Annotated in this window: 56 protein-coding genes and 2 pseudogenes; 25 read left to right on the top strand and 33 right to left on the bottom strand. The window is 40.0% G+C overall.

Going from position 1 to position 57,671, the window contains the following annotated elements; genetic code table 11:
• Positions 1-22 precede the first annotated feature (22 nt).
• The 7 genes from AC0VYC_RS03980 to AC0VYC_RS03950 form a co-directional block, all read right to left on the bottom strand.
• Positions 23-853, bottom strand: a complete 831-nt coding sequence (locus tag AC0VYC_RS03980) for a DNA alkylation repair protein (protein ID WP_268439320.1) — start codon at positions 851-853, stop codon at positions 23-25.
• 188 nt (positions 854-1,041) lie between these two features.
• Complete coding sequence (locus AC0VYC_RS03975) at positions 1,042-2,229, bottom strand: MFS transporter (RefSeq protein WP_475389502.1); 1,188 nt, start codon at positions 2,227-2,229, stop codon at positions 1,042-1,044.
• Positions 2,230-2,255: 26 nt separating this feature from the next.
• Entirely contained in the window at positions 2,256-3,083 is an 828-nt protein-coding gene (locus tag AC0VYC_RS03970) for a MerR family transcriptional regulator (RefSeq protein ID WP_025206945.1), read from the bottom strand.
• Positions 3,084-3,219: 136 nt separating this feature from the next.
• Positions 3,220-3,738, bottom strand: coding sequence for a hypothetical protein (locus tag AC0VYC_RS03965; protein WP_436853395.1), 519 nt, complete (start codon positions 3,736-3,738; stop codon positions 3,220-3,222).
• A 26-nt stretch (positions 3,739-3,764) separates the two neighbouring features.
• On the bottom strand, positions 3,765-4,175 hold the full coding sequence (locus tag AC0VYC_RS03960) for a DUF6508 domain-containing protein (protein WP_436853396.1): 411 nt from the start codon (positions 4,173-4,175) through the stop codon (positions 3,765-3,767).
• A 322-nt stretch (positions 4,176-4,497) separates the two neighbouring features.
• Positions 4,498-4,803 (bottom strand): hypothetical protein, encoded by a 306-nt coding sequence (locus tag AC0VYC_RS03955; RefSeq protein WP_039168005.1) that lies wholly within the window; start codon positions 4,801-4,803, stop codon positions 4,498-4,500.
• Between the two features lie 12 nt (positions 4,804-4,815).
• Complete coding sequence (locus AC0VYC_RS03950; protein ID WP_039168007.1) at positions 4,816-6,231, bottom strand: hypothetical protein; 1,416 nt, start codon at positions 6,229-6,231, stop codon at positions 4,816-4,818.
• Positions 6,232-6,281: 50 nt separating this feature from the next.
• Here AC0VYC_RS03950 and AC0VYC_RS03945 point away from each other — a divergent pair, with 50 nt between their 5' ends.
• The gene (locus tag AC0VYC_RS03945; protein ID WP_039168010.1) at positions 6,282-6,644 is read left to right on the top strand and encodes a DUF1433 domain-containing protein; all 363 of its coding nucleotides are present in this window, start codon (positions 6,282-6,284) and stop codon (positions 6,642-6,644) included.
• A 270-nt stretch (positions 6,645-6,914) separates the two neighbouring features.
• Here the strand turns inward: AC0VYC_RS03945 and rlmD are convergent, their stop codons facing one another.
• Together rlmD and AC0VYC_RS03935 are read right to left on the bottom strand one after the other, a co-directional pair.
• Entirely contained in the window at positions 6,915-8,300 is a 1,386-nt protein-coding gene (rlmD, locus tag AC0VYC_RS03940) for a 23S rRNA (uracil(1939)-C(5))-methyltransferase RlmD (RefSeq protein WP_373422529.1), read from the bottom strand.
• A gap of 102 nt (positions 8,301-8,402) precedes the next feature.
• On the bottom strand, positions 8,403-9,272 hold the full coding sequence (locus AC0VYC_RS03935) for a DNA-3-methyladenine glycosylase family protein (RefSeq protein ID WP_047946520.1): 870 nt from the start codon (positions 9,270-9,272) through the stop codon (positions 8,403-8,405).
• A gap of 433 nt (positions 9,273-9,705) precedes the next feature.
• Here AC0VYC_RS03935 and AC0VYC_RS03930 point away from each other — a divergent pair, with 433 nt between their 5' ends.
• The 3 genes from AC0VYC_RS03930 (at position 9,706) to AC0VYC_RS03920 (ending at position 11,831) form a co-directional block, all read left to right on the top strand.
• On the top strand, positions 9,706-10,212 hold the full coding sequence (locus tag AC0VYC_RS03930) for a stress protein (protein WP_475389499.1): 507 nt from the start codon (positions 9,706-9,708) through the stop codon (positions 10,210-10,212).
• A gap of 131 nt (positions 10,213-10,343) precedes the next feature.
• A complete protein-coding gene (corA, locus tag AC0VYC_RS03925; RefSeq protein ID WP_007496624.1) occupies positions 10,344-11,303 on the top strand; it encodes a magnesium/cobalt transporter CorA in 960 nt (319 codons plus the stop codon).
• A gap of 33 nt (positions 11,304-11,336) precedes the next feature.
• The gene (locus tag AC0VYC_RS03920; RefSeq protein WP_338704768.1) at positions 11,337-11,831 is read left to right on the top strand and encodes a DUF2716 domain-containing protein; all 495 of its coding nucleotides are present in this window, start codon (positions 11,337-11,339) and stop codon (positions 11,829-11,831) included.
• A gap of 231 nt (positions 11,832-12,062) precedes the next feature.
• On the opposite strand, the gene pdaA is transcribed toward AC0VYC_RS03920, so the two are convergent.
• Both pdaA and AC0VYC_RS03910 read right to left on the bottom strand, forming a co-directional pair.
• Positions 12,063-12,854, bottom strand: coding sequence for a delta-lactam-biosynthetic de-N-acetylase (gene pdaA / locus AC0VYC_RS03915; RefSeq protein ID WP_039168013.1), 792 nt, complete (start codon positions 12,852-12,854; stop codon positions 12,063-12,065).
• A 102-nt stretch (positions 12,855-12,956) separates the two neighbouring features.
• The gene (locus tag AC0VYC_RS03910; RefSeq protein WP_003218031.1) at positions 12,957-13,148 is read right to left on the bottom strand and encodes an SE1561 family protein; all 192 of its coding nucleotides are present in this window, start codon (positions 13,146-13,148) and stop codon (positions 12,957-12,959) included.
• A gap of 147 nt (positions 13,149-13,295) precedes the next feature.
• On the opposite strand from AC0VYC_RS03910, the gene yfkAB reads away from it, so the two are divergent.
• The 9 genes from yfkAB to AC0VYC_RS03865 all read left to right on the top strand — a co-directional run bounded on the left by yfkAB (position 13,296) and on the right by AC0VYC_RS03865 (position 20,727).
• The gene (gene yfkAB / locus AC0VYC_RS03905; protein ID WP_178929604.1) at positions 13,296-14,417 is read left to right on the top strand and encodes a radical SAM/CxCxxxxC motif protein YfkAB; all 1,122 of its coding nucleotides are present in this window, start codon (positions 13,296-13,298) and stop codon (positions 14,415-14,417) included.
• A gap of 7 nt (positions 14,418-14,424) precedes the next feature.
• Positions 14,425-15,261: a mechanosensitive ion channel family protein gene (locus AC0VYC_RS03900; protein ID WP_475389495.1), complete on the top strand. Its 837-nt coding sequence runs from the start codon at positions 14,425-14,427 to the stop codon at positions 15,259-15,261.
• 100 nt (positions 15,262-15,361) lie between these two features.
• A complete protein-coding gene (locus AC0VYC_RS03895) occupies positions 15,362-15,763 on the top strand; it encodes a nuclear transport factor 2 family protein (RefSeq protein ID WP_327855139.1) in 402 nt (133 codons plus the stop codon).
• A 132-nt stretch (positions 15,764-15,895) separates the two neighbouring features.
• On the top strand, positions 15,896-16,615 hold the full coding sequence (locus AC0VYC_RS03890) for a YebC/PmpR family DNA-binding transcriptional regulator (protein ID WP_007496614.1): 720 nt from the start codon (positions 15,896-15,898) through the stop codon (positions 16,613-16,615).
• Positions 16,616-17,077: 462 nt separating this feature from the next.
• Entirely contained in the window at positions 17,078-17,275 is a 198-nt protein-coding gene (locus tag AC0VYC_RS03885; protein WP_099679904.1) for a hypothetical protein, read from the top strand.
• 68 nt (positions 17,276-17,343) lie between these two features.
• Positions 17,344-17,913 carry a YIP1 family protein gene (locus AC0VYC_RS03880; protein ID WP_135010376.1) on the top strand — a complete coding sequence of 190 codons (570 nt, stop codon included), beginning with the start codon at positions 17,344-17,346 and terminating at the stop codon, positions 17,911-17,913.
• 18 nt (positions 17,914-17,931) lie between these two features.
• Positions 17,932-19,488, top strand: coding sequence for a hypothetical protein (locus AC0VYC_RS03875; protein WP_135010374.1), 1,557 nt, complete (start codon positions 17,932-17,934; stop codon positions 19,486-19,488).
• 17 nt (positions 19,489-19,505) lie between these two features.
• Positions 19,506-20,168 (top strand): ATP-binding cassette domain-containing protein, encoded by a 663-nt coding sequence (locus AC0VYC_RS03870; RefSeq protein WP_135010372.1) that lies wholly within the window; start codon positions 19,506-19,508, stop codon positions 20,166-20,168.
• A complete protein-coding gene (locus tag AC0VYC_RS03865) occupies positions 20,161-20,727 on the top strand; it encodes a stage II sporulation protein M (RefSeq protein WP_335350340.1) in 567 nt (188 codons plus the stop codon). Before AC0VYC_RS03870 ends, AC0VYC_RS03865 begins: the two co-directional genes overlap by 8 nt.
• A gap of 44 nt (positions 20,728-20,771) precedes the next feature.
• On the opposite strand, the gene AC0VYC_RS03860 is transcribed toward AC0VYC_RS03865, so the two are convergent.
• The 3 genes from AC0VYC_RS03860 to AC0VYC_RS03850 all read right to left on the bottom strand — a co-directional run bounded on the left by AC0VYC_RS03860 (position 20,772) and on the right by AC0VYC_RS03850 (position 23,132).
• On the bottom strand, positions 20,772-21,554 hold the full coding sequence (locus AC0VYC_RS03860) for a YfkD famly protein (protein WP_017358796.1): 783 nt from the start codon (positions 21,552-21,554) through the stop codon (positions 20,772-20,774).
• Positions 21,555-21,621: 67 nt separating this feature from the next.
• Entirely contained in the window at positions 21,622-22,689 is a 1,068-nt protein-coding gene (gene cax / locus AC0VYC_RS03855) for a calcium/proton exchanger (protein WP_096881133.1), read from the bottom strand.
• A 65-nt stretch (positions 22,690-22,754) separates the two neighbouring features.
• Entirely contained in the window at positions 22,755-23,132 is a 378-nt protein-coding gene (locus AC0VYC_RS03850; RefSeq protein ID WP_039168023.1) for an OsmC family protein, read from the bottom strand.
• 75 nt (positions 23,133-23,207) lie between these two features.
• Here AC0VYC_RS03850 and AC0VYC_RS03845 point away from each other — a divergent pair, with 75 nt between their 5' ends.
• Positions 23,208-24,389 (top strand): MFS transporter, encoded by a 1,182-nt coding sequence (locus tag AC0VYC_RS03845; RefSeq protein WP_335350339.1) that lies wholly within the window; start codon positions 23,208-23,210, stop codon positions 24,387-24,389.
• Between the two features lie 32 nt (positions 24,390-24,421).
• Here AC0VYC_RS03845 and AC0VYC_RS03840 read toward each other — a convergent pair whose 3' ends face one another.
• From AC0VYC_RS03840 to AC0VYC_RS03825, 4 genes and pseudogenes are all read right to left on the bottom strand, one after another.
• On the bottom strand, positions 24,422-24,565 hold the full coding sequence (locus tag AC0VYC_RS03840) for a hypothetical protein (protein WP_186365932.1): 144 nt from the start codon (positions 24,563-24,565) through the stop codon (positions 24,422-24,424).
• A gap of 31 nt (positions 24,566-24,596) precedes the next feature.
• Positions 24,597-25,415 carry a YihY/virulence factor BrkB family protein gene (locus AC0VYC_RS03835; RefSeq protein ID WP_008341753.1) on the bottom strand — a complete coding sequence of 273 codons (819 nt, stop codon included), beginning with the start codon at positions 25,413-25,415 and terminating at the stop codon, positions 24,597-24,599.
• A gap of 18 nt (positions 25,416-25,433) precedes the next feature.
• Positions 25,434-25,766, bottom strand: coding sequence for a hypothetical protein (locus AC0VYC_RS03830; RefSeq protein ID WP_007496597.1), 333 nt, complete (start codon positions 25,764-25,766; stop codon positions 25,434-25,436).
• Positions 25,767-25,786: 20 nt separating this feature from the next.
• Positions 25,787-26,257, bottom strand: a pseudogene (locus tag AC0VYC_RS03825) (low molecular weight protein-tyrosine-phosphatase).
• 174 nt (positions 26,258-26,431) lie between these two features.
• On the opposite strand from AC0VYC_RS03825, the gene AC0VYC_RS03820 reads away from it, so the two are divergent.
• Positions 26,432-27,787: an alanine/glycine:cation symporter family protein gene (locus AC0VYC_RS03820; protein ID WP_041090695.1), complete on the top strand. Its 1,356-nt coding sequence runs from the start codon at positions 26,432-26,434 to the stop codon at positions 27,785-27,787.
• Between the two features lie 75 nt (positions 27,788-27,862).
• Positions 27,863-28,078 carry a DUF1128 domain-containing protein gene (locus tag AC0VYC_RS03815; protein ID WP_008341757.1) on the top strand — a complete coding sequence of 72 codons (216 nt, stop codon included), beginning with the start codon at positions 27,863-27,865 and terminating at the stop codon, positions 28,076-28,078.
• 107 nt (positions 28,079-28,185) lie between these two features.
• Here AC0VYC_RS03815 and AC0VYC_RS03810 read toward each other — a convergent pair whose 3' ends face one another.
• Positions 28,186-28,704 (bottom strand): type 1 glutamine amidotransferase domain-containing protein, encoded by a 519-nt coding sequence (locus tag AC0VYC_RS03810; protein ID WP_007496591.1) that lies wholly within the window; start codon positions 28,702-28,704, stop codon positions 28,186-28,188.
• A gap of 254 nt (positions 28,705-28,958) precedes the next feature.
• On the opposite strand from AC0VYC_RS03810, the gene AC0VYC_RS03805 reads away from it, so the two are divergent.
• Positions 28,959-33,239 (top strand): multifunctional 2',3'-cyclic-nucleotide 2'-phosphodiesterase/3'-nucleotidase/5'-nucleotidase, encoded by a 4,281-nt coding sequence (locus tag AC0VYC_RS03805; protein WP_475389493.1) that lies wholly within the window; start codon positions 28,959-28,961, stop codon positions 33,237-33,239.
• 46 nt (positions 33,240-33,285) lie between these two features.
• Here the strand turns inward: AC0VYC_RS03805 and AC0VYC_RS03800 are convergent, their stop codons facing one another.
• From AC0VYC_RS03800 to AC0VYC_RS03770, 7 genes are all read right to left on the bottom strand, one after another.
• Positions 33,286-33,720 (bottom strand): terpene synthase, encoded by a 435-nt coding sequence (locus tag AC0VYC_RS03800; RefSeq protein ID WP_160758126.1) that lies wholly within the window; start codon positions 33,718-33,720, stop codon positions 33,286-33,288.
• A 64-nt stretch (positions 33,721-33,784) separates the two neighbouring features.
• Positions 33,785-34,501, bottom strand: coding sequence for a trehalose operon repressor (gene treR, locus AC0VYC_RS03795; RefSeq protein WP_327878812.1), 717 nt, complete (start codon positions 34,499-34,501; stop codon positions 33,785-33,787).
• A gap of 19 nt (positions 34,502-34,520) precedes the next feature.
• Positions 34,521-36,221, bottom strand: coding sequence for an alpha,alpha-phosphotrehalase (gene treC / locus AC0VYC_RS03790; protein WP_427244048.1), 1,701 nt, complete (start codon positions 36,219-36,221; stop codon positions 34,521-34,523).
• Positions 36,222-36,236: 15 nt separating this feature from the next.
• Positions 36,237-37,670, bottom strand: a complete 1,434-nt coding sequence (gene treP / locus AC0VYC_RS03785) for a PTS system trehalose-specific EIIBC component (protein WP_017358785.1) — start codon at positions 37,668-37,670, stop codon at positions 36,237-36,239.
• A 162-nt stretch (positions 37,671-37,832) separates the two neighbouring features.
• Positions 37,833-38,219, bottom strand: coding sequence for a DnaJ family domain-containing protein (locus AC0VYC_RS03780; RefSeq protein ID WP_035391356.1), 387 nt, complete (start codon positions 38,217-38,219; stop codon positions 37,833-37,835).
• 82 nt (positions 38,220-38,301) lie between these two features.
• Positions 38,302-40,026 carry a methyl-accepting chemotaxis protein gene (locus AC0VYC_RS03775; RefSeq protein WP_024720238.1) on the bottom strand — a complete coding sequence of 575 codons (1,725 nt, stop codon included), beginning with the start codon at positions 40,024-40,026 and terminating at the stop codon, positions 38,302-38,304.
• Between the two features lie 31 nt (positions 40,027-40,057).
• Positions 40,058-41,716, bottom strand: coding sequence for a pyridoxal phosphate-dependent decarboxylase family protein (locus AC0VYC_RS03770; RefSeq protein ID WP_396483919.1), 1,659 nt, complete (start codon positions 41,714-41,716; stop codon positions 40,058-40,060).
• A gap of 578 nt (positions 41,717-42,294) precedes the next feature.
• Here AC0VYC_RS03770 and ltaS point away from each other — a divergent pair.
• Positions 42,295-44,277 (top strand): lipoteichoic acid synthase, encoded by a 1,983-nt coding sequence (gene ltaS, locus AC0VYC_RS03765; protein ID WP_286068318.1) that lies wholly within the window; start codon positions 42,295-42,297, stop codon positions 44,275-44,277.
• A 102-nt stretch (positions 44,278-44,379) separates the two neighbouring features.
• Positions 44,380-44,967 (top strand): YjgB family protein, encoded by a 588-nt coding sequence (locus tag AC0VYC_RS03760; RefSeq protein ID WP_138278236.1) that lies wholly within the window; start codon positions 44,380-44,382, stop codon positions 44,965-44,967.
• 42 nt (positions 44,968-45,009) lie between these two features.
• Here the strand turns inward: AC0VYC_RS03760 and AC0VYC_RS03755 are convergent, their stop codons facing one another.
• Positions 45,010-45,513, bottom strand: coding sequence for a DoxX family protein (locus AC0VYC_RS03755; protein WP_058336532.1), 504 nt, complete (start codon positions 45,511-45,513; stop codon positions 45,010-45,012).
• A gap of 194 nt (positions 45,514-45,707) precedes the next feature.
• Between AC0VYC_RS03755 and AC0VYC_RS03750 the strand changes: the two genes are divergently transcribed.
• Positions 45,708-46,466 (top strand): DUF817 domain-containing protein, encoded by a 759-nt coding sequence (locus AC0VYC_RS03750; protein ID WP_277519395.1) that lies wholly within the window; start codon positions 45,708-45,710, stop codon positions 46,464-46,466.
• 18 nt (positions 46,467-46,484) lie between these two features.
• Here the strand turns inward: AC0VYC_RS03750 and nagE are convergent, their stop codons facing one another.
• Positions 46,485-47,849 carry an N-acetylglucosamine-specific PTS transporter subunit IIBC gene (gene nagE, locus AC0VYC_RS03745; protein ID WP_475389488.1) on the bottom strand — a complete coding sequence of 455 codons (1,365 nt, stop codon included), beginning with the start codon at positions 47,847-47,849 and terminating at the stop codon, positions 46,485-46,487.
• Between the two features lie 190 nt (positions 47,850-48,039).
• On the opposite strand from nagE, the gene map reads away from it, so the two are divergent.
• The 3 genes from map (at position 48,040) to AC0VYC_RS03730 (ending at position 49,550) form a co-directional block, all read left to right on the top strand.
• On the top strand, positions 48,040-48,789 hold the full coding sequence (gene map, locus AC0VYC_RS03740; protein ID WP_008341769.1) for a type I methionyl aminopeptidase: 750 nt from the start codon (positions 48,040-48,042) through the stop codon (positions 48,787-48,789).
• Positions 48,790-49,116: 327 nt separating this feature from the next.
• Complete coding sequence (locus AC0VYC_RS03735) at positions 49,117-49,278, top strand: hypothetical protein (protein WP_008341770.1); 162 nt, start codon at positions 49,117-49,119, stop codon at positions 49,276-49,278.
• Positions 49,279-49,412: 134 nt separating this feature from the next.
• On the top strand, positions 49,413-49,550 hold the full coding sequence (locus AC0VYC_RS03730; protein ID WP_008341771.1) for a YflJ family protein: 138 nt from the start codon (positions 49,413-49,415) through the stop codon (positions 49,548-49,550).
• A 40-nt stretch (positions 49,551-49,590) separates the two neighbouring features.
• Here the strand turns inward: AC0VYC_RS03730 and AC0VYC_RS03725 are convergent.
• A pseudogene (locus AC0VYC_RS03725) lies at positions 49,591-49,746 on the bottom strand (3-alpha domain-containing protein); the annotation flags it as partial.
• A 490-nt stretch (positions 49,747-50,236) separates the two neighbouring features.
• On the opposite strand from AC0VYC_RS03725, the gene AC0VYC_RS03720 reads away from it, so the two are divergent.
• Positions 50,237-50,929 (top strand): hypothetical protein, encoded by a 693-nt coding sequence (locus tag AC0VYC_RS03720; protein ID WP_327861806.1) that lies wholly within the window; start codon positions 50,237-50,239, stop codon positions 50,927-50,929.
• Between the two features lie 998 nt (positions 50,930-51,927).
• Here AC0VYC_RS03720 and AC0VYC_RS03715 read toward each other — a convergent pair.
• Both AC0VYC_RS03715 and AC0VYC_RS03710 read right to left on the bottom strand, forming a co-directional pair.
• Positions 51,928-53,034, bottom strand: a complete 1,107-nt coding sequence (locus tag AC0VYC_RS03715) for a nitric oxide synthase oxygenase (RefSeq protein ID WP_047946767.1) — start codon at positions 53,032-53,034, stop codon at positions 51,928-51,930.
• A 104-nt stretch (positions 53,035-53,138) separates the two neighbouring features.
• Positions 53,139-53,696 (bottom strand): PadR family transcriptional regulator, encoded by a 558-nt coding sequence (locus AC0VYC_RS03710; RefSeq protein WP_335350695.1) that lies wholly within the window; start codon positions 53,694-53,696, stop codon positions 53,139-53,141.
• Positions 53,697-53,809: 113 nt separating this feature from the next.
• On the opposite strand from AC0VYC_RS03710, the gene AC0VYC_RS03705 reads away from it, so the two are divergent.
• Positions 53,810-54,295, top strand: coding sequence for a phenolic acid decarboxylase (locus AC0VYC_RS03705; RefSeq protein WP_335350696.1), 486 nt, complete (start codon positions 53,810-53,812; stop codon positions 54,293-54,295).
• Positions 54,296-54,367: 72 nt separating this feature from the next.
• On the opposite strand, the gene AC0VYC_RS03700 is transcribed toward AC0VYC_RS03705, so the two are convergent.
• Positions 54,368-55,999, bottom strand: a complete 1,632-nt coding sequence (locus AC0VYC_RS03700) for a M14 family metallopeptidase (RefSeq protein WP_475389484.1) — start codon at positions 55,997-55,999, stop codon at positions 54,368-54,370.
• Between the two features lie 181 nt (positions 56,000-56,180).
• The gene (locus tag AC0VYC_RS03695; RefSeq protein ID WP_056408464.1) at positions 56,181-57,479 is read right to left on the bottom strand and encodes a citrate:proton symporter; all 1,299 of its coding nucleotides are present in this window, start codon (positions 57,477-57,479) and stop codon (positions 56,181-56,183) included.
• Between the last annotated feature and the right edge of the window lie 192 nt (positions 57,480-57,671).

Genomic DNA, 57,671 nt, shown 5'->3' with positions numbered 1-57,671 from the left:
GAAATTTAGTTCATGTTCTTTTTCACAAATTCCCCTTCACAATCGTTCTCTTGGCTTTTTTAACAATCCTGCTAGTCGCTTTTGTATCAGAATCCTTTGACCACTGTTCACATAGGTTTCTTACCCAATTCGGCTGTGCTTTACTAGCGTCATTCAGCCAGTTTCCTACAGAATCTTGAACATATGTTGATGGATCAGATTTGAGGTGATCTAGAATAGGCAGTGCCCTCTCTGGTTCCTGTTTTAATAACTCAATATGCTTTGTCCATACACCTCTTGGACGGATCGACTCTACAGAGAACCGGCGAATATTTTCATCCTCGCTTTTTGCCCATTCTGTTAAATATTCTATACTTTGATCGAGCTGATCACTTAAACTGTCTCTCACTGACATCCAAGCAATTTCGCGAACACCAAAATGATGATCAGCTGCAAATGGCTGAATGTACGCTAGTTTCTCTTCCAAAGAGGATGAATGCTGCTTGTTCATATAAGCCGCCCAGCAGCGAACGCTATCAGATATGTGGCGACTGCATGCCTGTATGACTTCCACTCGTTTTTCCTCATTTTCTTCCTGCAGCACTTCATCTAACAAATGACCTATGAGACAAATTGCTTTCATGCCTGACTCAGATTTTTGTTTGGCAACTTCAGATGAAACATAGTCCAAATGATCGTCTAAGCCAAGGGACGGCAGGACATGCTGTATTAGCGTCATATGATTGACCGCTAGCCATTCAGTTAAATTTACACTCTCTATCTCCCCTTGATTCAAAAGGGGCAAGACGTCATGAGGAATGTCACTTCCCTTTCGAGCGCCTTTCCGATTGATGATCTCCTCACTTATTGGCATTATGTATATCTCCTGTCTAGCAGTACTTTTTCGGCATTCATTTTTAGAGTAATTTGTTATTAACCCTTAAAAATCTTTGGATATTTACTACTATTGTAGCAAATAAACTTCCTCAACTGGTGCATTCTTCAAATCAAAAAAAGGAACTACCCGAGATAAGTAGTTCCCACAATAAAAAACTGAATATGTTACCTTCCTTGCTCCATCACCTTCAAACTCTTCTGCTGAGAGATTCTGTCAAACGCCACCATCAAGATGGTCATGAGTAAAGCGAGAAGAACCGTTCCAGCACTGATCCAGCTCAGGTGCAATATAGATGTCCTGCTCAATACAATCCCCCCTAACCCCGAGCCTAAAGCAAATCCGAATTGAATAAATGATGTATTGACACTTAATGCGATATCAGGAGATTTCGGAACAAGGGTTACTAGATATAGCTGCTGAGCTGGTGATGTACTCCATGTTGCGATCATCCATATCATGATAACAGCCACCATGATCACGAGATTCCCTGTGACAAATGCTAGTAGCATGAGCATCATGATTTGCAAGATGATGCCAGAAAAAATCGTGAAGATTGGCCCTTTTTTATCTGCTGCCATCCCTCCAAGGCTTGACCCTAAAAAGCTACATATTCCCGCTAGTAACAAAATGCCACTGATTTCTGTGATGTTAAGGTTTGCTGATGCTTGCAGGAAGGGCGTTAAATAGGTAAATAACGTGGAATATCCACCTACATAAAATAGCGTCACTGCCACCGCAAGTAATATCCGCTTATCTTTTAAAATCGATAATTGCATACGAAGCGTCACCGGCTCTTGTTCTTTCATAGAGGGGATTCGCCTATACACCACAATCAGCGGAATAAGCGTGATCACTCCAATGGCTGCGAATAATGCTTTCCATCCGATCATACTGCTTAGAAATGTCCCAATTGGAACGCCTAAAACCAAGGAGCTGCTTAATCCCATTAAAATGATGCCAATCGCTGTTCCTCTTTTTTCCCGTTCTACAAGACGAGTTGCAACCGCCATCGCCACTACAATCGCCGTTCCCCCACTGATTCCTTGTAAAATTCTTGTGATCATGACCATTTCAAACGAATGGCTGATACTTGTGATGAAGTTACTTAAAATAAAAGTGATCAGCGTCCATGTTAATATTTTTCTGCGGTCCATATTGATGGTCAGTGCGATGACAATCGGTGCACCGATTGCGGCCGAAAGTGCTAAAGATGTGACCAATAAGCCAGCAGTAGACGTTGTGACATGTAAATCATGTGCGACCATTTGAATAATGCCAGTAATGATGTATTCGATCGTTCCGATTAAAAAAGCTGCTAAAGCAAGTAAATAGACAACGGTTTTATTTTGCATCGTGACGTTTCTCCTTTGGGCCATGTTTACGATTTGATTTCATTCTTAATAGGAATTTGAATTTCAATGAGTCTGCCTTCTTCATTTTCTGACAATGGGTAATAGATTTCTCGGCCCGGCTGATCATCTTTCACGCGGTATCCGTTATGTTCAATCCATGTCGCCAGGTCAACACAAGCAGTTTGTGCGGATGGAGAATGTGAATGAAATAAGAGTGTTGCCATGGTGTCTTCTGCAGGTAACGTGCGAATTGTCATTCCCTGAGGAAGCGAGCACCTTAACGATTTGACGGAATACCCCACCTCAAATTCGAACTCACTTTCTTTATCCAGTGATTCTCTCCATAACACTACTTGTGGTCCCGAGATCGATTCTTGTTGATGTTTATGTAATAAATGATGAAACATTTGAAAGAATGAAGGGATTTCTTCAACAGTTCCGTTGGATTGAAAAGACATGATGCGTTTACTTTCAACAGATTTAATGATGACCTCCTGTTCTTTTTCAACACACCCCTCTCGTTTGATGAGATGCATCCGCTCCTTAATACGGGCTAATTTCTGTTGTTCTCTTTCGATCAATTGCTGAATCTCACTCTCTTTCAAGAGAAACATGCCCTGAATTTGCTCTACTGAGATATCTTCACGAAGAAGCTGCCCCATTTGCTTTAACGTAAAGCCTAATTCCTTATAGAGAAAAATTCGATTGACCTCAAGTAACTGCTCCGCTGAGTAATAACGGTATCCCGAATCTTGATCGATCTGCTGAGGCTTTAATAAATCAATTTGGTCGTAATACCTTAAGGTTTTGACAGGCACTTTACTTAACATAGAAAAATCGCCGATCTTGAACATCCTGCATCTCCTCCGATTTGTTGATCTGATCACAGTATAAACCTTTCAGTTAAGGGGAAGGTCAACAAGAAGTTGATTAAATTTTTCAAAAGCACAAAAAAAAACCTAGATTTCTCTAACATCTAGGTTTTGCTCATTATCCTACTATTTTTTCTAACAATCCCATCTCTTCAACAATCTTTATATCATCCATAAATCGTTGCAAACTTACTTTATGTTCTTTCTTTTGTAAATCTGTTGAATAACCTAAGCATAGATTAAAAATACAATCTAACCTTTGTCCGACTCCACTATAAAAATAATTCGTCAATATTCCATTATTTTCACTTGCAAGAACCACAACTGTAGCGATCTCTAATACATATTCTATATCTTCTATAGAAATCGTTCGCTCCTTTTTCTTAGCAGTCATGAATTCATGACTATGAATAGAACGAATCCTACCTTCAAGTAAATTGAGTATAGACCTTTTATAGATGACATACACACTGTGAATATGATGTTTATCAGGACAATAGGGATCTTGTAAAATGAATTTTATACGTTCATCTTCTTTTTCCATTTTTATTGCATCAAGATCATATAATAAAATATGATCAATTTCTTCTATTTTCGTAGGAGGAAACATGTGGGCTACATCTGTTTTGTTTTTCATTTGATCACCCCGAAATCTAGTCTCTCTTACTCCAAACGTTCCAATCTTTCAAGCCACTTGACAATAGTTCCGTTTGTAAAAAAATCGAGTATGACACCCTCGCAAAATCGTTCAGCTCTCAGAACCCCCATGATGAGAGCCAGTACACACTGCGCATTTACATTTGAGGTGTCCACATTCTCCATATCGTTCGTTCCACCCTCAATACCATTTTCTTTGAGGATCTCACTGTAGCGGGTAAGCCTCATTTCTTGATGTTGTTCTGCAAAGGTATAGACATCCTCGATAAAACGACGGACCGTTTCGGAATAATTCACAAAGGGCATCTGAATCGGATGTTCCGCTGTTCCGTCATTTTCTTGATCTATGACCCATTCACCAATATCATCGCCTTGAAGCATAGGGATATAGTTTGTTAAGATTTTAAATTGGCTCAATCTCATCCTCCACCTTTCCATGAATTAAAAATTCTTTGATCGATCTCTCTCAATAAGTTAATAAAAAAGTCCGTGATGATCGTACAAACTAGAAGCCAGTATTCAAGTCACGAACCATTTTTATTCATTTCACTTTTTACACTCGTACCATCGATACAACTGTCTTCACATGCACGGTATTAATCATCTTGCTTGTCAACGTTTATGTGTCATATTAAATAATAAGCTGATACCAGATGTGAATAAAGCGTCAAGGAATTTATAAGACGATTCCCAAATAAAAAAACACCTCTGTCACATCGTTGCGAAGAGGTTATGTTCACTATTTTGTCTTTATAGTTCTTAGAAAGGCACTTCTGTTCTCTGTGGCATTTGTCAGCATCTTCGCATTTTCATTGAGTCTTTGTATCAATGCATCCTTAGCTTTTCCTTCAAATGAAGAGAGTAAAGCAACATACACTTCAGCTACAACCTGTTGTGCTGAAGAAAAGTCTGACGCATGTTTTGTGTCTTCTTTTAGATGCTGACAATGCGTTTTTAAACTTGAACCTACAATTTTTTTTAATTCCTCATTCTGTTGTAATCTTCTGTAAAACTCATCTGCATCCATATTAACCCCATATGGCAATTGAAATCCCCCTTACAACCGTAACCATCTTGCTAATTCATTATCCTTATCTTTTAAATCCTCCGCCATTTTCACAATAAACTCACTAATATCCTCTAAATCTCTAATCAAATAATGTAGAGAAGCCTCAGTTTGATACTGTTCTTCTGAGTCATAAAATGCTGCTCCATCTTTCACAAAAGGGGCGTGAAACAATATAGCTTTTTCAACGTCACTTGGATCTAAATCCTTGAATTCCCCTAACCTTTTTCCGCAAATAGATTTCACGTCATACACCATTTTGCTGTGATCATGTGGGAATTGTTCAATTGCTTGTTTTTTTGTTTTTAAGTCTTCGATAGCTGCCTGTAATCGACGAGCTAATTCTTTTGCATATTTGGCATCCACTTTGATGGTTTGTCCATTCATACCTGAATAAGATGAAAATGATTCGATATTCTGGTTATAAACACCTTTGCTTCCATCCACACTTTTGATATGACCATTCTTATCAAAAGTAAAGTTCGACTCATTTAAACTATGAGTATCCGGATCTTTTGCGAATGCTTGGCCATAGAAGGAAGTAATTAAATTTCCTAAAACCCCAGGAACACCAAGCGGTGACACAAACCGATCTATACGCTCTCTTCGTGATTGACTAGGATTTTTCGTATAAATTGTCGTTCCGTTGTGTCTGTCATATTCTAACAACCAACCTGCCCCCACCATATCATCAGGATTAATGATGGCTTTATGATACAAATCAAATTCGCCGTTTCTGATTTTCTTCTGTGTTTCTTCATCATGCAGTTTAACAATGGAAGGGTTGTTAAAGGCTACACTGTAAACATGATTGTTTACACCAGCGTATTCCGCATCTGCCCCTCCAAGTGAGTGACCCGTTGTTGAAATCACTGTATTAGTGCCAGCATACTTTTTCACTTCATTGGCGACGAGCTTATCACCTTGATCAAATTGAGATGTCTTAGTGACAATTTTGTAATCTCCACTTTTCAACAACATGGCTTGTTCCATACTACCGTTATACTTGGTAATCGCTTTAGAGTTTTCAGGTGCCTCTTTTTTCATGATGTATTTGACTTTCTTTTTCGGGTCTTGACCCATTACCACGTTGCCGCCATCTGCACCTATCACGTCAGCTTTGATTTGTTCTTGATTGGTTCCTTGAAAACCTACGACAACATTCTCAGGCTCTTTTGGTTTAACCCATTTACCTTCTTTTTTCTTGGCTTGGACAAATACGTAAACATCTAGCCCTGTGTCTGGGTCTTTTTTGATTTTGTCTACATAAAAAGCTTTTTTTGATCTAACTTGGATTGGAATTTTATTTTCATAGGCTTCTTGCATTATCTTTTCATTATATGTATTTTGGCTTAGAAAATAATAGTCCTTATCTGATAAATTAGGTATGTCAGTCTTTGTATTCATGTACAATGCCCCTTCTCTCATGTAAAATCTAAGATAGAAAGGATGGTTTTATGAAAAAATACATAATTATCCTTATGACTTTGGTTATTATAACACTTGGAGGGATATTTATGAAGGAACAACACGACAAAAAAACAGCTGCCCAAGAAGCTAAAAAAGAAGAATTGTATTCCTTGGCTAAGAAAAGAATGACTGACTTTATTAAAACAAACTATAATGACATTAAACGAATTGATTATACTGATGATTATGAGGTAAACCCAATGGGGGGCATTTCAATTAATGGTTATTTAAATGGAAACAAGGACAAAAAAATTTGGGGAATATATGATAAGGCAAACGATGAAGTAGGTTCATTTATTGTTGATGCTAAAGAAAAACCCGAGTGCGAAGATAAAGTATGCGAGTATTAAAAAGAGGATAAATCATCGAATAAACAAAAACGTCCCCTTGGAATTTCAAGGGGACTATTTGTTTACTTCAAGAAGGCTTTGAGCTGCGCCTTTTTCTTTGGTTTTGGACCATATATACCATCTGCGATAACACCATGCATATATTCATATAAAACTTCCATTGATAAAACATGACTGGTGATATTTATGCTCACTTAAAAAAATTTGGTGATTACTTCATATTAGAAGGTTAAATGATCATAATGGCCTTTCGCGGTTCTTTGCCCACTATTATTTAAGGACTAAAGACACCACACACTCCACATGCGCCGTATGCGGAAACATATCCACTGGCTGCATGTATTCGATCTTGTAGTCTTTTGACATGTATTCGAGGTCTTTTGCTAGTGTAGATGGGTTGCAAGAGACGTAGACAAAGCGTTTTGGTTTGACTTGTTTAACGGTGTCTAGGAAAGTGCGTTCGCAGCCTGTTCTTGGCGGGTCGACGACGATAACATCGGGACGGAAGCCTTCTTTGACCCATTTTGGCAGCCAGTGTTCAGCTGTGCCTGTCACATAAGTTGCGTTTTTCATGCCGTGTTTTTTGGCATTTTTCTTCGCGTCATCAATTGATTCTTTGATAACATCCATACCTCTTACTTCTTTTGCTCCATCTGAGAGCCACATTCCAATAGTTCCAACGCCGCAATACGCATCGACTACCTTTTCTTTTCCAGTCAGTTTGGCTGCTTTTTTCGCTTCGTCGTAAAGCTTTAATGTCTGCTTCGGATTCAATTGGAAGAAAGCCCGTGCACTCAATTCAAAGGAGACGTCTCCTAAAAATTCTTGGATGACCATGTTGCCAGCTAGGTGCGATGTTTTATGCCCAAAGATGACTGACGTTTTTTCGCCATTGATATTGTGCATAATAGACGTCACTTCTGGCAGACGTTTTTGAATGGCTTCGGCGATTTCTTTTTTCTTTGGAAACTCAGGCTTTGATGTGACAAGAACGACTTGTACTTCACCTGTTTCAAAGCCGACACGCACAACTATCGAGCGCACGTCGCCTTTTCTTGTCCGCTCATTGTAGACAGATACGCCGAATTTCTCTAAAATTTTGCGGACGACGCCTGTTGTTTTATTCGTTTTCGGATGCTGGACGATACATTCCTTGATCGGAACAAGTTTATGAGAATTCAGCCCATAAAGCCCTGCGATGATGTCGCCGCTATGTGATCTTCCGACTTGGAACTGACTTTTATTCCGGTAGTGCCACGGATCTTCCATACCGATTGTTGGTCTAATATCGATCTTTTCAACCGACAGCTTTGTATGACGCTCCATTGATTGAATGACAATATCGCGTTTTTCCTTTAATTGTTGCTCGTATGCCAAATGCTGAAGCTGACAGCCTCCGCACTCTTCGTATACTGGGCACGGCGGTTTCACTCGATGTTCTGAGCGCTTGCGGACTTTCCTCACCGTACCTTCTGCATATTTCGCTTGGACATTCGTTGCTTCAACTACTACTTCCTCACCTGGAAGTGCACCTGGGACAAAGACTACTTGCTTTTTAAAATAACCGACCCCTTCCCCATTAATGCCAAGGCGTTTAATGGTAAGCGGGAACTGTTGCCCCTTTTGCAGAAGGGCTCCTTGCTGTTTTTCTTTCACGTTTATTCTCTCCGTTCTATTTAAACCTTTATCGGTTGTCCTCATTTTATTCCATCTGAATAGTATATCACGACTTAGACGAAGAGCGAAAATGCCTTTCAATTATTTATCTGTCTCTATACTTCTCCATAAATAAAGGGAGGCGTAGCTTAAATACGGTGCCCACTCCTTGCTTAAAACTGCCATCTCTTCTTTTGTTGGCTTTACTGGCAGGTCAAAGTGACGTTTGATCGCATTTTGAATCCCGATATCTGCCATTGGAAAGAGATTTGGTCTTCCTAGTCCATTCATGAGGACATTTTGAACCGTCCAAGGTCCAATCCCTCTAATCGGAAGCAGACGTTCTTCAATTTCAATATCCGTTAAGTCGTGTAATTCTTCTAAATTCAGAGAGCCGCTCACTATTCGCTTTGAGACATCAATCACATATTCCGCTTTTCGCTGACTGAATTGCAGTTTTCTCAAATCGTCGGTTTCAAGTGATGCAATGGTATCCGGTAAAGGGTCAAACCAGACGCCGTCGATTTGCTCACCATACGTATGAACAAACCGTTTCGTCAACTCATAAGCAAAGGCAAGATTGAGCTGTTGATGAATGATGCATTTCATCAAGCAATGATATAGATGGAAATCCAGCATAAGCGGCGTTCCGATATGACGTTCAAAAATGGGCGCAAGATTTGTTTGAGCAAAATGGTCATGCACGGCGTGTAATTGATGCTCCATGCCAAATATCCGCTTCACCTCAGAAAGGATCGCTTCCTCCGGCCCGTTAGCCTGTATCCGGAACGAAGGCGCTTCTTTTGTTCCTGTCGCTTGAACGACTGCAACGTACGGTTTATGATTCAGCCTCATCGGTACTTTGATTTCTCTTTTATCCAGATCGACCGCCTTTAATGGATCGCTCGACAAACGTCTCAGCACTTGATCGAAGTGATAGGGCGGTTCAACCAATAGGTGTTTTTCCCACATGTTTTTCCTCTTCCTTTCTGCCAACACACGCAGATGTGATTGTTTCACTTTGCATGAATGATTCTCTATATTGAATACTTTTAAATATAAAGAGTACAAGAATTTATCAGTTATATCTTCCTTATTTATGGTCATTCTCCTTTTGGATAGATGAAAATTTTTAGTCGAATTCAGCTAAAATTCGACAGCAATCTTCAACATTTTAGGATCATTTTCCTTAAATTAGAAATAGAACCTATGGGTGATATCTTCTATCTCAAAAATATTTGTATAATTATGACATATCAAGGAGGTGAACAAAGGAATTAGCGGATTAGGCAATCATTTGTTTCATCTTGCAGGAACATATTTACCTCATTGATAACCGGCTTCACCTAGTTTCACGTTTTACTAAAAGAAGACCCAAAATTTAAAAACAAAGGAGATCCGACCAATGAAAAAAACAATTCTTTCTGTTGCCCTTGCCACTGCTGTTTCTTCGACACTACCAGTATTCGCTGACGCTGCTGAGCAAAAAACTGCTCCAGTTTCAACAACTATTCAGCAAACTGTGTTAAACAAAGCTGCTGAAGGTAAAGCTTCAACAAATGCGACAAATGTTAACATTAACTTTGACGTACTTGGAATTGCCAATGCATTAATTAATGCTGCAAATGCTAACACGAACCGTGAAGGCTTTGTCAAAGGATTAATGGAGTCTGCTTTCTATGCTGCTGGCGCAAAATACAATGTCATGGTCTTTAACTTAAGCCAAGGCTATGAGACTCGTTTCAACGGTGTTAAAACGTTTGCTACTGTTAAATACGGAAGCATTACGTACGGAGTTTGGGTATTTGAAAATGGATCTTTCACAAACAAAGGTGATGGCGGTTACATCAACTGGGCATTTAGAGGTTGGTTCGACCGTAACGGTGGTTTCGTCAACTTCCATCGTCCTTAATTCTCGCTTTATCCATCAATCATACACGCACATTGGACCGATCTCAGCGATGAGATCGGCTTTTTTATGGTGAAAACGTATAAGTTCACCGCTGCTGCTTCATGATATAATGCAAGTCTGGAGGGGTGCACATGCTGAAAAAACTTGCAGTGACAAAAAACGGCGACTTGATTGAACATGCAACATTGCAGCAGCTTTCAAGCCCCGATATTGCTTGGTATTGGATTGATTTTTATGCGCCAACGGAAAAGGAAGCAGCACTGTTAAAGGAATTTTTTCAGTTCCATCCGCTTGCGATTGAAGATTGCTTCCATTATTTACAGCGGCCAAAGCTTGATTTTTATGAAGGGTATTTATTTTTCGTCCTTCATGCCCTCAATCAAAAAACACTTCGATCTGAAGAAGTCGACCTGTTTGTTGGAGAAAACTATATCGTTACTTTTCATTTGAAGGAAGCACCCTACATTGATCGAGTCATCCGAAAGCTCAAAGGGTCTGATAAAGCACGAGAGAGCGGTCCAGAGCATATGGCTTATATGCTGATTGACCAGCTCGTCGATGATTATTTTCCTATTATTTATCAAATTGAGGACAGGCTCAATGAAATCGAGGATGAAGAAGGGCATAAAACGTATGGTACATTAATGAACGAAGTATTCGGTATTCGATCCGATTTGCTCAAACTGCGCAGAACCATTATCCCGATGAGGGACCTCTTATATCGAATTGTGAACACGAATATGATGAAAAGCGATGCAAACCGGCAAGCATATTTTAATGATATTTATGATCATCTATTGAAACTAACAGAAATCGTTGAGTCAAACCGTGATATGACAGCCGATTTACGAGACAGCTATCAAACACTAAATTCCAATCGAATGAATGCCATCATGATGACACTGACCATTGTCTCGACGATTTTTATTCCTCTGACCTTTATTGTTGGGGTGTATGGGATGAACTTTGATAACATGCCTGAATTACACTGGAAATATGGCTATTTTGGCGTACTGATTTTCATGGGTTTGCTTGTCTCAGGGATGCTTTTGTGGTTTAAACATAAAGGATGGTTTAGGATTTTCAAATAGTTTTTTGAGAGAAGTGCTTGAAAGGGAGATACTATGGAAAACTGGATTCCACTGACAGACAAAGAACTAAAGTACGCATGGAAGACATTTGATCAAAAGTTTAAATTTAACCCAAGCATCTCTCGCTTTCCCGGTTTTCAAGCACTATCTCCTTACATCACATATGATATCTCTGCTTATTTCGAGGACCCTTCTCTCCTAAGTGCGGATGAAGACCTTGAAAAGAAGGCACTGCTGTCTTTTCAGGAGAATATCACCGGAACGGACGAATATATGCAGGTACTTGATTGGCAGCACGAATGCTATTGGATCACACCATACGGCTCATTTGAAAAAGATGAATTTGGAGAATGGAGAGTTCCTGTGCTCCCAAATGGGGATTACTATTTCTTTTTATCGAAAGAGATGACCTGGGGTTTACTAGGACATCCTTGGGAGCAAAGCATCACGATTTTCGGTGAGGGCTTGATTGACTCCTTTACTCGTCATCGTCCCCTTTTGTTCCAGCGTAAAATAAGAGAAGGATAAGTCAAAAAGCTTGCAGATGTCTGCAAGCCTCAGATTGTTGACAAAGGGCTAAAATGAACTTGATTTTAGCCCTTTGTCTTCGTTTCAGCGTGATAGAAAACCTTTGCAGTCTAGGAAGGACGAGTACTGGCGCGGAGCGAATTTCACATTCGTGAGCACCAGCACGCAGGACTGCGGGCGAATGCGAGGGTTTGGCTACACGCTGAAGCTTGCAGTGTCTGCAAGCTTTTTCTATAGCTGAGGGAGATGCCATACTTTTTCAAGCATGAGATCGTCTAAGCTTTTAAAGGTATATCCTTGTTTTTTTAAAGCAGTGATGGCATCATCAAGTGCCTCGGCATTGTCCCTTGAGACGGTATGAAGTAAGTAAATGGCACCCGGATGCGCCTGTTTCATCATTTGATTGTACGCATACTGTTTTCCTTTTTGATGGTGGATATGCCAATCTACAAACGCTACTGACCAGAAAACGGTTTGGTAGCCAAGCTGTTTCGTTTCCTTTAGTACCCTTTCACTGAACACCCCGCGCGGTGGACGAAGGTAGAGGTTATCTTGTTTTCCTGTGATTTTGTATACCGCTTCATTGACACGATCTAGCTCTTCTTTGATTTCTTTCGTGCTCTTTGTTGTTAAATCTGGATGGTGATAGGAATGGTTGCCAATAATATGACCTTCCTCTGCCATACGTTTGACGAGCTTCGGCTGATCCTTTACGAAGTGCCCAGTCACAAAAAAGGTGCCCGGTACTTGATGTTTTTTCAGCACGTCCAAGATTTTGGGTGTGTACCCATTTTCATAGCCATTGTCGAATGTAAAATAAATCTCTTTCTTTTTCGTATTTCCTAAATAGAAAGCATCATATTTCTTTAAGAGTGTCGTCAGTTCCTTGCCGGCATCTGCTGGCTTGTGCTCTTTGCTTTTAGCAAATCCCCAATGAATCGGCTGATTAGACACGGCTTCTAAGTTTGAAAAAGGCATCGATACAAAAAGCGCACATAGACAGATCAGTATGCATTTTTTCATTTACGTCACTTCCCGGTTTTTCTTCTATTGTGCAGAATATACCGGGTACTCATACACTTTTTGACCTGCCAATTTAAAGAAAAAAGCCCGCATCAGCGCGAGCTATTCTTCCTTCCAATCGGTTTTAAACCGTTCATATTTCGCTTCCAGGTCGTCGATCATCTGGATGAGTCTGTCTATATCCTCAACGTCTGTGGATTCAGGATCTAATGAATCAATCACATTCATAAACATATCTAATCGGTTCTTTAAATAATCAACCTGCTGCTCTTTGCTGTCTGCTGCCTTGCCCATAGATACACTCCCTTTAGCATTTGTTTATAGCTTATCTTTTTTTCCTTTGTAAATCAATTGTGTCCCCTCTTGCGTATAACGGTGATGGGGCTTAAAATTAACTGTTGGCGGGTCTATGTTTGCCCGAATGAAAAGGAGATAGATACCATGAACCAAAAAACAGCACTTCGTCCGATTACACCTGCATTCGACCCTTGGGAAGCCTATCTCGATGTGCAGGATTACGGAGAAATGAAGCTGACAAATATTGAATTGACGACAACGACGTTGTGTAACATGAGATGTGAGCACTGTGCGGTTGGCTATACTTTGCAGCCAAAAGATCCGAATGCACTGCCACTCGATTTACTGCTTCGCCGTTTAGATGAAGTACCGCTCTTGCGTTCCCTTAGCATCACAGGCGGAGAGCCGATGCTGTCTCTGAAATCTGTACGGGAATATGTCGTTCCTTTATTAAAGTATGCCCATGAACGCGGCGTCCGTACCCAAATTAATTCGAATTTAACACTTGATTTGGCTCGATATGAAGAGATTATTCCATACTTGGATGTCCTACACATTTCACATAACTGGGGAACTGTCGAAGAGTTTGCTACGGTTGGTTTTGCAATGATGGACCGAAAGCCAACCTTTGAGCAGCGCGAGAAATTGTTTAACCGCATGATTGAGAATAGTCAAGCACTTGTGAAAGCGGGTGTAACCGTATCTGCTGAAACGATGCTGAATAAGCGTACGCTTCCTTATATTGAACACATCCATCGTCAAATCGTGGACGAGATGAAATGCCAGCGTCACGAAGTTCATCCGATGTATCCAAGTGATTTTGCCAGCGCCCTTGAATCATTGTCGCTTCCGCAAATGCGGGATGCGATTCATCAGTTGCTCGATGTTCGTGATGAGAACACATGGATGCTGTTTGGCACATTGCCATTTTATTCATGCAGCACAGATGAAGAAGACCAGCGCCTCTTGGCTCGATTGCGTCAAGCGAAAAATGTGACAGTACGAAATGACCCTGATGGCCGTTCACGGTTGAATGTGAATATTTTTGATGGGAATATTATTGTGACAGACTTTGGCGATACACCGCCATTAGGAAATATTGAAACTGATACGTTGCAATCAGCTTATACACGCTGGATGAACACAAAATTGGCAAAAGAACTGAATTGTCATTGCCCAAGTGTGCAATGCCTTGGTCCGAATGTTCTTGTGAAAAACAGTTATTATCAAGATGTTGATTTTACTTCTCGTACAGCCAGGGGGTAACCGATAGATGGACGAAACATTTCTGACAGTGGTCAAGAACAAATACATTGAAATTCTCCTTGTTGGCCTTATTCTTTGGCTTGCCGTCTTTATGATCAACAAAGCGCTTCAGATTTTCTTTAAACGCACTGAATTCATTGAAGACAAGAAGAAAAAAACGATTGAGAGCTTGGTCAAATCGGTTTCAAAGTATACAGCTTCCATATGTTTTGTCTTATATGTGATTTCTCTATTCTTTCATGACTTTGGGAAGATTCTTGCGGGGGCTGGTGTTGCTGGAATTGTCATTGGTTTTGGCGCTCAGACCTTGATTCGTGATATTTTAGCCGGCATCTTCCTCATTTATGAAAGGCAAATTCATAAAGGTGACTATGTGACGGTCAATAATCTTTTTAACGGAACCATTGAAGAAATTGGTCTCCGGTCTTTGCAAATTAGAGAATGGAGCGGCAAGCTGTTAACCATTTCAAACGGAGACATTCGTCAAATCCAAAACTACAATATGCACTACATGCGTATCACAGAGTCAGTCTTGATCAGTGCAAACCAAAATCCTGACATTGCTTTCAAGGCGCTAGAAACAGCATGTGATCAGTTAAATCAAATGCATCATGATTTACTGAAAAAAGATGAATTCCAAAACGCCATTGAACCTTTTCAGGTTCATGGCATTATGGGGCTCAATAAATTGAATCGCGGGATTGAGATCACCGTAAAAGGAATGGTCGAGGATGAAAAATACTTCGAAGCCACCCTCGCTGTGCGAAAAGAAATGATCACACAACTTCATCAGCATGATGTGAAATTGCTTGAGGATCTCGTCTATCCACAGCCTGCAAAATAACCTCATTTGTGATGAGGTTATTTTTTTGATTGTTTTTAGTTAACCAGTTAATTATAATATTATATAGTTCACCGGTTAACTAAAAGAAAGGATGTTTACATTGAGAAAAACTGAAGCGATTTTTTTTATTAAGCAAATGTATCAAGAGGTGTTAATCCAATTAGATATAGAAAAGGTGGAGACTTATTTTTCTTCAGATTATCAGCAAGTCACTGATGGAAAGGTCTCTTCCCTTAATGAATTTAAAAAGCATCTCTCCACATTAAAAGTCATGACCAAACAGCTCGACATCCCCGCCTTTCATGATATGTTGTTTGATGAAGAGACTCAGCAAGGGTGTTTTCGTTACACTGTACATGTTGAGCTGTCCACAGGAGACCACGGTCTAATAGATGTGATGGCGTTATTTACTTTATTAGATGGTAGAATCATTCGGTGTGATGAGCTGACTAGACCGCATGAGAAAAATAAGACGCTTGAACAACTTGGACATATCAGCTAAGGAATTCTTTTCTTTTCAGCCCTCTTACTTCTATCCTCTTGACTGATTCATGTATAATAGAAAGCAGATTGATTTCATGCAGCATGGGGACCCTCATACTGTGTATTTACTAATTGAAAGAGAGTGAATAAGATGGGTCGTAAATGGAACAACATTAAAGAAAAGAAAGCATCAAAGGATGCCAATACAAGTCGTATTTACGCAAAATTCGGGCGTGAAATCTATGTGGCTGCCAAGCAAGGTGAGCCAAATCCAGAATCAAACCAAGCACTTCGTTTTGTCCTAGAACGTGCAAAAACATATAGTGTCCCAAAACACATTGTGGACCGTGCGATTGAAAAAGCAAAAGGCGGTGCAGAAGAGAACTTCGATGAGCTGCGTTACGAAGGATTTGGTCCAAACGGATCTATGGTGATCGTTGATGCCCTGACCAATAACGTCAACCGCACAGCGTCTGATGTTCGTGCAGCATTTGGGAAAAACGGCGGAAATATGGGCGTCAGCGGATCTGTTGCTTACATGTTTGACCAAACAGCGGTGATCGGTGTCGAGGGGAAAAGTGAAGAAGAAACGCTTGAACTTTTAATGGAAGCAGATATTGATGTACGTGACATTATGGAAGAAGATGATACGGTGATCGTCTACGCTGAACCAGATCAATTCCATCAAGTTCAAGAAGCCTTCAAACAGGCAGGCGTAGAAGAATTTACTGTCGCTGAAATCACAATGCTGCCTCAAAACGAAGTGACATTAGATGATGAATCGAAAGCACAATTTGAAAAACTCATCGATGTATTAGAAGAGCTTGAAGACGTGCAGCAAGTTTATCATAATGTGGATTTAGGGGAATAAGGACGACCGAAAGCCATGTAACAAGTTTAGTTCATCCAACTTGTTACATGGCTTTTTTATGCACAACTTATTGGTTTCTATAAAAAATTGTTCAAAACAGGAACAGCGCCTCATTCACACAGGTAAATTAAGGTTAAATATCCTATTAATCTATAAAATATTACAAAAAAAGGTTTACTAATCCCTAAGCGGATTGTATTATATTAAATAACTACAAAATAATACATAATTATACAAAAATGCAAGGTGGTGTTATCAATTTTTAAAATATGGTGGAAAAAATATTATGGATTTATGATTATACCGTTTATTGCTCTAGGTTTCATTTTCAATAATTTATCTAATTTCACAAAAATCGCATACTTCGTTTTCCTTGCTTGGATCTTATTTAATGCGATTGACTTTTATAGAAGCGAGATAAAAAGTAAGAATGACAAAAGCTCATGAAAGGAGGTGTAAACATTGATATTTGAGGTAGCCACAAAGTTTTTTCTAACAATTGGTACAGCAGAGGCAATAGTAAATGCTGTAAATAATGGTTTAGGGATTCTATCAATCATAGCACTTGCTGGCGCTACTTATGGATGGGGAGCTCTCGCTTACCCAATTATTAGAGGTGCTGTAGCAAAATGGGGAGTAAAACAAGCAGTCAACTGGTAGTATACTAGATTTAACAAAGGGGGGCTCGTATACTACCCCCTCTTTTAATGAAAGGTTGTTTATAAGCGATGAGATTTTTCAAGATTTTTTATCAGCCATTAGAATTGATGTACTCTCTTGATAAAAAACCTAACGTAGCTCTTCCATTATTATTTTCTGCTTTAATACCCTTACTTTATATTCAAATCATTTTTGAACGATTTGAATTTTTGGAAAGCAAGTGGTTGTATTTAATAGCTTTAGGTATGAGTTGTTTTTCATTAATGACTTTTTTCATTACTTCATTTACCATCTATTTATTATTAAATACTTTTATGTTAGATAAAGAAATCAGTTTCAAAACGACTATTTCAATTTATGGGTTTAGTCAAATGCCAAAAACCTTTTTTGCCATCTGCCTTTTATTCTTCCCATTTTTAGATAACACCAATATATCTCAATATGATCATTTTCTAATAGCACTTGCCATCTTTATCATAAATCCCTTTAATATCTGGAGATATGTGTTATTGATATGTGGATTTCATGTATTAATCAACATGAAAATAAAAAAATTAATTCCTATTGCGGTAATTTTCGTCATCATAGAGGTATGTATTATATTTTTCGGAAAGGATATAACTCATATTTTTAGATAAAGGAGAATCATTTTTCTGATGAGAAATGTACTAACATATATTTATTTTAGACAAAAATCTTTTTTTTACTATCGACTTCCAAAATTAAAAATAAAGAATGACTTATTTATTCATGTCGCTCTATCCGTCATTCTTTTATTAAGCGCAGTTTTCACCACTATAATGACTCAATTATATACTAATCATTTATTATCAAATAACGAGATCTTTTACATATCAACCTTCTTCATCTTTACTTTTTTATTAACAGGAATTCAGCACTCTATTACAAATACTGTTTATAAAACATCTTCAAAAAATGATCTGAAATTATTAATTTTATCACCTTTGTCTTTTCATGAGTTGTTACTAGCAAAATATTTTGAAACCACATTTTTGAAAGAGATTTTAATCTCTTCAATTCTTATTCCAACACTTTATTTATACCATTATTCACAAATAGATTCGGTTTTTTTAGGCATTCTATTTACACTTAACTCTGTCTGCTTCCTTTATATAATGAAATTTTCCGTTTTCTACTTATCTGTTATTGGGTACCGTTATATTGCGACAACATACCAATTGTTTTTTTCAATTCTGAGAATTTTTGTTTTGGTTATATTAGCCGTCATTTTTTTATCTAACAAGATAGATTTCCAATCTGTTTCAATGCTTCATTCGTTTTTCAACTGGATATCCCAAATACCTTTTGCGGATTTACCAAAAATTTTACAAGAAAAATTTATTGTTTTTTTACAAATTTCATTATTAATCATCGTTATGTTATTGATTCGAACTTCTTTTTCGCATGGGGTAAAAGCACATTTCATTGGTGAAAATTCAAAAAACAGAACGGTTAAAACAATGATTTCTCACCTTTCCTTTCATGAAAGAAAGGAATTGTCTCTCATCCAATTAATGATTGCTTACATTAAAAGACAAAGAAAACAAGAAATGATTATGACGTACTTGCCTTTATTCAGTTCGCTATTTTCTATCATACTTGTTTTATATTTGCTTTATTATAGAATACCTGCATTCATGAAGGCTAATGAGGGTTTAGTTTTTATCATTCTGTCAGCAGCCTTTGTTAAAATGTTATCAGATACATATTGCTTTCTTGCAAGCATCGATTTTCATGGTGCACGTTTTCAACTACTGAAATTGACAGGGATTCATCCTAAATTCATCGTACGAAGTCACATTATTCTCTCTAGTTCAATTAATATCACGCTGTTCATTATCCTTTTTACAATAGCTACAATCGTATTTCAAATATCTTTCCCTTTCTTTATTTTCATTTTTGTTATGGCAATAACACAAATGATCTTATTCAATTGTATTTATTTCTTATCAAGCATTAGTTACCCAGAATTTAAAAGGAATTTTGTAAGCAACCTTCCTTCAAGCAAAGCAAAAATGTCTGCGAATTTGCTGATTCTATTTTGTTTTTTGCTGGAAGGACTGATGATCATCATATTTGATAAACAGCAGTACCTTGCTTTTGTTATCTCTACGTTGATTTATGTGATATTTATTTTTATTATTTTGAAAATCTCTAGTCTTAAGATACAATTCCTTAATTTAAGTAAGTAAAAAGGAGAAGTAATAAAATGTTAAAGTTAGATAATATTCATGTCCAAATTAACAACAAATCTATTCTCCATGATTTATCTCTTCATGTTAAACCACATGAGTCTGTTGGTATTATAGGAAAAAACGGCGCAGGAAAAACGACGCTATTTGAGATCATTTGTGGCATACGATTAACAGATGATGGTGCTATCCGTTTTTTAGATAAACAGCCTAAGGAGCGACATTATTCAAGTCACCTTTTCTTTGTACCTGATGATTCTCTTGTATATGAATACTTAACTGCATCGGAATATATCCATTTTGTTTCTAGACTCTACAACAAAAAGTTAGACACTACAGAAATCAATACTATGCTTTCTTTCTTTGAACTTGACTACCTGTCCAACAAATTAATTAGAGACTATTCTAAAGGAATGAAAATGAAATTAGCTATTTCACTTGCTCTTTTATTAAAACCTCGGTTACTTATTTTAGATGAACCCTTTAATGGGTTAGATCCATCTAGTTGTATTAAATTAGTTCAGAAGCTAAAAGAATTTCTTCATTTTGGGAGTGTGCTTTTTTCATCACATACTTTAGACTTTGTCGAAGAGCTCAGTCACTCGACATATCTTCTTCAACATCAGCAATTAACGAACGTGACGACAGAAAATCTAAAAGAGCTGTTTACTGATGATTAAAAAAATCAAGAGTTACTTAATAGATTTTTACCATGCTTTAAAAATGCTTATTTTACCTTCTATTTTCTTCATAACAATTGGAATGGTCTTGGGATTTTATATAACAAACGAAGATTATTCAGAGGATATTGTTAGAATAAATGATCAACGTCATTTTTTTGATTATTTCTTTCAAAATTTATCTATATGTATCATGATGATCGTTGGAATGGTTACTTTTGGTTTATCTAGTGTATACATATTGTTTATCAATGGATTAATGATTGGTGGAGCTTTTAAAATCTCGCTTCCGTATTTAATGCATCCTCTCCAATCATTACTTCTCATCTTACCTCATGGTATAAGCGAATTGACGGCTATTATGATTTCTGGTGGGATTGGTTTTATTCTTCTGAAAGAGGCCATCCTTTTATTGTTTGGTAAAAAAAAGAAAATAGATTTTAAAAAAATATGCAAAATTACTTGTACAGGGCTTGTGCTCGTAACTATACTATTATTTCTTTCAGCCATTATAGAGTTCTATATCACGCCTGACATTAATAACTTTACGACAAAATAACCCCCCTCTTATCTATAAAGTGAAAGAGGGGGGTTTTTAGTATGTTAGTTCATCCCTTGAAACCCAAACGTCAGGTGATCCTGAACAGGAATCCAAGCGCCGATTCCTTGTGAGGTCACATTTTTTACGACAAGTTTGCGTTTATTTCCTTTGAGCACAAGGTACACTTCTCCGTATGTGACCTTTCCTTTTTCATTAATCGCTGGTGCATAGGCATGAAGAGATGCTGCTTTTTTCGGAGAGACGTGGTAGGACTGATCTCGCTTTGTTCCTGCACCAATCACTGTGTCGAAGGCGAGCGGAAGTTTTGTTTTTTGGATGGCTTTTTGCATCATCAATGTTTTCACATCTTCTGGGTTTGGTACTTTTGCTGTGAGCCCTCCACTTACTTTTACTTGTTGCTTTTGCACATATTTGCCGATGGCTGTTTTGTTTCCGCCTCTATTATCAATGTGATTCGTGTTCACTTTTTTGTATTCCCAATTGGCGACAGTTTCGTTTGAATCATAGCTGAGTGCCCATCTTCCAAGAAAAATCGTTGCCCTGTAGCCAACTGCTAGCGGTGTACCTGAGATACTGGATTCATTCAGCATTTTAATTAAATGTGTATTTTCAATTGGTACACTTGTTGTTTTAAATAATTCGGCCGTCAGCTCGCTCGGCTGGAGCAGCGGTTGATCCTGTGATGCATTTGGATACGTATTTTCCTTTGAGATACTGGCGACAGACGATGGCACCTTAAACGGCTTTGCTGCCTCGGCTGGAAAACTGTATAGAAAACTTAAGGATAAGAGAACAACAAACATGATGCGGGGCATCTTTTTCATATCATCACTCTTTCTCATTCATTTTTCCATAGTATTTTCCCGAAAGACGTCCCTTATCCACAAAAGATTATAAAAGGAAAAATCCAATCGCCATAATGAAATAGGCAGCGAGCAATGTAGCTCCTTCAAACCAGTTCGTATCCCCATCATTTGAAAGGATGACCGTTAGTAAAACAGAGGATGCCATGGCAATGAGCTCTGGTAATGAGAAGATCAGTGGCATTTGCTTTTCAAAAAACAGAGAGCTGATCACAAGGATCGGTGCGACCATCATGGCGACTTGAAGCGTAGAACCGAAAGCAATTTCGACCGCGACATCCATTTTGTTTTTATACGCCATAATGACAGCAGAAGCGTGTTCTGCTGCATTACCGACAATCGCAACAATGATGACCCCGATAAACAGCTCACTCCAGCCAAACTGTTCTCCGACTGTGTCAAATGTATGGACGAGCCGCTCTGAAATATACGCCACAGCAATTGTCGCAAGGAGTAAAATCGCCGTGGCAAACTTCCCAGACCATTCTGGTGTTTCTTCTTCCGTCGCTGCTTCCCCTTCAGCAATTTCCTGCTTGGCAACATAAACACCTCTGTGGCTGACCAGTTTGAAATAGAGTGCTGCGACATAAAGCAAAATCATCACAATGCTAATGCCGATACTTAAAACAAATTGACGCTCTTCTGCCATCCCTATGGAAAAGACTTCTGGAATGACAAATGCCACAATAATCGCAAACATAAGAAGCCCAGAGTTATGCCTTGCATCGTGTACATTGAACTCTTGTCGTTTAAATTTCAATCCGCCAACGAAAAAAGACAGTCCAGCCACAAGCAGTAAATTGCCGATCACTGAGCCAGTGAGTGAAGCAAGGACAATAGCGGTGAGTCCTTGTTTTAATGCAAAAAATGAAATGATTAATTCCACTGCATTTCCAAAAGTAGCGTTTAATAACCCACCAATTCTTGGTCCCGCTATAATGGCAAGACTCTCTGTCGCTCTTCCCATAAAACTTGCAAGACCGATGATGGCGATACAATAGACGGCGAACATGACAGCCTGCGGGAAATGAAGAAAACTGCCAATTACAGATAATGGAACACCAATTGCGACAATCACAAGAAACAAACGATTCATACAGCCAATCTCCTTTACATCATATCTGACTGTTATTCTTTCGTGAGTGCCGGCATCATATACATTTAGATTCGTTCGTGTGAAAGGGTGATATCAATCGTTCCTTTCACGGATTGCACCATGGAGCAATGCTTCAACGCAAGTTTCATTACTTTTTCCAGCTGTTCATCAGAGGTGCTGATGCTTTCAAAGATCATATGTAAATGAATATGAGTGATTTTGTTTACAGTTCCTTCTCTTGTCGTTTCAGGTGTAATGGTCAGCCCTTGATAGGATATTCGTTTTTTCCGGCATACATGAATGACCATTTCTCCAAAACAGCCCGCAATAGCCGAGGTGAACAATTGATACGGCCTGTATCCCGCTTCTTCATTTCCCGAAATAGGCAGCTGCCTATGATCAGCATTTGCGACCCACCGATCATTTTCGTATATCAGCTTCATTCCTTTTCCACCTTTCTATTGAAACCCCTATGGTTCCATTGTACGATGAAAGCATGAACTTGTAAGGAGCTTCTTATGTCGAGAATTCATTTTATGATTTTAATTTTACTTGTATCCGTATCTGGTTTTTCGCAGGGAGCGTTACTGCCAGTTATTTCGATTATTTTCGAACATGCCGGCACTTCCCCGACGTTAAACGGACTGCATGCCACCGGTTTATATATCGGCGTGCTGCTTGCGTCTCCTTTTATGGAAGCGCCGCTGCGCCGCTTCGGATTTAAACCATTGATCGTCATTGGGGGCGCTGCTGTCTTTTTAAGTTTGTTTAGCTTTGTCTTTATTGAATCTTATATCGTCTGGTTCTTCTTGCGGCTAATGATCGGCATCGGTGATCATATGCTTCATTTCTCCACACAGACGTGGGTAACCTATGCCTCATCATCTAGAAATCGTGGGCGAAATATTTCATTGTATGGGTTATCCTTTGGACTCGGTTTTGCCGCTGGCCCTTTTTTAACACCACTCATTGAAATCAATCCATCCTTGCCGTTTATTGTGTCTGGTGCAGTTAGTTTGTGTATTTGGCTGCTTGTGTTTGTTTTAAAAAATACATATCCTGATACAGGTGAAATGCAGACGTCAGAGCAGACAAATAGTTTGAAGCGCTTCAAGAAGGCGTTTCAATTTGGCTGGGTAGCCTTTATGATGCCGTTTTGCTATGGCTTTTTAGAAACGACGCTCAATAGTAACTTCCCTGTGTATGCGCTGAGAAGCGGGGTGACGATAGATGCTGTTGCATTTATTTTACCTGCGTTTGCGATTGGGAGTATTGTTTTTCAGCTTCCTCTCGGGATGCTGAGTGACCGTTTCGGCAGACGACGCATGATTTTAGTTGTGACACTCGTCGGTTCATTCTTTTTCCTTTTAGCAGGGATTTTCATTCAGTCCGTTTTGGCTGTTGCGATCTGTTTCTTTATCGCAGGTATGGCTGTAGGTTCGACCTTCTCACTTGGCATCAGTTATATGACGGACTTATTGCCAAAGCATCTGCTGCCTGCTGGGAATTTGATGTGCGGGATGGCGTTTAGTGCAGGAAGTATTCTCGGTCCGGTTCTTGGCGGATTCTTTGTGCAGACGTTCGAGGGCATGAATTTACTTTACCTTGTCAGCATTGTGATTTTATTTGTGTTTTGTTGTGTTCGATTTGGGCGTACACAGTCAGTGGTCGACACTCGAAACGAATCCATTTCTCATTAAAAACTCCCCTGCACCTATGCAGAGGAGTTTTTTCATCTAGTGATACCCATTTTGCCCATTCGCACTTCCGCTTGTTTTGTGCTTTGGCTGATGGCCTTTGTTTTGTTTTGTGTTGCTTCCGCCTTTTTTCGATTGTTTAGACACTCGTTATTCCCCCATCCGTCAAGATTGAACATGTTCGTTCTCCTTTAGGATGCCCGGATTTCTTCACACCTTGCCTGGTACGATTTTACGCTTATGTAAAAGCGCATTGAGCTCGCCGCCGAGGATGATCATAATGCCGGTTAAATAAAACCAGATCATTAATATAATGATTCCCCCAATGCTTCCGTACATCGCACTATAGTTAGCAAATTCGCCTACATAAAATGAGAACAGCATGCTGACGAGAATCCAGCCAACAGAAGCAAATATGGCACCAGGTAGCACAAATTTCAATTTCAGCCTGATATTAGGGGCAAAATAATATAGGGATGTAAAAACAATCAGTAAAATCAGTGGACTAATAATCCATCTCATGGCGGTCCAAATGGTGAGAAACGCATCTGACTGCCCAACTAATTTAGCGACAAATAAGCCAAGCTCTTTTCCAAAGACAGGCAGCATCAAGGCAAAAATAATCGTAAGCACCATCGCAATGGTTAAGATAATCGATGTTAAACGTACGAGAATGAAGGAACGATTTTCCTCAACTTCGTAAGCGTGGTTAAATGCTCTGACCACCGCATTAATACCGTTGGATGCAGACCAGAGTGCCGCAATAATCCCGAATGACAACAATCCGCCGTTACGGTTATTCAGCGTCTCTTCGGCAATGGATTCAATCATCGAAAGCGCTCCCTCTGGCGCATAACCAGAAATGACGCTTAGAACATCCTTTGATGTCAGCGGCAAATAACCAACAAGCGTCAGCACGAAGATGAGAAACGGAAATAATGAAAGCAAAAAGAAATACGCAAGTTCAGCTGATTTTGCCGGTCCTTCATGCAGCAAAAAGCGTCCAATTAACGCTTTAACAAAACCCATACGCCTCATCTCCAATGATCAATCTTTCTGTTTCTTTTGAAAGTGATCCTTTGTTTCTTCAATAATCTCTAATACCTTTGGTGTTGTTTCCTTTAACTGATTCACCTGTTCATTCAGAAAAGACAAATCATCTGAGACCGTTCTCATCAATTGCTTCGTTTCTTCCATTTTTCCCTTCACGCAAGCAGACATCTTGCCAGGCTCCAGGCGGTATTCATCCAGCTTTTGCTGGCAGTCATTCCATTTTTCTTTCAGTGCAGTTCTTGTTGGACGATGAAATAATGTCAGCAATATGCCGCAGGCTGCGCCTATAACAGCTCCCCGAAGCACGATTTGTTTGTTCTCTTCCATCTCAACTGATCTCCTTTCAGTTAAAGGTGTTTCTCTTTTTTTACATACGTCAAAAAACGATCAATTCCTGTTTCAATTAAATCATGTACTTCCTCAAAGTTCCCAGTGTAATAAGGATCTGGCACATCGTCTCAATCGTCGTCTTCTACAAAGTCAAGAAGACGGCCAATAAAGTGATGTTTTCCATAGCCGGCTAAACTGCGGAGGGCGCCTACATTTTCAGCATCCATCGCAATGATATAGTCGTATGTGGTGATATCCTTATCCATGATTTGTCTTGCCGTCATTCCTTCATAGCTGATGCCCTTTTCATCAAGCAGCTTTCGTGTTCCTTCATGCGGAGGACTGCCTTGATGCCAGCCGCCAATGCCTGCTGAATCAATCACAAAGTGTTCACTCAGCCCTTCGTCTTCGACACGTTTTCTAAACATCGCCTCTGCCATCGGTGACCTGCAAATATTGCCGAGGCACACAAATAATACATGAATCATCTTTCATTCTCCTCCTATCTTTTCCCTAAGAGTCCCTTTGGAAAACCTTTTCTCTATCATATCAAGCCCTTTTTCTTTTGGAAACTTTGCAAGAAAAACTCCCATCGGCATTGACAAAATACACAAAAAAAGGAGAAACTTTAGGAGAATTACACAAACAAAGGGGGACATTAGATGGGAATCATTGAGCAGTTTGTCACGACGATGAACAATTTTTTGTGGGGGCCTCCCCTATTAATTTTAATTGTTGGTACTGGAATCTACCTCACCTTTCGGATCCTCTTCATTCAAATTAGATTACTTCCTTATTCTTTAAAGCTCGCTTTTTCAAAACAAGACAAAACATCAGAGGGAGATATCTCCCATTTCCAAGCATTAATGACGGCTCTTGCTGCAACTGTCGGTACTGGGAATATCGTCGGTGTTGCCTCAGCTGTCATTGCAGGTGGTCCTGGTGCAGTATTTTGGATGTGGTTTGCTGCATTTTTCGGGATGGCCACCAAGTTTGCAGAAGCTGTTCTGGCTGTAAAATACAGGGTCAAAAACGAAAAAGGCGAAATGTCTGGCGGACCTATGTATTATTTAGAGCATGGCTTAAAACAGAAATGGCTAGGGGTGCTATTTGCTGTTTTCGGTGCCAGTGCTGCCTTTGGGATCGGCAACCTGGTACAGTCTAATTCCATCTCAGGCGTCATGAATTCAACCTTTCAAATTCCAACATGGGTAACAGGTATCATCATTACCGCCTTTACGGCACTCGTGATTTTAGGCGGAATCAAAAGTATCGGCCGAGTGACATCTATTTTTGTACCAGTCATGGCTTTATTTTACGTCATTTGCGGGCTCATCATTCTTGTCATGAATGCTGATCTTGTTCCTGGCGCAGTCAGTCTTATTTTCTCAGATGCCTTTACAGGTCAAGCCGTAGCAGGTGGTGCGATTGGAACTGTCATTCGCTGGGGTGTCGCACGAGGAGTCTTTTCCAATGAAGCTGGTCTTGGATCAGCACCAATTGCTGCTGCAGCTGCGAAAACGGATATGCCTGCCCGTCAAGCTCTCGTCTCTATGACGCAAGTGTTTATTGACACCATCATTGTTTGTTCTATCACTGGCATTACGATTGTCATGGCAGATATGTATTTAACAGAAAAAAGTGATGCGCTGACTTCGTTATCCTTTGCTCACTTCCTCGGTCCAGCTGGCTCAATCATCGTGGCAATCGGGTTGCTCCTGTTTGCCTATTCAACCATCATTGGCTGGTCCTATTATGGAGAGAAATGCTTTACATATTTGGCTAAGGATTCGTACGTCATGTATTACCGTATCGTGTTTGTGATAGCTGTCTTTTTCGGTGCCGTGTTTAAGAATGACTTCGTCTGGGGCGTAGCAGATATGCTCAATGGACTGATGGCCATTCCAAACTTAATTGGCCTCATCGGTTTATCAGGTGTTGTGGTGTTTGAATCCAAACGAATCATTGATAAGATCAAAGAGGAGAAAAAGGAAAAAAACATTTCAGTGTCGTCATAATAGCCCTTTTATTCTTTTGCTTTTCTGTTAAAATAGACATATTATTCGACACATGCAGGAAAGGACGTGCCGCCCTTGTCACAGCAAAAAGCGGCTGAAGTCAATCAGCTGATTGAAGACATTTCGCAAAAGCTCAATATGCTGAATATTGGAGTCATCAAAGCCGAAGACTTCAGTCCAGATAAGTATGAAGATATTGAATTTCTTCACCAAATGGTGATGAAAAAATCTTCATTCAGCCCAAGTGAAATGCAAGCCATTGCAAGCGAGCTGAAAAGCTTAAGAAAATAATCGTGCACCTGATATTGAATTGCGGTTGACGCCGCTTTCTTACATCCATGCACAGAAAAAGCCAGCACCTCGCAAGGTGCTGGCTTTGTTTATCCTGTCAAAACGACTTATTTGGCGAGCAGTTTTAATGATTCACGGTTAAATGCTGGAATGTCATCAGGTGTACGGCTTGTGACAAGCTGATCCTGACAAACGACGACTTCTTCATCTTTGAATTTAGCGCCTGCGTTTTCCATATCTACTTGAATGGATGTATAGCCGGTCGCGCCTCTTCCTTCCAGCGTCTTCGCTGTAATAAGCAATTGCGGTCCATGACAGATCGCAAATACTGGTTTTTTCTCGTCCATAAAGGCTTTTGTGAATTGCACGTAGCGATCATCCGCACGCAGAATGTCTGGTGAGAAGCCGCCAGGAATCAGAAGTGCATCGAAGTCTTCTGGTTTCACGTTATCGATAGACGCATCGACTCTTACTTCTGCCTCTCCTTGCTTTCCTTTCACTGTTTTTCCTTTTTCGTTTTCAATGACTGTGATCTCATGGCCTGCGTCTTTAAAGGCTTTTGCAGGCTCGGTGAATTCAACATCCTCAAAGTAATCTGTTAAGACAACTGCAATTTTCTTACCCATGTAGAAACCCTCCTGCTTGATTATCGTTTACACTACACACTATACCCCCACCAATTGAAATCAAACATCCTATCCCTATGAGAAAACCCCCTTTCAGAAAAATAAGCATTTAGACTCATTCACATTCCCTTAACAAGGTAATTCGTATGATTTATGTTATCTTTACAATAATCTGCAAAAAATAACTACAAAAGTTAACGAAACATTTCTACAATAGGTATTGTGGTCAAAAAAATTAGAAAGGCGGAGATCAGGTGAAGAAGCAAGCACATAGGTCTAAACGAAGGAAAAACCTGTCTATTCTGCTCACTTCCATGATGTTGATTAGTCTCATTCTCCCAGCAGTACCTACTCATGCAGAAACAGAAAGCGGCAGCGCCGTAAAGGTCAGTATCTTAGCCACAACGGATGTTCATGCGAACATGATGAATTACGATTACTACAGCGACAAAGAAACAAATGAATTCGGTTTGGCAAAAACAGCCGAGCTGATTGACAAGCACCGTTCACAAAATCCTAATACACTCCTTGTTGATAACGGAGACCTGATTCAAGGAACCCCTCTTGGAGAATACGTTTATAAAAATGAAAAAGACAGCATCATCAATCAAACAAAGGTTCACCCCATTATTCATACACTCAACAAATTAAAATATGATGCAGGTACACTCGGCAATCATGAATTTAACTACGGTTTATCTTTTCTTGACGGTACCATTGCGGGCGCCAACTTCCCGATTGTCAATGCGAACGTCAAAAAGTTAAACGGAGAACACCGATTTACTCCTTATGTCATTCAGGATAAAACCTTTAAAGATGCAAACGGAGCCTCCCAAACTGTGAAAGTCGGTTACATAGGATTCGTACCACCACAAATTATGACGTGGGATAAGAAACATTTAGATGGACAAGTTCAAGTGCAAGATATTGTGGAGTCTGCCAATGAAACCATTCCAGAAATGAAAGCAAAAGGCGCAGATGTCATCGTCGCTCTTGCTCATACAGGAATTGAAAAAACAGCTTCACCTAAAGGATCAGAAAATATGATCTTTGACCTTGCCACAAAAACAAAAGGCATTGATGCGATTGTGTCTGGCCACCAGCATGGCACATTCCCAAGCGCTGAATATAGCGGCGTTGACAAATTTGATGTCGCAAAGGGAACCATTAATGGCATTCCTGTCGTCATGTCAAAAAACTGGGGAAGCTACCTCGGGGTCATTGATTTAACGCTAGAACCAGACGGAAGCAACTGGAAAGTCACAGACGGAACAGGCAAAATCGAATCCGTTGCCGGGGTGACATCTCAAAACAGTACAGTAAAAAATGCCATTCAAACAACTCACCAAAACACCCTAGATTATGTCAGAAAGCCAGTTGGAAAAACAGAAGCAGACATTAACAGCTTTTTCGCTCAAGTGATGGATGACCCTTCTATTCAAATCGTGACAGATGCCCAGAAATGGTATGCACAAGAAAAAATGAAAGATACTTCGTACAAAAACTTGCCGATTCTCTCTGCGGGTGCGCCATTTAAAGCCGGCGGACGCAATGGTGTGAACTATTATACAAATATCGCAAAAGGTGATTTAGCGATTAAAAACATCGGCGATCTCTATCTTTACGATAACACCGTACAGATTGTAAAACTAAAAGGCAGTGAAGTAAAAGACTGGCTTGAAATGTCTGCTGGTCAGTTTAACCAAATCAAACCAAATACTTCAAATGAACAGCCTATTTTAAACGAAGAATACCGCTCATATAATTTTGATGTGATTGATGGTGTGACGTACCAAGTAGATGTCACACAGCCTGCTAAATACAGCACAACGGGCACACTTGTTAACGCTAGTGCGAACCGCATCAAAAACTTGTCTTACAATGGAAAACCCGTTTCTGACAATCAAGAATTTTTAGTCGTGACAAACAACTACCGTGCATCTGGCGGCGGAGGCTTCCCGCACCTCACACAAGATAAAGTCGTGCTTGCCTCAGCAGATGAGAACCGCCAAGTGCTGATGGATTATATTATTGAACAAAAAACCATCAACCCAAGCGCAGATCAAAACTGGTCCATTGCACCAGTAAAAGGCGCAACCGTCACTTTTGAATCTTCTCTTTTAGCAAAACCGTTCGCAGAGAAATCAAGCAGCGTCGACTTTATTCGGAATGCCAGCACAGACGGACTTGGCGTGTACAAGCTAGCGTTTAAAGATGATGGTACAACAGAACCACCTGCAACAGACAATTGGCATTTAACGGTGATGCATACAAACGATACACATGCCCATCTGGATGATGCAGCAAGACGCGCAACCAAGATCAAAGAAGTTCGCGCCCAAAGCGAAAACAATATTTTATTAGACGCTGGAGATGTCTTCTCTGGTGATCTCTATTTCACAAAATGGCAAGGACTTGCCGATCTGAAACTGATGAACTTAATGAAATACGATGCCATGACGTTTGGGAATCATGAATTTGACAAAGGTCCTTCTGTCCTTCGTCAATTCCTGACAGGTGACGCATCCAGTGTAGATGCTAAAAACCGTCATCAGTTTGAAAAACCGAACTTCCCGATCGTGTCATCAAACGTGAATGTCTCTAAGGAAAAACAGTTAAGCGACTTAGTGAAAAAACCAGCAACATTTAAAGCTGGTGAGAAAAAAGAAGCTGGCATTTACCCTTACATTCTGCTTGATGTAAATGGTGAAAAGGTCGCTGTATTCGGTCTAACCACTGAAGACACAGCCATTACATCCAGCAGTGGTCCCAACATTCAATTTCAAGATGCATACAAAAAAGCAAAAGAAACAGTCAAAACCATTCAAACTGAAGAAAAAATCAATAAAATTATTGCGCTCACACATATCGGCTATAACCGTGATCTAGAACTGGCTCAAAAAGTAGATGGCATTGATCTCATCATTGGTGGTCACACCCACACCCTTGTTGAAAAATTAAAGGTCATCAATAAAAAAGAACCAACGATTGTTGCGCAAGTAAAAGACTACGGACAATTTTTAGGAAAAGTAGACGTGGCCTTTGACAAAAAAGGCGTCGTACAGCCAAAAGAATCTACTTTTGACCTCATCACGATCGACGACTCTGTGAAAGAAGATGCGGACGCAAAAGCGATTCTTGATCAGTACAAGGCAGATATCCAAGATTTAAAAACCGAAAAAGTCGGGACGTCAGATGTCTTCTTAGATGGACAGCGTGAACACGTCCGTGCAAAGGAAACGAACCTTGGAAACTTTATTGCAGATGGCATGTTAAAGAAAGCACAAGAATCTGCTGGGGCTGACCTTGCCATTACAAACGGCGGCGGTATTCGAGGCAGCATTGAAAAAGGAGATATCACATTAGGGGATATTTTAACCGTGATGCCTTTTGGAAACACACTATATGTCGCAGATTTAAAAGGCAGTCAAATTAAAAAAGCGCTTGAACAAGGTCTTTCAGGCATTGAAGAAGGCGGAGGCGCATTCCCTCATGTAGCCGGTATTGAATATACGTTTACACTGAGTAAACCAGCTGGCAGCAGACTGATTGATGTCAAATTGAAAGATCAAAAGGGCAATCTGACTGACATTGATGATCAGAAAACATACCGCGTGGCGACTAACGCATTCGTCGGCACAGGCGGTGATGGCTACAGCGTCTTTACAGAAGCGTCTCATGGTGAAGACTTAGGCTATGTTGACTATGAAATTTTCAAAGAGCAAATTGAACAGGCAGACGGTCATATTTCTCCAGTCATCGACCATCGAGTGAAAGAAGTATTCCTTCCTCGCTTGAAAGGAAAAGGCGTCTATGACATTCAAGATGATGAGAAATTCCAAACGTATGTGCAGCATACGAACAAAACATTGCTCTATTTAGACAAAGCAACCGAAGCGAAAAAGGTTCAATTGTCTCTATCAAAAGGGCAAGTAGCTGAACTGAAGAAACGAGAGCAAGATCCAAACGTCACCATCTATCATGACAAAGTCGGTCTAGCATTACCGCTCTCCAATTTGTCAGAGCAACAAGCAGATATATCAATGGCAAAAACAAATAAGGTGAAAAATGCATTAACCGACACATACGATTTCCAAATCAAACAAGATCAGAAAAATGTGTCTACCTTTAAAGATCCCGTCACACTATTCTTTACATTAGATGCGCCTGAAAAAGCGAAAAAACCAGGTGTCTATTATGTCGATCGTGAGAAAAACCGCTATGCCAAAACAAGTAACGGTTCATTCGAAAACGGGATTGTCTCAGGTAAAACGGAGCACTTTAGTGAATACACTGTACTCAATCAAAGTGAAGCTGCTGGAACAGCTCCAGACCAAAATGGCGGAGACGGTGGAACTTCTGCTCCAGGCGGTTCGGATCCAAATCAGGATGGAAGCGGCATGCCAGGGGGCACACTGCCGAATACGGCAACGATGATGTATACAGCGGTATTAATTGGCTTGCTCATGCTCGCCTCAGGCGGTATCCTTTATTACTACCAGCGCAAGCGCACACGAAACAAAGTATCATCTTAAAAGAAAAGGACAGAGCATTGGCTCTGTCCTTTTTTGCATCTCACTATTAATCTTGGGATAAATACATCCAATGACGGTCATCAAATTCTTTCACATCATCTGACCCTATATGACGCAGCATCCTATTAAAGAACGTGATATCATCTTCATCATCAACGGCATATAAATCCTCTTGAACATATTCTCTCGTAATGAAATTCGTTAAGTTCGTGTTATTCACAAATTCAGCAAAGTACGATTTCACAAGGGTTAAATCTTCTTCATTTAATGTTTCATCACTGATAATTGAAATATGAAATACATTCAAAATCGCTTGAATGTCTTCTTCATCCATATAACATAATGGCTCTAATTTTCTATCTTCTTCCGTAAACGGTTTTCGCGTGTCTTCAATGATGACATAACATAAAATCCTGTGATCTTTCATCACGCAAAAAATTTCTACATCTCTTAATTTTAATGGTCTATTCAGTCTGATCATTTGTCCTCCTAAAATGTTGCTCTTGTTTCCCTAAAACCTGAAATAGACAGAGCCTCGGCCCTGTCTACTTCTCTCTTCTAGCAAAATCCACGAATCTGAAACGATCTAGCCGGTGGCGGCTTTCGGTGTATTGGAATAGACTCGTATCCTCCAAGAACACATAATTTTTCACCACCACCACATGATCAAACCCGTTCAAATCGAGATACCTCTCATCTTCTTCAGTACATGGCTCGACCACAAATTCCTTTTGAGCATAACTAATCGAGACCCCAAGTTCTCCTTCAATATACTCGTAGATCGATCCTTCACAAATGTCCTTAGACAAGAGCGGCACATGTTTTTGCAAGAAGTAATCTTTGTCTAAAATGACTTCTTCTCCGCTAATATTGCGAGAGCGAATGACTTCCCAAACGTCCTCCTGCCCACTGATTTTCAGCTGAGACTGAATATACTGATCTGGCTTGATTAAACCGAACTCATGAACCGTTGTTACCGTCTTTCGCCCAAGCGTTTGGGAAAGCTCTTTAAAGCTGACAAGACCCGAAACTGGGAACTGCATTTTCTCTCGATTCAGCAATACTGAGCCTTTCCCACGAATTTTTTGGATATAGCCATTTTGCACAAGGATGTTTAATGCCTTTCTCACCGTCTCACGGGATGTGTCATACATGACAGACAGCTCATGTTCTGATGGGAGGATGCCTTTATCCTGCCATTCACCTTGTTCAATTCGTCTAGCGAGCTGATCATAAATCACTCGAAACTTATTCTCTTTCATTTTCCCTCCGCCCCATTTACTAGCGTTTGGTTAAATGATAAACGATTGACTCATATGGGCGCAACGTAAATCCCTTGATATCTGCCGGCACATCCTCATAATTGGACAGCAAGACTTGCCCTTCCATTTCATTGACATCCTTTGCAAGCTCATCTGGAAGTGTAAAGTCCGTCTCGCCTGCATAAAAATGGTTGATCACGAGGATCTTCTCATCTTTGCCTTCTCGGACATATGCAAACACCTTTGGATCATCTGAAAGCAGTAAAGTAAAGCTCCCATAGGTGATTACATCAAGTTCTTTGCGAAGTCTACAAAGGGCTTGATAATGATAAAAAATCGACGTCTCATCTTTTAAGGCAGCTTCTACTGAAATGCCGTTTTGAGCTGGTTCAATCCAAGGCGTACCTTTTGAGAACCCCACATTTTTTTCCGACGTCCATTGCATAGGTGTCCTTGCGTTATCTCTTGATTTGACCTGTAAAATCGCCAAAGCTTCTTCCTTTGTTTTCCCTTTTTCAAGCATGACTTCGTACATATTCAGTGATTCGATATCGCGGTATGACGAAATGTCCTCAAAACGAGGATTCTTCATCCCAATTTCTTCACCTTGATAAATATAAGGAGTGCCTTGCATCAAATGAATGGTGGTCGCCAGCATCTTCGCTGATTGCTGATGGTACGTGCCATCATCACCGTATCTAGACACGATGCGTGGCTGATCATGGTTGCACCAAAATAGTGCGTTCCAGCCGCCGCCCTCATGCATTTTCGTCTGCCATTCTGACAGAATTGATTTCAACTCTAGAAAATCAAATGGCGCAATGGCCCACTTTTCACCGTTAGGATAGTCAACTTTTAAATGATGAAAATTAAACGTCATATCCAGCTCCTGCCGATCAGGTCTTGTATACCGAATGCAGTCTGCAATATTCGTTGAAGACATTTCCCCCACGGTCATGCTATCGTATTTCGAAAACACTTCCTGGTTCATTTCATGCAAGAATTCATGAATTCTCGGCCCATCTGTATAGTACATACGCCCGTCACCTTGCACTGATTGCCCAGCATCATCTAAAAAGCGTTGATCCTTTGAAATGTTATTGATGACATCCAGTCTGAATCCATCGATCCCTTTTTCAAACCAAAAGTGCATGATGTCACATACTTTCCTGCGCACTTCATCATGTTCCCAATTGAGGTCTGCCTGGGTAACATCATATAAATGAAGATAATAGTCACCTGTCGCTTCATCTAATTCCCACGCTGGCCCGCCAAACTTTGACTGCCAGTCATTCGGAGGAGAGCCGTCCGCTTTCGGCTCCTTCCAAATATAATAGTCTCGATACGGGTTTTCCTTCGACTCTCGGGAGGCTTGAAACCACTCATGGAAAATAGATGTATGGTTCACGGCTAGATCCATGATGACACGAATCCCTCGTTCATGTGCTTCTTTCAGCATGTGCTCAAAATCGGCCATTGTGCCGTACATGTCATGGATTTTTGTATAATCACTAATATCATAACCGTTGTCATGCTGTGGTGACTCATACATAGGAGTCAGCCAAATACAATCCGCCCCTAGCTCTTTGATATAGTCGAGCTTTTTCGTCACGCCATTGATATCTCCTGTACCAGAGCCTGTTGTGTCTAAAAAGCTCTTCGGATAGATTTGATAGACCACGGCTTTTTTCCACCACGGTTCGTTTGTTTGTTGATTCAATTTCCTTCACCACCACTAGTTAAGTTCTTGTGATACATCCTTCTTTTTAAGTTTTGCATATAAAAGGGTACCAATGAATGGGACGATCAGCACAATCACCATTCCGATGGCAAATGCCCCCCAATATTTCGGAATGATCGAGAAGATTCCTGGAATGCCTCCAACGCCGACTGAACTTGCCAGTACCCCTTGTGAGGCAATAAACATACCAGCTATCCCTGAACTGATCAGGGCAAAAATAAACGGGAATCTATAGCGCAAGTTCACCCCAAACATCGCCGGTTCAGTAATGCCCAAGTAAGCAGAAATACTTGATGTCAGCGAAAGCCCTTTTTGCTTTTCATCTTTTAAGACAAACATCATCGCAAGTGCCGCTGATCCTTGAGCGATATTAGACAGTGCGAGCATTGGCCATAGGAACGTGCCGTGCAGTTTTGAGTTAATCAGCTGAATATCGACCGCTAGGAACGTATGGTGCATGCCTGTAATGACTAACGCTGCATATAATCCGCCATATAAAAGGCCGCCAAGTGCTGCGAATTGCTGGAATACAGTGACGAGTCCAGATGTTAATACGTTTCCGATCGCAAATGTAACGGGACCAATGACGATAAATGATAAAAATCCAATGAGTAGTAATGTAATTGGTGCAACAACTAACAGCTGAATACTTTCAGGTGTCCTTTTTGTTATAAATAATTCGAGCTTTGCAAGTAAATAGGAAGCGACAAGTATCGGAAGAACCTGTCCTTGGTAACCTACCTTTTGTACTTCAAGTCCAAACAAATTCCATACAGGTATGTCACCTGTCTTTTCCGCCGCTCCATACCCCCACGCATTCAACAGATCTGGATGTACAAGCATCAGTCCGAGGACCATCCCTAAAAGCGGATTACCTCCAAACCGCTTGACAGCCGACCAGCCGATTAATGCTGGCAAAAAGGTAAAGGCAGTACCTGCAATCAAGTTGATCATATTTGCTAAATCCGCCCATGCCGGATACACATCCACAATGGATTTTTGATCAAAGAAAATATCAGGAGCTGTTAAAATATTATTAATCCCCATCAATAAACCGGCTGTCACGATAGCTGGAAGGATTGGAATGAAGATATCTGCAAGCGTTTTCACCGCACGCTGCAGTGGATTTAATTTCTGATCAGAGGCACGCTTGACGTCCTCTTTTGTCGCTTCGCCGATTCCCGTCTGTTTGACCATTTCGGCATAAACCCGATTCACCACTCCTTGACCAATGACCACTTGGTATTGGCCATTCGCTGAGAAAGATCCCTTCACTTCATCAATTTGTTCTAGTGCTTTCTCATCCACCTTACCTTCATCTTTTAGCACAAAACGAAGTCTTGTCACACAATGTGTGGCTTGATCAATGTTTTCTTTGCCGCCAATGGCTTTCACAATCTGATCTGCCGCTGCCTGATAATCAGCCATGCTATCCCCTCCGAGATCGTTTTTTTATAAGAAAAAAGAATCAAAACTTGTATATACATGTTCACTTCATATTTTATATTTGTATATACATGTAGTCAATAAGAAAATGTAGCGCTTTCATAAAAAAAGCTCCCTCAATGTGCTCAAAGAGGCAGCGTGTCATCATCTTTTTTTATGCTCCGTTAGTTTTTCGTAGACCCTATTCTTATAAAAGGAGGAGGCTGGTCGAGCAAACGTTTGGCGCTTGGATGTGAGTTCATCAAGGCGTTTTTGTTTTTCCTCACATACGAGAGAGAGTTTTTTTCTTTCTTCTCCATCTATACTCGTTTTCAGTAACTCTTTAACCGTCATTAGTTCTTTTTTCAAAGCTGTTTCTTCCCCGGCAAAGCCAGCATTTTTCATGATTCGATAGCCCATCCTCAGCTCTTCTGGTACATGAGCAGCATCATCCTTTGGCAGAGGTTTCCCAAAGCCTGATAGTCCTTCAAAAGCTCCATGGTCCATCGCCTTTTTGATCCGTTCTTCTGACAATCTCTGCGCAAAATCCATGACACGTCTCCTTTCAGATCGTCTGATATTTTGGTTAAGCATAGCAAAAAAGCTGACTCTCTCACAAGAGCCAGCTTTCTCGTTATTTTTTGTCGATTTTAAAAGTAGATACCATTTGTGCCAAGTCCTCTGACATGTCAGAGAGCTGTTCAATCGCACTTGAAATTTGCTGCATGCCAGCACTTTGTTGTTCTGTTGCTGCCGCTACTTCTTGAGAGCTTGCCGCATGTTCTTCTGACACGACCGAAATTTGTTCAATCGATGTAGAAATTGTTTGATAAGCGCGTTCTACCTGCTTAATAGATTGAAGCAAATTGTTCGTTCTGCTTGCAAATTGAGACACTCCATCATAAATACCAGCGAAGTTCTGCGAGGTGCCTTTCATTTGCTCACGGCCTTCTTCCACTGCTTTACTGCTTTCCTCCACGCTTTCAAGGACACGCTGACTATTTTCCTGTGTGCCAATGACTAAGTCTGAGACCGTTTTAGCTGCATCAGCTGACTGTTCAGCTAACTTACGGACTTCATCAGCCACAACAGCAAATCCTTTTCCTTCTTCTCCTACACGTGCGGCTTCAATAGAAGCATTCAGTGCAAGCAGATTCGTTTGCGCTGAAATGTCCGTAATAATGGAGATGACACTTTCAATTTCTGTTGAATGTGATTGCAATTCTTCTGCCGCCTGCTTTGAGCTTGTCATCATGTCGTGTAACATGTTGAGATGTTCAAGCACATGCTGCACCAATTTTTGACCAGATTCTGACTGCTCTTGTACTTCTGATGAAACAGATTTCATTTCATCCACTTCTTTTGTCACGCCTTCGATTTGAGTATCGATTTCTGCAACAGATGTTGTGCAGTCTGTAATGTTTGCGACTGAATCATTGATTCCTTCACTCATATTCGTCATCGCTTCTGACACTTGTTGTGCACTTTGACTAGATTCTGTTGTCACTGTGCGAAGCTGTGAAGACATTTTCGACACTTCACTTGATGAGTTTGAGATCTTTCCAATAAGCTCTTTGATCCGTCCCTGCATTTTCTGGAAGGAAGCTGCTAATTGACCGATCTCATCTTTACTTTGAACTTCTACCATGCCAGTTAAATCACCATCTGCAATTCGATCTGCTGATTCCATTAATGAACGTGCTGGTTTTGCAATTCTTCTTCCCATGAAGAATGAGAAGAGTAATCCACCGATGAGCACAATCGCAGATGCTACTGTAATATAAATTGTCAGCTTTTTCGTTGTTGCTGGAACAACAGACGCATCTAAGTCAATTCCTAAAATCCCCGTGAGTTCACCGCCTGAATCTTTAATTGGTAAAAAGACGGATTTATGAGTCCCATACGAATCAACGTAAATGTCGCTTTTGACCATTTTATCTTCAGAAAGAGCTTGTTTCATTTCATCTGAAAAGACATAATCTTGATCAAAATCATTGTCTTCCCCTGTTAGTACGATGATTCTTTCTTTGCCGCCCTTATTTGATAACACGTATAAGTTCTCAAGCGTATGATCTTCTTTCAGTTCTGTGAATTTCTTTTTGATCTCCACATAAATAGGATCATCCTTCCCGCTAATGCTAAGGACATTTCCATCCATATTATCGATTTCTTTTTTCGCTGTATCAATATCTGTTGTTAATCGATAATCAAATTGCTTTAATAATTGGGAAGATAAATCCTGGCTAACTAAATAAAATGTTAGAACGAATAATGCAACGGTTGCGAGTAATGTTACGACAACGACTGACATGATTTTGGAGGATATCGTAAGTCCTCCAAACTTCCTTTGTTTCGCCATTTTTTTCTACATCTCCACTCTCAATTTTAATTTAAGCCTCTACACTTTCAAATTGTCCACAAACAGATGCAATGACATCTTTTAAATAAGATACGATATGAGGGATATGCTCCGGTAACGTATAAGGTGAAATCACAAAAAATTTACTCACACTTAGATAGAATTCTTGACCTTCTTTGGCATTGACTTGTAAAAACTTCGTTGTATCGCCAAAGAACATTTCGTCTCTTTTCTCTCCAAGCTTTTCAAAGAGGATTTTGTTCAAATCATTGTTGCGCTCAATTTCCATAGCAGTTGCTTCACCAGACACTTCTTCCTTAAAACGAGGAGAGCCGTCTAGGTAAATTCTAAACAATGTAGCCATTCCGACATTGTCATCATTGACGACTTCTGCTTGTGGAATTTCCTGACGAAGTGCTTCTCTAAATGCAAGGTTCACCTCTAAAAATTGACCGAGCAAGCGCTGGTATCCTTCAATTCCAAACGTTAGCAGCACACTTAGCATGCTGATGGAGCTTCCCATTCTTGAGCATTCCAGTGTATAACCCGTATGGTATTCGCCGTAGCCTCTATGACCAACGTATGGTGTCTCTTGTTCTTCCAGATCTAAACGCTTTAGGTCTGCTGCGTTTTTCACTAAGAATAAACTAGATGTGTACGGCGTTTGGCCGAGCTTTTGAAAGTCAAAGCACATCGTGTCAGCAAGAGAAAGATGCTGGAATTTCGCTTTGATTTCTTTTAGCATACGAAGAACACCATCTGAGAATTGCAGCGGGTTTTCAGATACATCATACTCATTAAAGAAAGCAAAGAATCCACCAAGCGCCGAATCCGCATGAATATGCGGCACCTTGAGACCATACTCCTCAGCAATGGCTTCTGCCGTTTCACGTACCCCTTTTACATCATCAATTGCAATGGCATCTGTTGTTCCGGTTGTTGCCACAATATAAACGGGAATTCCGCCATTTTGGGCAACACGTTCCATTTGACAACGCAAATCTTCCATATCCATCGAATGATCTTTATTCGTCTTAATTCTGATTAAGTTGTCTGTGCCAAGCCCTGTTGCTTCCATTGACTTAAATAAGCTGTAATGTGCTGCATCAGAACAAAACGCATAAAGATTTTGCGGGACACCTTTTCGTAATGACTCCGGTGCAACTTTCGAAATTGCTAAACGAAGCCCCGAGAAAATAGCCCCTTGACCTCCCCATGTTGTGTAGCCCCCGCTCACATTTGGATCATATCCGATGAGCTTAGACATCATTGAGACCACTCTGACCTCAGCTTCTGCGCCTGCTGGTCCATACACATCCCATAGGTTGTTTCCGTTAACCAGCATAGCCGTCAGCATGCCTAGAATTCCTGGTGTACTTGCCATTGGCAAAATGTTCGTGAAGAAATACTTCGTGTGGTATGGATGATTATGTAAAAGCTTCAGTAATTCTTCATTCACAAGTTCCGCTTTTTGTCCGTTCATCGGAATTTGACTTGTTTCAGTGAGCTTTTTGTAAAAGTCCTCCTCGCGATTCTTTTCACCTTTTAGGTGAGCTCGGTTTGGATCCTTCAGGTCATCGACCCCTGAAATGATCTGTTCCATTAATTTAATGAGTTCTTTCCGCTCTTCTGCATTTCCGTCCTCACTCGGAAACCAGTTCTGAACGAGGTTCTGTGCTCGTACAGTCATATACTATCAATCCTTTCAATGGAAGATTTCCTGTCACTGTCTATATCGACCCCGTTTCAAAAGTTTATAGTGTCGAACTGTTCACTTAAGTATATTTAGATAATTTGTTCGCTCGTCAAAACGAATAAAACCCCTACAATACACATCAAAACCATTATGTTTGTGAAACAATAAAATATATTAATATACTTCCATGAAGGAATTATTATCCAGACAATTCAGCTGCTTATTCATTCATTTTTTTTACTTAACCTGCATAAACATTAATAAACACTGGAAATCCGCCTAAATGCACCATTGTAGAAATCAAATTAATTCTTTAGACTTGTGTCTTTTTACCTGTTTTATTGATATAACAACAGGAAAAATACAGAATTTTCTGTAATTATTAGGATAGATTTCACAAAAAGTTTTTCGGAAATCGAATGTTTTCGATGTCTTTCCAACTCTAGCTCGGACAGGCTGCCTTAGGTGCTCACCAGTTATGACTTTTCTATTTGTGCATTTCATGGTATATTCTAATGGTTCGTTTTCTTTCGTTCCGCCTCTTCCGTTTAACGGAGAAAAGGAGTGTTTAAATGAAAACATTTATTCAAAAAAGGGGCCTCGGCTTCTTTGTAATTGCAGCCATCTTGTTATGGCTCAAGACGTATACAGCTTATTTAATCGAATTTAAACTTGGTATATCAAATGTGCTTCAGCATATTTTGCTTTTTGTGAATCCTATTAGCTCCAGCTTGTTCTTTCTTGGCTTTGCTTTATTGTTCAAGAAAAAATGGCAGCCTGCCGCTATCATTGTGATTCACTTTTTCATGTCTTTTTTACTTTACGCAAACATCGTGTACTATCGATTCTTCAATGACTTTATCACGCTGCCTACAGTGATGCAGGCAGGAACGAATGGCGGACAATTAGGTGATAGTGCATTTTCACTCATGCGTTGGACTGATATGTTTTACTTTCTCGATACCATCATCTTGATCGTACTCGCAGTCCGCATGAAAAGACAGCAGCAAACAAGTACAGCGACTGTACCTGTTCAAAAAACAAAATCGTTTAGACTCGTTCTTGTGTCCTCTGTTCTGATTTTTGTTGTCAACTTAATCGCAGCAGAAATTGATCGCCCAGAGCTTTTATCAAGATCGTTCGACCGCAATTATTTAGTCAAATACTTGGGTGCTTATAATTTTACGGTGTTTGATGCCATTCAAAATGTGAAATCAAACAGCCAGCGTGCCCTGGCAAATTCAAGTGACGTAACAGATGTAGAGAATTATCTAAAGGCGAACAGCGCTGATCCTAACCCAGCTTATTACGGGAAAGCGAAAGGCATGAACGTCATTACGATTTCTCTTGAATCACTGCAAAACTTTGTCATTGATTACAAGGTGAATGGAAAAGAGGTCACTCCTTTCCTAAATTCATTAGCCCATGACAACAAAACGTTTTATTTTGATAACTTCTTCCATCAAACAGGACAAGGAAAGACATCTGATGCGGAATTTATGATGGATACGGGGCTTTTCCCATTATCACAAGGCTCTGTATTTATTAACAAAGCTCAAAACACATATCAGGCGCTTCCTGGCATTTTGAAAAAGGACCAATACACGTCCGCAGAATTCCACGGGAATACGAAAACGTTCTGGAACCGAAATGAAATGTTTAAGTCCTTTGGATATGACAGATTTTACGATTCTGAGTACTACGATATGAATGAACAAGATACGAAGAACTATGGATTGAAAGACAAACCGTTCTTCAAAGAATCCATGCCAATGCTTGAAAATCTGAAACAGCCGTTTTATTCAAAATTCATTACGCTGTCAAACCACTTCCCATTTGGTATGGATGAAGGTGATACTGATTTTGAACCTGGCGACTTCGGAGACCCCGTCGTTGATAACTACTTCCAATCTGCTCATTATTTAGATGAAGCCATTGAACAGTTCTTTAATGACTTGAAGACATCTGGTCTCTATGACAATACCGTCGTCATTATGTACGGTGACCACTACGGCATTTCAGAAAACCATAATGAAGCGATGGAAAAAGTGACTGGCGAAAAAATTGGAGACTATGAAAATGCCCAGCTTATGCGTGTGCCGCTCTTTATCCATGTGCCAGGCGTAAAAGGCGGACAGATTCATAAATACTCTGGTGAAGTCGATGTTGCGCCTACCCTTCTCCACCTGCTCGGAGATGATACGAAGAACTATTTAATGTCTGGTTCTGATATCTTATCGAAGAACTTTAAAGAGCTTGTGCCATTTAGAAATGGAGACTTCGTGTCTAAGGACTACACGAAAGTAGGCAACAACTATTACAGCAACAAAACAGGTGAAAAAATCGAGCCGACTGAAAAGGCATCACAAGAAAACGAAACGGTGAAAAAGATGCTAGAGACATCTGATAAGATTGTCACGGAAGATTTACTCCGTTTCTACAAACCTAAAGGCTTTACACCAATTGAGCGCAATGATTATGACTACACAAAGAAAGTACAGGATGAAAAAGATTCCTCTTCCGCCAAAGATGAATCCAGCTCGTCTTCCAAATAACTTTCTCATTTAAGGCCCCAGCCGATCCAAGATCAGCTGGGGCTTTTTACGTTTGATCCACATGGCACCGGGTATAGTTGAAGAAGGAGGGATTGATTAATCATGAAAAAAACAGCAGCTTTTGTCGTGACCGCTTCACTCGCTTCTTCTACCTTATTCGGTTTTAGCCCGGCGATTTCAGCGCACGCCCTGACCCAAACCCAGGCAGAACAGTCCATTCCTCAAGGTCCGAAAGCAGCGCTAAACAGCATTTATCAGCTAGCACATCAAGGACAAATGCCATACTATGCAGAAGGACTCAAAATAGGGGTTCAAACAAAAAAAGACGTTCGGCATAAACTAGGACAGCCTTATCCAGAAACGGGTCAAAACGGCTTTGATTTGTATCATGCTGAGATGGGGAACCCAGGATTTGCTTTTCACTATGACAAAAAAGGCAAGATTAACGAAATCCGTTATTTTGGAACAAATGTAGAAAAAGAAACGAATATCGGAGGAATGACTCCTTCCCTATTAAAGAAACAGCTTGGACCAGCAGATTCAGTCAGCACCATCCCGCAAACAAAAGAGAAGAAATACGTTTATCAGACCGGTGATTATGAGCTCGAATTTATCGTCGGACATGATCCAGATATCAGTCAGCACGAGCTGACTGTGGTGCATATTAACCTCATCAAAGCCGGTTCCTAAATAAAAAGCATCCTGAATTTTTGCTCAGGATGCTTTTCTTTATTATGATGCCACTTCTAAATGCGGCTTTCTTTTCAGTTTTCGCTTAAGGATTGGACCTGCTACATAATCAAGACCAAATTTTCCGGCATTTCCTTTCGCTGCTATGATAAAGACGGCGATCAGAAGAAGAAGCGGGTTAACAGAGACGGTTCCAGCTAGTAAGAAAGAGACATTCATCACGCTTCCAAAAAAGGCTGCCGTTGTTGTGAACAATCCAACAATTAGTCCTAGACCAACTAAGATTTCTCCCCACATGACCATGACACTGAAAAGTCCGGCATTTGGCAACGCGACATTTTCTAAAAACCAGACATAGAACGGATAAACAAGATGTCCATCTTTCACAACAGGTTCAGCTATGGCAAATTGCAAATATCCTGATGCATCGAATCCACCTGTTAGTTTTCCAATACCAGATGTCAGCCAAGTCCATCCGATATAAAGTCTTGCTGCCAAAAGGATAACCGCTGCCCATACATTCGTTTGTAAGAATTTTGTAAACATGATGATGCCTCCTTTTAAATTATGTGAATTATTTCACATTTTCTTTATGATCTTATTATACTACTTAATATACATTTGTGATCCTTTTCACATATATATTCACAAATTGTTCATGAATATCTAGTCGAGGTAAACTTTTCCCTTGCTATTTCCGTCTAAGTTATTTCAGACAGTAAAAAGGGGTTACATTTTGTATGAAAACATTATTTCATTTTGCTTATTTACAGGCTATTTCATGCCTATTCCCCGTCATGATCTTTACAGCGCTTGCCTTATCAAAGATCGTGTCTATTCCTTTTCTTCCTCGATATGATGTTATTCTTCTGCTTTGCCTTATCGCACAGCTCCTCATGCTGATGCTGCGGCTTGAGACACTGACAGAGTTGAAGGTTATTTGTCTCTTTCATGTGATTGGAATAGGCTTAGAAATCTACAAAGTACATATGGGTTCATGGTCCTATCCTGAAGAAGCTTATTCGAAAATCTTTGGGGTTCCGCTCTATAGCGGCTTTATGTATGCGAGCGTGGCAAGCTATATTTATCAGGCACTGACTCGGCTTCGCGTGAAGGTGAATGCGTGGCCTCACCCGTTTCTTTCAGTGGGGATCAGTTTATGTATTTATCTCAATTTCTTTACTCATCACTGGATTTATGATCTACGCTGGTGGCTGACATTACTCCTAGTGGTTGTGTTTCGAAAAACAACCGTTTCCTTTCAGGTCGGTTCATCGACCTTTCGTATGCCGCTTGTTATCTCGTTTTTGCTGATTGGCTTTTTTATTTGGGTGGCCGAAAATGTCACGACCTTTTTAGGAGCATGGCAATATCCAAATCAGCAGCATGCTTGGTCTCTCGTCCATCTTGGTAAAATCAGTTCATGGTTTTTACTTGTTGTCATCAGCATTGTACTGGTGATCGAACAGCGAAAACAAAAAAACGTTCAGCCCATTTGATCTGGCTGAACGCTTTTTTTAGTCCCGAGCGACTTCCTTGCGAAGATCATCGGCGACAAATTCGACATTTGTTCCAATGATGATTTGTACGGAAGTTTTTCCTGACGTCAGTACCCCTTTGGCACCTGCTTTTTTCAATGTACCTTCATTTAATAAATTGGTATCTTCTACTATTAAACGAAGACGGGTTGCACAATGGTCAATTGTGGTGATATTGTCTTTGCCGCCTAGTCCCTCTACGAGCATACTTGCTCCGGCAGTATGTGTATCATCCCCTGGGATATCTTCGATGTCATCATCTTCCCTGCCTGGTGTTTTTAGCTTTAACAATTTAATCAGGAAATAGAAAACAACAAAGTAAATCACGCCATAGATGACCCCAACCACAAGTAACAAAATGGGCTTTTGCGCAATTCCAAAACTTAAAACGTAATCAATCGCACCGGCTGAAAAAGCGAAACCGCTATGAATGCCTAAGGTGTTGACAATAAAGAGCGAAAGACCAGTTAATATCGCATGAACACCATATAAAAGTGGAGATAAAAACATAAATGAGAATTCAATTGGTTCTGTGATTCCTGTAATAAATGACGTCAGTGCCATTCCAATCATAAGACCGGCTGTTGCTTTTCGTTTTTCAGGCTTTGCGGTCACAACCATCGCGAGACATGCCGCCGGCAGCCCGAACATCATCACTGGGAAGAAACCAGTCATAAAGACACCTGCACTTGGATCACCTTTGAAGAACCGTGCTAAATCACCTGTCGCTCCGCTGAATTCACCGAATTGAAACCAAAATAGATTATTCAACACATGGTGAAGTCCTAATGGAATGAGCAAGCGGTTAAAGAAGCCAAACAGCCCGGCACCTGTTGCTCCAAGACTTAAAATCCACTCTCCCAAATCATTGATCACACTTTGAATTGGAGGCCATACATATCCAAAAACGGCTGCTAATAGAATGGTAAAAAGTGCTGTCATAATTGGCACAAGCCGTCTTCCACTAAAGAAACCTAGGTATTCTGGCAGTTTCGTGTCCTTAAATTTATTGTAAACGTAACCTGCCAAAAGTCCGCACAAAATACCACCCAATACCCCCATATTGTTGGTCGAATTGATCGACGTGGTACCAGCTGACAAAATAAAATAAGAGATCGCTCCAGATAACGCCGCTGCCCCGTTACCGTCCTTTGAAATACCAATCGCTACACCCATAGCAAAAATTAAAGCCAAATTCGCAAAAATTGCATTTCCTGCTGCATGAATAAACGGGATGTTGAATACATCTTCTCGCCCAATAGCCAAAATGATACCCGCTGCAGGAAGCACAGCGATTGGAAGCATAAATGATTTTCCTAACTTTTGAAAAAACTGAAACACCATCTTATTTCTCCCCCCTTCGTCATCATCATGAACAAATCTCTCATGATGTTCATAAAAAATATATCATATGCACATCTAGTTATCTATACCAATTTGTCCACATCTCACCCGAATCTCAGCCTTTACTCTTTTGGCGTAAAATGTGGTAAGCTATTGAATAGAATGAAGTTATAGAAAGCGGGAATGAACAGTGATTGTCAAACATGATCATGAGTTAGAAGCCTTAAAAAAAGTCGGCCGAATTGTCGCTTTGGCAAGAGAAGAAATGAAAAGCCAAGCGAAACCAGGCATGTCTACAAAAGAATTAGATTTGATTGGGAAGAAAATATTAGAAGAGCATGGAGCCAATTCAGCTCCTGAAAAAGAATATGATTTCCCCGGTACGACTTGCATCAGTGTCAATGATGAAGTCGCACATGGCATTCCAAGTGAAAAAACCATTTTACAAGAGGGCGACCTCATTAATATTGATATCTCAGCAGAGCTTGATGGATATTATTCCGATACTGGGATTTCATTCGTTTTAGGTACAGGAGATGCTCGTCTTGAAGCATTATGCCAGTGTGCAGAGGATGCATTCCTTGAAGGATTAAAGCATGCGAAAGCCGGTAAAAGACAAAATCAAATTGGCCGTGCGGTCTACAATACAGCGAAAGAACAAGGATTTACCGTCATTAAGAACTTGACAGGACACGGCATTGGGAAAAGCCTGCATGAAGCACCTAACCATATTTTGAACTATTATGATCCATTCGATAATGCTTTGTTTAAGAATGGGACAGTCATCGCCTTTGAACCTTTCATTTCAACAAATGCTGAATCGATATATCAAGCGGATGACGGCTGGACATTTAAAACACCTGATAAGAGCCTGGTCGCACAGATTGAACATACGATTGTGATCACAAAAGACGAACCGATTATTTTAACAAAGCTGTAAGCAAGCGGGTCCCTTCCTTCACTGGTGGGGATTTCAGTTTGTTGACAAAGGGCTAAAATGAACTTTATTTTAGCTCTTTGTCTTCTTTTCAGCGTGATAGAAAACCTTTGCAGTCTAGGAAGGACGAGCATCGGCGCGGAGCGAATTTGACATTCGTGAGCACCGAAGCGCAGGACTGACACCGAATGCGAGGGTTTGTCTACACGCTGCAATCCCCTTCCTTCACTGGAGGGGATTTTTTCATGCCCGTTTCACGAATCTGTCACGACTAAACAAAAATGCCTGTGGTAAAATAGGCAAAGATATGCGAAAGGGGTCTTATTTGATATGTGGTTCATCATCATCGGTGTTATCTTCTTTATTGAAAGTATTATTTTAACGGTTGTAGGTATTAAGAAAAAACAATCCATGATGACCTACCTCGGGATTGTCATCATGATTATGACAGTCGGCATGATCATCGTTACCCTCAACCCGCCAAATTCATAAATGATTATTTCCAGCATATACATGGATCATAGGCAGATAGAATCAGTTTTCATTTCTAAACACCTGCACACTTTTCACGTCCTTTTTTGAGATGTTACAATGCAGGCAGTTTCCATTGAAAGGAGTTTTCTATCATGCATTATGGTAGCAAAGGCTGGTATGTCGAAGAATTAAAGAAGCTTGGTGTGACCAAGCATGAAGGAAGAAAGCTTCAAAGCTTTAAAACTTATTTCCTTGCAAATCTTCTTGAGCAAAAGAAAACGAGCTCTTAAATGTTGAAAAGCCGTACATCCATATCAGATGTACGGCTTTTTATATGGACTGAACACGTTTTTCTAAAGATTTTCTGACCACATCTGCTAAGGCATCTACTTCAAGAACTGCTTTCAGCCTGTTTTGATCTACTTGACGGTATTTGACTTCATTGACTTCGTGGACTGTGATGGGATGGGGCGCTTTTTTAAATAGAGTATTGTATTAAGTAGAAAATATCTTTTAATTTTAGCGAAAACAAAACAAGTATATTTCTTTTAGGATGCAGCCATACAAGACATATAAATACTAATTCTTTATCGTTCTAAATTATTTTAAACAATTGAACATACTAAATATATTTGCGGAAAATATATAGATAACAAATTAAAATCTACTGTGTTATTTTAAAAAGAGTCAAATAGCTTTATAATGATTATTGATCCTGCGTAAAAAGTTAGTTTCAGAAAAAGCTGGATCATTATTAGTTAAAGTAGCCTAGTATTAAAACACTAAAATCATTATCACAAATAATAATATTTAACATAAAGATTAAGATTAGGTGATATAACAGTAAAAAACAGTACTTAAATATAGTTATATAGGAAATTTATTATTTTTTTGTTTTTTATTGCCACGGAAATGTTTTTTATGTTACTATTTTATATGATAAAAAAAGATTCTATGCTATAGGAGGATTTAGAAATTGAAAAAATTAGTTGTCTCAATTATTATTGCTCTATTTGCTGTAACTAGTCTAATTAATACAGCATCTGCTACAGCGGAAAAAGGAACTTCATCTACAAAGGTATTATCTAAGTTAAAAGGTGTGGTTGAAAATTCTAATCATCTAGAAATAGTAGATCTAGATAAATTACCAGAAGGAACTCCAATTTTACAGTTTGATACAGTAGAAGATTTTGAAAAAGCATTAAAAGATTCCAAACTACAAAATACTTATAATGATGTTAACAATTTAACAGAAGAAACAAAACCTTTAAATCAAATTACAACACTTGCTTCAAAAGCTACAACAAAAACAAGAACTGATGTACTTAAAATAATGCGAAAAGGTAAAATTTCTAGAGTTCTTAATCCATTATCAGACTCATCAAGAATTACTGTTGATCTAAAATATAGTTACTCTGGTAGTGGTTCAAAAAGAAAATTCACGAAAATTAATAAAGTTTCTTCTTATTCTTCTGGTATACCGACAAGTTGGAAACAAACTTCTTACAATAAAAGTATTAGTAGTACAAAGAAAAGCGTTACAATAACTTTAAATGGATATTACCTATTCGGTGTTTCTATTGGTGGTCAGACAATAGGCACAAGAACACCTGATCAAATCAAATTTAAGTATAATATGGGTGGAAAAAAAGACTTAGTAGAAATTTAATACAATAAATAAACATAGAAAAGCTGTTGAGGGAAACTCAACAGCTTTTCTATGTTTTCAGATAAAAATAAATAAGTTTAAATTTCTATATTCCAGTGCACCAACACTTAAAAGTTATTTCTTAATTCTCATTTTAACCATTTTTACTCTTTAGAATACTATAATATTTAAAATTAACACCTGCTTGCAGGGGATTTTTTATCGCGATAAAAGGACAATATACAAAAATTAAAAATACTTTTATTGGACATCCTAATTTAATATTTAAAAGAGTGGAAGAAGAAAGAGATTAATTTTAAAGGCACACAGAGATGACGAATTTTTAAGAATGTAAGGTTTGAAGTTGACTTACATAGCTCACCTGCATTGCCAAAGCATCACGATTTGAGTACTATAAATGGCTTAAGAATCAAATGATTCGAATAGAACGGAAACTGAAAACACAAATTTAAAAGAATACATCATGGCGCTTCATAATCATGCTCTTTCTATCCTATCCTCCAGTGACAGAAGGATTTCACATCAACCATTCTACAGGTTGATGAAAGAGATTAACTTCCAAACAATACAATAAGCTAGATATGACTGACATTTCTATATACCTTGCCAGCATCACTTCTAATATATTTCATCAATACAATATCTATATAACAATAAAATCGATGCATGGAAACTCTCAAAACGAAATGATCATAAACTGTTCATGTAGACATTAGCTCCTTTGATATCGCCGCCGGTTTGTCCAATTAGTTTCACTTTATTCTGATAATGGATCCTCACAAAAACATATCAAAAACGACTAGAAAAAACGTTGGTTTGAAAGGTAGTCATTCCTGAAGGGGAAATTGCTTGGGTAATATCTGTACGAATCATTGTTCTCTCATCTTCAAAAAAGCATAGAAGTTTAACTAATATGCTCCATTAAGATATTGTAACTTACTGGGATCTTAGGCTTTTTATATTTGTCTCCTTAACAGGGCTAATCCACTAGCTTTTCGCTAGGCTCTTTCCGTCCCGTGGTAGGGTTTTTCCTGATAAAAATAATTCGGTTTCACGATCGTATTGTCATAGTGACGATGGAAGATATGCGTAGCAGCTGGTGATACTGGCGGAATCAGCCATGTCCAATCTCCAGTCAGCTTACGGTCAGCCTTTTCTTCCTGTTTTTCAAATTGTTTGAACTGATGGGCAGCTGTATGATGATCCACAATGGTCACCCCTGCTTCCCGGTAAGAATGAAGAACCGCCACATTCAACTCGACAATGGCTTTGTCCTTCCAAAGTGACGCATTCTTTGTCGTGTCCAGTCCTAAAATAGAAGCAACTTTTTTCAGCATATTGTAGCGGTTTTCGTCAGCTAGATTTCGCGCGCCAATTTCTGTTCCCATATACCATCCATTAAACGGTGCCGCATTGTAATGAATGCCGCCAATTTCTAATTTCATATCAGCAATAATCGGAACAGCATACCATTTCAGTCCTAAATCACCGAATCCATCATATTCAGGATGAGTGATCTCTACCTCTTGAACGATCTCTCTCGGAAGATCATACAGAACCGGCGGCTGATCTTTTAGCTGAAACATAAGCGGCAGAAGGTCAAAATGCGTGCCTTCGCCTTTCCAGCCATGCGCTTCACACAACTTGGTTAATTCAAGTGATGCCTCGTCCCCAATGATGCCATATTCCGACTCATATCCCGCATAACGAACGAGTTGATGATTATAAATAACGACTTCCTTCCGTCCCTTATTCTCTGGTGGGAAGATGGTAATGGACGGTTTGATTTTACCCCCATTTGTCGCATACTCAATATGATGAAAGAGTGCCTCTTTCACCTCATCTTCTGTTGTCACGTGCCGGCAGTCATGCACATGCAGTGTTGACCAAAACAAGCGCCCAATGCACCGGTTGCTGTTGCGCCATGCCATTTTTGCCCCGTGAGCTAATTCTTCCTGCGTATGAGTATACATACCGTCAGACTCAATTTCTTTTTTTATTTCATGCAGACGTGCTGCTTTTTCTTCATTTGACTTGCCTAATTCTTCATAGCATACAGAAATAAAAGCTTCTGCTTCATTCCACAACGCTTCTTGGTTACTCAAACATACTCGCCTCACTTTAATACGAATATATCCATTGTAGCGGTTTCTATTGATAAATTCACTTGTTTCAAACCATTTTTTATCATATCGTGCGACGATTGTCCTTAGACAATGGATGAATCAATGACTTCAAGGGTCTTTTGGAGCCAGCGAACATACCCTTTTTCCCTTTCAATTGCTCTTGTCAGCACTAAATAATGCCCGAATTGTGTTGAATGCAGTGATTGGGCAGATGGATCTTCTTCTGTTAAAACGTTCAGTTTCTGTTCAAGCATCTCTACTTTCTTTGTTCGCTCCTGCAGCTGATGTGAGAAGAGACCGGCCGCTTCTTTTTGATCCATAGATGAAATAAAGAACGTTTTTAACATAAATTCATCTTTTGTTGTGTCTGGAATCGGGCTTTTTTTCCTTAACCACTCATGCAGTTCTCTTTTTCCTGCATCAGTGATTTGATAGACCTTCTTCTCTAGCTTCTTTCCTTGTATGTGAATATCAAATTCAATAAAACCCTCTTCTGTTAGCCGCTTTAATTCAGGGTATATTTGACTATGCTTCGCACTCCAAAACTGTCCAAGGGAATCTTCAAAGTGTTTCTTCATATCGTATCCCGTCAGCTCACGCTGATCTAGTAAGCCAAGAATGGCATATTTCAGTACTCTCATGACATGCCTCCAACGCATATTCTTTGACAATAGTATACCATACACCCTAAAATAAACATGTAAATCATGACATGTTTGAAACAACATCATTTTAATTGAAAGAAGGAATAAACATGGATCAATTCGTTGGACTTCATATGATTTATACGTATGAAAATGGCTGGGAATATGAGATTTACATTAAAAATGATCACACCATTGATTACCGCATTCATAGCGGAATGGTTGGAGGCCGCTGGGTTCGTGATCAAGAAGTGAATATTGTGAAACTGACAAAAGGGGTATACAAAGTTTCCTGGACGGAACCGACTGGGACAGACGTGTCTTTAAACTTTATGCCTGAGGAAAAACGCATGCATGGCGTCATTTTCTTCCCAAAATGGGTGCATGAACGTCCAGATATCACCGTTTGCTATCAAAATGACTATATCGACCTCATGAAAGAATCCCGTGAAAAATATGGGACCTATCCGAAGTATGTCGTACCAGAATTCGCAGACATTACGTACATCCACCATGCTGGGGTAAACGATGAAACGATTATCGCAGAAGCACCGTATGAAGGCATGACCGATGAGATCAGAGCTGGACGAAAATAGAAAAAGCGGCACGCACTGTGCCGCTTCTAGGGTGGTTGACAAAGGGCTAAATGAACTTGATTTTAGTCCTTTTTATTTTATACCTAACGTCTTTTGAGATAACAGGAATCGGTAAACTGGTAGTTCATCGCCTACTTTTGATGCAATAAAACCTGATGACATATAGCTGTCTTTTGATTCTGGTTCAAGGGCAAGTGACAACAAATTGGTCTCTGGCTGTGCAGTCACATATACCTTTGTTCCTTTTGGCAGCTGACGTTTCTTTTCAACGAGTCTCGTTTCAAGCTGAATATCTGTTTTGCTTGTTTCTGCTCGTTTTGTCACCTCATAGGCTTGAACTGGTACTTTCATGCCAACAGGAAGTGTCACACTTTTTAACCCTAAAGTTCTGAGCTTTCTATCTACTCCTTCATGTCCTGGGAGAATGAGATAAGCTGTCGGCCGTTCTCTTGTCAATACAGGAACCGCATCACTTGCACTATGAAAACGCACTGGGACATTGGTGGTTTGTCCTTTCTCAATATCCACCATTTCAAGTGAATCGTTCACAGGCGCTTTGAAAGCATCTTGAATGACCACTTGATCATCATCATTTGGTTGAAGACCTTTTTTCACAAGTTTCAGCCGCTCCGTCACCATTTGCTGCTTCACCTGCTTAGCATGCTTCACCGTTGTCTCAATGATTTTTTCATGAGTGGTGACTTGTGCTGCCACACGCCGAGTAAAGTCCTCTCTACCAATTCCAATACCCCTACTTTCTACAAGAAAGGATAAAGCTGGTGAAAGCGCCAGGGCATTTCGGCCAATTCGTGCATCGGTTCCGCCTTCATAAAGGTCGATCTTTCCGTCCTTTCCTCTTGTGTTTGTATAATATAAATCGTTGGAAAATCCCTTATTCGTCAATGCTTCACGCACTCCGTTGACGTACAATTCATTTGACGTGAAACGAATGCTTTCAGGAATGTTCAAATTCTTACCGGATAATATCAGCAAATCGTGATACTTGAGAGCACCTGATGCACCGATATCTTCAAACTGCTTTTGACCGACATCATATTCATGGGCATCAATGACGACCTCGGGCGCATAGCGATTAATTTCTTGATGAAGGGCTGTCAGCTCTGGAGATTCTAATGTCATGTGGTCACGGTTGCCATCCATTCCGTTTGCAAGTCTGCGGTCAAATGCATAAGAACCATCTGGGTTGATTCTTGGGACAATGATGACGTTGACATGGCTCAGGATACGCTCTCCTTCATCACCTGCTAGTCGTTTGGCGATGACAAGGGCAGATTCACCGGAGGCTGGTTCATTTCCGTGTATTTGTGCTTGAAGCCAGATCGTTGGCTTTTTTGACAGTGGAGAGATGTGGCGATCCTTTGTAAAATAGAGGGCTGGAATGGACCTACCTTCAATGGATGTTCCAATCTGTTTCTGCGTGGCGTAAGGACTTTTACTGACAATGTCACGTAAAAAATCTTGAAGCTCTTCTTGTGTGGTAAATGCTTTTCCTTTTTTCTGAAAAGCAGGGGTATCAAACGTTTCATCAGGCTCAGGATACAGTTTTTGAACCGAGGCTGGCTGCTCATAGCTTTTTCCATAATAAGGGGTCTCTGCATTCGCTGAAGCTGGGATCACCATCGACAAACTTCCTGCCATGAGGCATACAGCAGCAAAAAGAATGGTACTTTTCTGTTTGGACATGCTATCCTCTCCCTTCGTTGATTTGCATTATAAAGAAAAAAACAGCAAAAGTGTCAGCATTTTTCAAAAATATATCTTTTGGAGGAATCATGCATGTCTTTATATAGGGCAAATGAATGGAGCTTGCCCTGCAATAGGACCTAAAAAAGAGCGCCTGCATGAGCAGCAGACACTCTTCTCATTACCAGATCGAAATGGCCCCAATGAGAACCGCCATCACTGTCATGGCGACGACTGCAAGAACCGCCCATTTCATACCAAATTTCTGATGCTGATCTAGTGATACCCCAACGAGTCCAACAAGTAAATGAGTCGATGGAACAAGTGGGCTTAACATATGAATCGGCTGACCAATGATAGATGCTCTCGCAATCTCAATTTTATCGACACCGTATGCTGCCGCTGTTTCTGATAGGATCGGCAGTACCCCATAAAAGTATGCATCATTCGGCATAAAGAAAGTGAAGATCCCGCTTGTTAGTGCGACAATGACTGGAATAAACCCGCCAAGCTGCTCTGGAATAGCTGAAACAATCGAAATCGCCATTTCATCAACCATTTTCGTCCCAGTTAAGATGCCTGTAAAAACACCTGCCGCAAAAATCATCGAAGCAATCGCCAAAACATTTGTTGAATGAGCCGCAATCCGCTCACGCTGCTGCTCTAAATTCGGATAGTTCACGATAATGGCGACACAGAAGGCAAGAACAAACAGAACCGTTAAGCTTACTTTTCCTGACACAAGCAAGAGAACCAATAGCAAAGTCAGTGTCAGGTTAAACCACCAAAGTTTCGGTCGCTTAATATCATCTTGCAGTGCCGCTGCCATTTCATTGGCATGAATCGGCTGTTCGAGCTCAATAACACCAAGACGTTTTCTTTCAGACTTCCCAAGAAAGTATGCCACCACAATCATGCTCAAAACCCCTGCGCCAATGACTGGAATCATCGGGCCAAATAAAAGTGATGGATCAACGCCAAGTGCACTTGCCGCTCTAGGTGTTGCCCCTCCCCATGGAATCGTATTCATAATCCCCATGCCGACTCCGGCGATACCCGCTAAAATAATCGGACGAATGCCAAGCAATGTAAATAACGGAAGCATGGCTGTTGTTGTAATCATGTACGTTGTGGTTCCATCACCGTCAAGTGCGACAAGCATCGTCAGGACAGCTGTTCCGACAACAATTTTTAATGGATCGCCTTTGACGATGTTTAAAATTTTTGCCACCATCGGATCAAATAAACCTGCGTCAATCATAATCCCGAAGTACAAAATGGCAAACATGATCATGACCGCCGTTGGTGCAACTTGCTGTACACCTTTGACAATCATGTCTGAAATTTCTGTAAAATGAAAACCTGCAATAAGAGCAAATGCAATCGGTGTTAATACCAATGCCGTTAGAACAGACATACGTTTCGTCATAATTAAAACCATAAATACAATCATCATAAGAAATCCTAAGATCGCTAACATTTTGTTCACCCCTTATGTTGTATACGCTTTCATTAAATGTTGGTATCCCATTTCCAACCCTTTCTGTCATGATATCTGACGCCTGAATTGAAGTAAATATTATGAATTTTAATTCTTTTTTGGTCGATAAATGCTTTTTGTTCATTTTGTGCAATTGTTGTTCTTTGTTGGTTCCATGAAAAAAAAGCGGTC

It is taken from the genome of Bacillus sp. iso_77 (genome assembly GCF_056173625.1).
This window is presented reverse-complemented; position numbering and strand designations above follow the sequence as displayed.

Coding starts and splice junctions, on each gene's coding strand:
- AC0VYC_RS03700 (WP_475389484.1), bottom strand. CDS start 55,999: ATGTCCAAACAGAAAAGTACCATTCTTTTTGCTGCTGTATGCCTCATG.
- AC0VYC_RS03800 (WP_160758126.1), bottom strand. CDS start 33,720: ATGATCAGACTGAATAGACCATTAAAATTAAGAGATGTAGAAATTTTT.
- AC0VYC_RS03900 (WP_475389495.1), top strand. CDS start 14,425: ATGGACGAAACATTTCTGACAGTGGTCAAGAACAAATACATTGAAATT.
- AC0VYC_RS03820 (WP_041090695.1), top strand. CDS start 26,432: ATGGGAATCATTGAGCAGTTTGTCACGACGATGAACAATTTTTTGTGG.
- ltaS (WP_286068318.1), top strand. CDS start 42,295: ATGAAAACATTTATTCAAAAAAGGGGCCTCGGCTTCTTTGTAATTGCA.
- AC0VYC_RS03750 (WP_277519395.1), top strand. CDS start 45,708: ATGAAAACATTATTTCATTTTGCTTATTTACAGGCTATTTCATGCCTA.
- AC0VYC_RS03890 (WP_007496614.1), top strand. CDS start 15,896: ATGGGTCGTAAATGGAACAACATTAAAGAAAAGAAAGCATCAAAGGAT.
- AC0VYC_RS03865 (WP_335350340.1), top strand. CDS start 20,161: ATGATTAAAAAAATCAAGAGTTACTTAATAGATTTTTACCATGCTTTA.
- AC0VYC_RS03880 (WP_135010376.1), top strand. CDS start 17,344: ATGAGATTTTTCAAGATTTTTTATCAGCCATTAGAATTGATGTACTCT.
- AC0VYC_RS03730 (WP_008341771.1), top strand. CDS start 49,413: ATGCATTATGGTAGCAAAGGCTGGTATGTCGAAGAATTAAAGAAGCTT.
- AC0VYC_RS03775 (WP_024720238.1), bottom strand. CDS start 40,026: ATGGCGAAACAAAGGAAGTTTGGAGGACTTACGATATCCTCCAAAATC.
- AC0VYC_RS03860 (WP_017358796.1), bottom strand. CDS start 21,554: ATGAAAAAGATGCCCCGCATCATGTTTGTTGTTCTCTTATCCTTAAGT.
- AC0VYC_RS03835 (WP_008341753.1), bottom strand. CDS start 25,415: ATGGGTTTTGTTAAAGCGTTAATTGGACGCTTTTTGCTGCATGAAGGA.
- pdaA (WP_039168013.1), bottom strand. CDS start 12,854: ATGAAAAAATGCATACTGATCTGTCTATGTGCGCTTTTTGTATCGATG.
- AC0VYC_RS03920 (WP_338704768.1), top strand. CDS start 11,337: ATGGAAAACTGGATTCCACTGACAGACAAAGAACTAAAGTACGCATGG.
- corA (WP_007496624.1), top strand. CDS start 10,344: ATGCTGAAAAAACTTGCAGTGACAAAAAACGGCGACTTGATTGAACAT.
- AC0VYC_RS03830 (WP_007496597.1), bottom strand. CDS start 25,766: ATGGAAGAGAACAAACAAATCGTGCTTCGGGGAGCTGTTATAGGCGCA.
- AC0VYC_RS03705 (WP_335350696.1), top strand. CDS start 53,810: ATGGATCAATTCGTTGGACTTCATATGATTTATACGTATGAAAATGGC.
- AC0VYC_RS03735 (WP_008341770.1), top strand. CDS start 49,117: ATGTGGTTCATCATCATCGGTGTTATCTTCTTTATTGAAAGTATTATT.
- AC0VYC_RS03870 (WP_135010372.1), top strand. CDS start 19,506: ATGTTAAAGTTAGATAATATTCATGTCCAAATTAACAACAAATCTATT.
- AC0VYC_RS03975 (WP_475389502.1), bottom strand. CDS start 2,229: ATGCAAAATAAAACCGTTGTCTATTTACTTGCTTTAGCAGCTTTTTTA.
- AC0VYC_RS03930 (WP_475389499.1), top strand. CDS start 9,706: ATGAAAAAAACAATTCTTTCTGTTGCCCTTGCCACTGCTGTTTCTTCG.
- AC0VYC_RS03760 (WP_138278236.1), top strand. CDS start 44,380: ATGAAAAAAACAGCAGCTTTTGTCGTGACCGCTTCACTCGCTTCTTCT.
- AC0VYC_RS03755 (WP_058336532.1), bottom strand. CDS start 45,513: ATGTTTACAAAATTCTTACAAACGAATGTATGGGCAGCGGTTATCCTT.
- treR (WP_327878812.1), bottom strand. CDS start 34,501: ATGAAAGAGAATAAGTTTCGAGTGATTTATGATCAGCTCGCTAGACGA.
- AC0VYC_RS03840 (WP_186365932.1), bottom strand. CDS start 24,565: ATGTTCAATCTTGACGGATGGGGGAATAACGAGTGTCTAAACAATCGA.
- AC0VYC_RS03770 (WP_396483919.1), bottom strand. CDS start 41,716: ATGACTGTACGAGCACAGAACCTCGTTCAGAACTGGTTTCCGAGTGAG.
- AC0VYC_RS03710 (WP_335350695.1), bottom strand. CDS start 53,696: ATGAGAGTACTGAAATATGCCATTCTTGGCTTACTAGATCAGCGTGAG.
- AC0VYC_RS03935 (WP_047946520.1), bottom strand. CDS start 9,272: ATGTGGGAAAAACACCTATTGGTTGAACCGCCCTATCACTTCGATCAA.
- AC0VYC_RS03980 (WP_268439320.1), bottom strand. CDS start 853: ATGCCAATAAGTGAGGAGATCATCAATCGGAAAGGCGCTCGAAAGGGA.
- AC0VYC_RS03965 (WP_436853395.1), bottom strand. CDS start 3,738: ATGAAAAACAAAACAGATGTAGCCCACATGTTTCCTCCTACGAAAATA.
- AC0VYC_RS03910 (WP_003218031.1), bottom strand. CDS start 13,148: ATGGGCAAGGCAGCAGACAGCAAAGAGCAGCAGGTTGATTATTTAAAG.
- AC0VYC_RS03810 (WP_007496591.1), bottom strand. CDS start 28,704: ATGGGTAAGAAAATTGCAGTTGTCTTAACAGATTACTTTGAGGATGTT.
- cax (WP_096881133.1), bottom strand. CDS start 22,689: ATGAATCGTTTGTTTCTTGTGATTGTCGCAATTGGTGTTCCATTATCT.
- AC0VYC_RS03845 (WP_335350339.1), top strand. CDS start 23,208: ATGTCGAGAATTCATTTTATGATTTTAATTTTACTTGTATCCGTATCT.
- treP (WP_017358785.1), bottom strand. CDS start 37,670: ATGGCTGATTATCAGGCAGCGGCAGATCAGATTGTGAAAGCCATTGGC.
- AC0VYC_RS03875 (WP_135010374.1), top strand. CDS start 17,932: ATGAGAAATGTACTAACATATATTTATTTTAGACAAAAATCTTTTTTT.
- nagE (WP_475389488.1), bottom strand. CDS start 47,849: ATGGTGTTTCAGTTTTTTCAAAAGTTAGGAAAATCATTTATGCTTCCA.
- AC0VYC_RS03970 (WP_025206945.1), bottom strand. CDS start 3,083: ATGTTCAAGATCGGCGATTTTTCTATGTTAAGTAAAGTGCCTGTCAAA.
- AC0VYC_RS03780 (WP_035391356.1), bottom strand. CDS start 38,219: ATGGATTTTGCGCAGAGATTGTCAGAAGAACGGATCAAAAAGGCGATG.
- AC0VYC_RS03945 (WP_039168010.1), top strand. CDS start 6,282: ATGAAAAAATACATAATTATCCTTATGACTTTGGTTATTATAACACTT.
- AC0VYC_RS03695 (WP_056408464.1), bottom strand. CDS start 57,479: ATGTTAGCGATCTTAGGATTTCTTATGATGATTGTATTTATGGTTTTA.
- AC0VYC_RS03850 (WP_039168023.1), bottom strand. CDS start 23,132: ATGAAGCTGATATACGAAAATGATCGGTGGGTCGCAAATGCTGATCAT.
- yfkAB (WP_178929604.1), top strand. CDS start 13,296: ATGAACCAAAAAACAGCACTTCGTCCGATTACACCTGCATTCGACCCT.
- AC0VYC_RS03950 (WP_039168007.1), bottom strand. CDS start 6,231: ATGAATACAAAGACTGACATACCTAATTTATCAGATAAGGACTATTAT.